Source organism: Pseudomonas sp. GW822-FHT04H02 (genome assembly GCF_058800645.1).
The window spans coordinates 1,005,744-1,062,527 of sequence record NZ_JBXAMM010000001.1 but is presented as its reverse complement, the minus strand read 5'-3'; the positions used below and the strand labels follow the sequence as shown (position 1 = coordinate 1,062,527).

Annotated in this window: 48 protein-coding genes (1 of these 48 cut by a window edge); 25 read left to right on the top strand and 23 right to left on the bottom strand. The window is 65.9% G+C overall.

What is annotated here, in order from left to right:
• Positions 1-97 precede the first annotated feature (97 nt).
• The 4 genes from AC1RMG_RS04925 to AC1RMG_RS04910 are packed head-to-tail and all read left to right on the top strand — an operon-like array spanning position 98 to position 4,766.
• Entirely contained in the window at positions 98-802 is a 705-nt protein-coding gene (locus tag AC1RMG_RS04925) for an ABC transporter ATP-binding protein (protein ID WP_019095527.1), read from the top strand.
• Positions 799-1,998 (top strand): ABC transporter permease, encoded by a 1,200-nt coding sequence (locus AC1RMG_RS04920; RefSeq protein WP_053158448.1) that lies wholly within the window; start codon positions 799-801, stop codon positions 1,996-1,998. The genes AC1RMG_RS04925 and AC1RMG_RS04920 overlap by 4 nt, the downstream gene beginning before the upstream one ends.
• Positions 1,991-3,481 carry a TolC family protein gene (locus AC1RMG_RS04915; RefSeq protein ID WP_011061234.1) on the top strand — a complete coding sequence of 497 codons (1,491 nt, stop codon included), beginning with the start codon at positions 1,991-1,993 and terminating at the stop codon, positions 3,479-3,481. Before AC1RMG_RS04920 ends, AC1RMG_RS04915 begins: the two co-directional genes overlap by 8 nt.
• Positions 3,471-4,766 carry an efflux RND transporter periplasmic adaptor subunit gene (locus AC1RMG_RS04910; RefSeq protein WP_015635570.1) on the top strand — a complete coding sequence of 432 codons (1,296 nt, stop codon included), beginning with the start codon at positions 3,471-3,473 and terminating at the stop codon, positions 4,764-4,766. Before AC1RMG_RS04915 ends, AC1RMG_RS04910 begins: the two co-directional genes overlap by 11 nt.
• A gap of 81 nt (positions 4,767-4,847) precedes the next feature.
• Here the strand turns inward: AC1RMG_RS04910 and AC1RMG_RS04905 are convergent, their stop codons facing one another.
• The 10 genes from AC1RMG_RS04905 to AC1RMG_RS04860 form a co-directional block, all read right to left on the bottom strand.
• On the bottom strand, positions 4,848-6,551 hold the full coding sequence (locus AC1RMG_RS04905) for a long-chain-fatty-acid--CoA ligase (protein WP_015635569.1): 1,704 nt from the start codon (positions 6,549-6,551) through the stop codon (positions 4,848-4,850).
• 19 nt (positions 6,552-6,570) lie between these two features.
• Positions 6,571-7,869 carry an acetyl-CoA C-acetyltransferase gene (locus AC1RMG_RS04900; protein ID WP_011061231.1) on the bottom strand — a complete coding sequence of 433 codons (1,299 nt, stop codon included), beginning with the start codon at positions 7,867-7,869 and terminating at the stop codon, positions 6,571-6,573.
• Entirely contained in the window at positions 7,869-8,759 is an 891-nt protein-coding gene (locus AC1RMG_RS04895) for a MaoC family dehydratase (RefSeq protein WP_493168550.1), read from the bottom strand. Before AC1RMG_RS04895 ends, AC1RMG_RS04900 begins: the two co-directional genes overlap by 1 nt.
• Positions 8,760-8,762: 3 nt before the next feature.
• The gene (locus tag AC1RMG_RS04890; RefSeq protein ID WP_041118144.1) at positions 8,763-10,115 is read right to left on the bottom strand and encodes a 3-oxoacyl-ACP reductase; all 1,353 of its coding nucleotides are present in this window, start codon (positions 10,113-10,115) and stop codon (positions 8,763-8,765) included.
• 30 nt (positions 10,116-10,145) lie between these two features.
• Entirely contained in the window at positions 10,146-12,695 is a 2,550-nt protein-coding gene (locus tag AC1RMG_RS04885) for an acyl-CoA dehydrogenase (RefSeq protein WP_493168548.1), read from the bottom strand.
• 278 nt (positions 12,696-12,973) lie between these two features.
• On the bottom strand, positions 12,974-14,422 hold the full coding sequence (locus AC1RMG_RS04880) for an outer membrane protein transport protein (RefSeq protein ID WP_015635564.1): 1,449 nt from the start codon (positions 14,420-14,422) through the stop codon (positions 12,974-12,976).
• A gap of 122 nt (positions 14,423-14,544) precedes the next feature.
• Positions 14,545-15,051: an alkane oxidation protein activator PraB gene (gene praB, locus AC1RMG_RS04875; protein ID WP_011061226.1), complete on the bottom strand. Its 507-nt coding sequence runs from the start codon at positions 15,049-15,051 to the stop codon at positions 14,545-14,547.
• A gap of 132 nt (positions 15,052-15,183) precedes the next feature.
• Positions 15,184-15,675: an alkane oxidation protein activator PraA gene (praA, locus tag AC1RMG_RS04870; RefSeq protein ID WP_015635562.1), complete on the bottom strand. Its 492-nt coding sequence runs from the start codon at positions 15,673-15,675 to the stop codon at positions 15,184-15,186.
• A 141-nt stretch (positions 15,676-15,816) separates the two neighbouring features.
• Positions 15,817-17,109, bottom strand: a complete 1,293-nt coding sequence (locus AC1RMG_RS04865; RefSeq protein ID WP_011061224.1) for an alkane 1-monooxygenase — start codon at positions 17,107-17,109, stop codon at positions 15,817-15,819.
• A 295-nt stretch (positions 17,110-17,404) separates the two neighbouring features.
• Complete coding sequence (locus AC1RMG_RS04860; protein WP_493168546.1) at positions 17,405-18,400, bottom strand: alpha/beta fold hydrolase; 996 nt, start codon at positions 18,398-18,400, stop codon at positions 17,405-17,407.
• 268 nt (positions 18,401-18,668) lie between these two features.
• Here AC1RMG_RS04860 and AC1RMG_RS04855 point away from each other — a divergent pair, with 268 nt between their 5' ends.
• The 4 genes from AC1RMG_RS04855 to AC1RMG_RS04840 all read left to right on the top strand — a co-directional run bounded on the left by AC1RMG_RS04855 (position 18,669) and on the right by AC1RMG_RS04840 (position 22,880).
• Positions 18,669-20,237 carry a flavin-containing monooxygenase gene (locus AC1RMG_RS04855; protein ID WP_493168544.1) on the top strand — a complete coding sequence of 523 codons (1,569 nt, stop codon included), beginning with the start codon at positions 18,669-18,671 and terminating at the stop codon, positions 20,235-20,237.
• A complete protein-coding gene (locus AC1RMG_RS04850) occupies positions 20,224-21,123 on the top strand; it encodes an SDR family NAD(P)-dependent oxidoreductase (RefSeq protein ID WP_262214523.1) in 900 nt (299 codons plus the stop codon). Before AC1RMG_RS04855 ends, AC1RMG_RS04850 begins: the two co-directional genes overlap by 14 nt.
• A gap of 39 nt (positions 21,124-21,162) precedes the next feature.
• Positions 21,163-22,002: a metal-dependent hydrolase gene (locus tag AC1RMG_RS04845; protein WP_169891661.1), complete on the top strand. Its 840-nt coding sequence runs from the start codon at positions 21,163-21,165 to the stop codon at positions 22,000-22,002.
• A 92-nt stretch (positions 22,003-22,094) separates the two neighbouring features.
• Positions 22,095-22,880, top strand: a complete 786-nt coding sequence (locus tag AC1RMG_RS04840) for a type 1 glutamine amidotransferase domain-containing protein (protein ID WP_065364013.1) — start codon at positions 22,095-22,097, stop codon at positions 22,878-22,880.
• On the opposite strand, the gene AC1RMG_RS04835 is transcribed toward AC1RMG_RS04840, so the two are convergent.
• From AC1RMG_RS04835 to AC1RMG_RS04820, 4 genes are all read right to left on the bottom strand, one after another.
• Entirely contained in the window at positions 22,856-24,058 is a 1,203-nt protein-coding gene (locus AC1RMG_RS04835) for an MFS transporter (RefSeq protein ID WP_065364012.1), read from the bottom strand. The genes AC1RMG_RS04840 and AC1RMG_RS04835 overlap by 25 nt on opposite strands.
• A gap of 357 nt (positions 24,059-24,415) precedes the next feature.
• Entirely contained in the window at positions 24,416-25,276 is an 861-nt protein-coding gene (locus AC1RMG_RS04830) for an NAD(P)-dependent oxidoreductase (protein WP_026022879.1), read from the bottom strand.
• Between the two features lie 149 nt (positions 25,277-25,425).
• A complete protein-coding gene (locus tag AC1RMG_RS04825) occupies positions 25,426-26,007 on the bottom strand; it encodes a TetR/AcrR family transcriptional regulator (protein ID WP_011061216.1) in 582 nt (193 codons plus the stop codon).
• Positions 26,008-26,133: 126 nt separating this feature from the next.
• The gene (locus AC1RMG_RS04820) at positions 26,134-27,210 is read right to left on the bottom strand and encodes a sigma-54 interaction domain-containing protein (RefSeq protein ID WP_011061215.1); all 1,077 of its coding nucleotides are present in this window, start codon (positions 27,208-27,210) and stop codon (positions 26,134-26,136) included.
• A 554-nt stretch (positions 27,211-27,764) separates the two neighbouring features.
• Here AC1RMG_RS04820 and AC1RMG_RS04815 point away from each other — a divergent pair.
• The 7 genes from AC1RMG_RS04815 (at position 27,765) to AC1RMG_RS04785 (ending at position 38,359) form a co-directional block, all read left to right on the top strand.
• Positions 27,765-28,838 carry an ABC transporter substrate-binding protein gene (locus tag AC1RMG_RS04815; protein ID WP_210456689.1) on the top strand — a complete coding sequence of 358 codons (1,074 nt, stop codon included), beginning with the start codon at positions 27,765-27,767 and terminating at the stop codon, positions 28,836-28,838.
• A 22-nt stretch (positions 28,839-28,860) separates the two neighbouring features.
• Positions 28,861-30,084 (top strand): lipase family protein, encoded by a 1,224-nt coding sequence (locus AC1RMG_RS04810; RefSeq protein ID WP_011061212.1) that lies wholly within the window; start codon positions 28,861-28,863, stop codon positions 30,082-30,084.
• A gap of 15 nt (positions 30,085-30,099) precedes the next feature.
• The gene (locus AC1RMG_RS04805) at positions 30,100-31,308 is read left to right on the top strand and encodes an LLM class flavin-dependent oxidoreductase (protein ID WP_493168540.1); all 1,209 of its coding nucleotides are present in this window, start codon (positions 30,100-30,102) and stop codon (positions 31,306-31,308) included.
• Positions 31,309-31,312: 4 nt separating this feature from the next.
• Positions 31,313-32,896, top strand: coding sequence for an ABC transporter substrate-binding protein (locus AC1RMG_RS04800; RefSeq protein WP_493168538.1), 1,584 nt, complete (start codon positions 31,313-31,315; stop codon positions 32,894-32,896).
• A 133-nt stretch (positions 32,897-33,029) separates the two neighbouring features.
• Positions 33,030-35,609, top strand: a complete 2,580-nt coding sequence (locus tag AC1RMG_RS04795; protein WP_493168536.1) for a TonB-dependent receptor plug domain-containing protein — start codon at positions 33,030-33,032, stop codon at positions 35,607-35,609.
• A 36-nt stretch (positions 35,610-35,645) separates the two neighbouring features.
• Positions 35,646-36,728 carry an LLM class flavin-dependent oxidoreductase gene (locus tag AC1RMG_RS04790; protein ID WP_493168535.1) on the top strand — a complete coding sequence of 361 codons (1,083 nt, stop codon included), beginning with the start codon at positions 35,646-35,648 and terminating at the stop codon, positions 36,726-36,728.
• Positions 36,729-37,105: 377 nt separating this feature from the next.
• Positions 37,106-38,359, top strand: coding sequence for a ferredoxin reductase family protein (locus AC1RMG_RS04785; protein WP_015635548.1), 1,254 nt, complete (start codon positions 37,106-37,108; stop codon positions 38,357-38,359).
• Here AC1RMG_RS04785 and AC1RMG_RS04780 read toward each other — a convergent pair whose 3' ends face one another.
• Entirely contained in the window at positions 38,360-39,898 is a 1,539-nt protein-coding gene (locus tag AC1RMG_RS04780) for an MFS transporter (protein WP_493168533.1), read from the bottom strand.
• Positions 39,899-40,026: 128 nt separating this feature from the next.
• Between AC1RMG_RS04780 and AC1RMG_RS04775 the strand changes: the two genes are divergently transcribed.
• From AC1RMG_RS04775 to AC1RMG_RS04760, 4 genes are all read left to right on the top strand, one after another.
• On the top strand, positions 40,027-40,935 hold the full coding sequence (locus tag AC1RMG_RS04775; protein ID WP_493168531.1) for a LysR family transcriptional regulator: 909 nt from the start codon (positions 40,027-40,029) through the stop codon (positions 40,933-40,935).
• Between the two features lie 289 nt (positions 40,936-41,224).
• Complete coding sequence (locus AC1RMG_RS04770) at positions 41,225-42,706, top strand: APC family permease (RefSeq protein ID WP_493168529.1); 1,482 nt, start codon at positions 41,225-41,227, stop codon at positions 42,704-42,706.
• A gap of 99 nt (positions 42,707-42,805) precedes the next feature.
• Positions 42,806-44,002: an iron-containing alcohol dehydrogenase gene (locus tag AC1RMG_RS04765; RefSeq protein WP_053151554.1), complete on the top strand. Its 1,197-nt coding sequence runs from the start codon at positions 42,806-42,808 to the stop codon at positions 44,000-44,002.
• Positions 43,999-45,429: an aldehyde dehydrogenase family protein gene (locus AC1RMG_RS04760; RefSeq protein WP_493168527.1), complete on the top strand. Its 1,431-nt coding sequence runs from the start codon at positions 43,999-44,001 to the stop codon at positions 45,427-45,429. Before AC1RMG_RS04765 ends, AC1RMG_RS04760 begins: the two co-directional genes overlap by 4 nt.
• Before the next feature lie 9 nt (positions 45,430-45,438).
• Here the strand turns inward: AC1RMG_RS04760 and AC1RMG_RS04755 are convergent, their stop codons facing one another.
• Entirely contained in the window at positions 45,439-46,335 is an 897-nt protein-coding gene (locus AC1RMG_RS04755; RefSeq protein ID WP_011061200.1) for a LysR family transcriptional regulator, read from the bottom strand.
• A 144-nt stretch (positions 46,336-46,479) separates the two neighbouring features.
• Here AC1RMG_RS04755 and AC1RMG_RS04750 point away from each other — a divergent pair, with 144 nt between their 5' ends.
• A complete protein-coding gene (locus tag AC1RMG_RS04750; protein WP_011061199.1) occupies positions 46,480-47,031 on the top strand; it encodes a GNAT family N-acetyltransferase in 552 nt (183 codons plus the stop codon).
• Here the strand turns inward: AC1RMG_RS04750 and AC1RMG_RS04745 are convergent.
• Complete coding sequence (locus AC1RMG_RS04745; protein ID WP_011061198.1) at positions 47,024-47,944, bottom strand: carbon-nitrogen hydrolase family protein; 921 nt, start codon at positions 47,942-47,944, stop codon at positions 47,024-47,026. The genes AC1RMG_RS04750 and AC1RMG_RS04745 overlap by 8 nt on opposite strands.
• An 84-nt stretch (positions 47,945-48,028) precedes the next feature.
• On the opposite strand from AC1RMG_RS04745, the gene AC1RMG_RS04740 reads away from it, so the two are divergent.
• Positions 48,029-48,964: a LysR family transcriptional regulator gene (locus tag AC1RMG_RS04740; RefSeq protein ID WP_015635541.1), complete on the top strand. Its 936-nt coding sequence runs from the start codon at positions 48,029-48,031 to the stop codon at positions 48,962-48,964.
• Here AC1RMG_RS04740 and AC1RMG_RS04735 read toward each other — a convergent pair.
• Entirely contained in the window at positions 48,936-49,190 is a 255-nt protein-coding gene (locus tag AC1RMG_RS04735; protein WP_011061196.1) for a hypothetical protein, read from the bottom strand. The genes AC1RMG_RS04740 and AC1RMG_RS04735 overlap by 29 nt on opposite strands.
• Positions 49,191-49,387: 197 nt before the next feature.
• On the opposite strand from AC1RMG_RS04735, the gene AC1RMG_RS04730 reads away from it, so the two are divergent.
• Positions 49,388-49,708 carry an ElaB/YgaM/YqjD family protein gene (locus AC1RMG_RS04730; protein ID WP_011061195.1) on the top strand — a complete coding sequence of 107 codons (321 nt, stop codon included), beginning with the start codon at positions 49,388-49,390 and terminating at the stop codon, positions 49,706-49,708.
• 58 nt (positions 49,709-49,766) lie between these two features.
• Here the strand turns inward: AC1RMG_RS04730 and AC1RMG_RS04725 are convergent, their stop codons facing one another.
• Both AC1RMG_RS04725 and AC1RMG_RS04720 read right to left on the bottom strand, forming a co-directional pair.
• Entirely contained in the window at positions 49,767-50,804 is a 1,038-nt protein-coding gene (locus AC1RMG_RS04725; RefSeq protein WP_019093987.1) for an Ldh family oxidoreductase, read from the bottom strand.
• Between the two features lie 202 nt (positions 50,805-51,006).
• Positions 51,007-51,276 carry a PepSY domain-containing protein gene (locus AC1RMG_RS04720; protein ID WP_011061193.1) on the bottom strand — a complete coding sequence of 90 codons (270 nt, stop codon included), beginning with the start codon at positions 51,274-51,276 and terminating at the stop codon, positions 51,007-51,009.
• Between the two features lie 151 nt (positions 51,277-51,427).
• On the opposite strand from AC1RMG_RS04720, the gene AC1RMG_RS04715 reads away from it, so the two are divergent.
• Positions 51,428-52,441, top strand: a complete 1,014-nt coding sequence (locus AC1RMG_RS04715; protein WP_493168525.1) for a FecR family protein — start codon at positions 51,428-51,430, stop codon at positions 52,439-52,441.
• A gap of 50 nt (positions 52,442-52,491) precedes the next feature.
• Here the strand turns inward: AC1RMG_RS04715 and pvdQ are convergent, their stop codons facing one another.
• Positions 52,492-54,825: a bifunctional acylase PvdQ gene (pvdQ, locus tag AC1RMG_RS04710; protein WP_493168523.1), complete on the bottom strand. Its 2,334-nt coding sequence runs from the start codon at positions 54,823-54,825 to the stop codon at positions 52,492-52,494.
• Between the two features lie 296 nt (positions 54,826-55,121).
• Here pvdQ and AC1RMG_RS04705 point away from each other — a divergent pair, with 296 nt between their 5' ends.
• The gene (locus tag AC1RMG_RS04705) at positions 55,122-55,502 is read left to right on the top strand and encodes a hypothetical protein (protein ID WP_011061190.1); all 381 of its coding nucleotides are present in this window, start codon (positions 55,122-55,124) and stop codon (positions 55,500-55,502) included.
• Positions 55,503-55,519: 17 nt separating this feature from the next.
• On the opposite strand, the gene AC1RMG_RS04700 is transcribed toward AC1RMG_RS04705, so the two are convergent.
• A complete protein-coding gene (locus AC1RMG_RS04700) occupies positions 55,520-55,708 on the bottom strand; it encodes a hypothetical protein (RefSeq protein WP_015635538.1) in 189 nt (62 codons plus the stop codon).
• Positions 55,709-55,879: 171 nt separating this feature from the next.
• Between AC1RMG_RS04700 and AC1RMG_RS04695 the strand changes: the two genes are divergently transcribed.
• Positions 55,880-56,008 carry a hypothetical protein gene (locus AC1RMG_RS04695; RefSeq protein ID WP_011061188.1) on the top strand — a complete coding sequence of 43 codons (129 nt, stop codon included), beginning with the start codon at positions 55,880-55,882 and terminating at the stop codon, positions 56,006-56,008.
• A 94-nt stretch (positions 56,009-56,102) separates the two neighbouring features.
• On the opposite strand, the gene AC1RMG_RS04690 is transcribed toward AC1RMG_RS04695, so the two are convergent.
• A protein-coding gene (locus AC1RMG_RS04690) for a LysR family transcriptional regulator (RefSeq protein WP_041118100.1) crosses the window boundary here: on the bottom strand, positions 56,103-56,784 show its 3' portion. Its footprint extends 233 nt past the window's final position; the window shows 682 of its 915 coding nt (coding positions 234-915); its start codon lies off the right edge, out of view — the gene reads right to left on this strand; it ends in the stop codon at positions 56,103-56,105.

Genomic DNA, 56,784 nt, shown 5'->3' with positions numbered 1-56,784 from the left:
ACCAGAGCTTGGCCCTGCCCCTGAATACCCCTGTTGCGTGATCCCTGCGCCCCGTGGTTGTTCAAGCAGCCAGTCGAGCCAGCCGGCGCGGTAAGCGATGACAGAGACGATAATCGACCAAGGTTTTATCTCCCTGCAGGGCATAGGCAAGAGCTATCGGCTGGCGGAGCAACCGCTCCACATTCTCAAGAACGTCTCCCTTTGCATCGAGGCCGGTGAAAGCTGCGCCATCCTGGGTGCCTCCGGTTCCGGCAAAAGTACCCTGCTGAACATTCTCGGCCTGCTGGATCTGCCCGACAGCGGCGACTATCACTTTGCCGGCCACGATATCTTCCGCGCCAGCCCCGACCAGTTGGCGGCGATCCGCAACCAGCAGATCGGCTTCGTGTTCCAGAGCTTCAACCTGCTGCCGCGTCTCAGCGCCCTGGACAACGTCGCCCTGCCCCTGAGCTACCGCGGCGTGGCCCGGCGTGATTCCCTGGAGCGGGCCATGCACATGCTCGACCAGGTAGGCCTCGGGCAACGCGCCGACCACCGCCCGGCGGACCTTTCCGGCGGCCAGCGCCAGCGGGTGGCGATCGCCCGGGCACTGGTGGGCGAACCCTCGGTGATCCTCGCCGACGAACCCACCGGTAACCTCGACAGCCACACCGCCCAGGACATCATGGACCTGCTGCTGGCGCTGAACCGCGAGCGCCGGGTGACCCTGATCATCGTCACCCACGACCCCAATATCGCCCAGCGCCTGGAACGGCAGATCCGTGTCACCAATGGCGTGGTGCAGGAGGTCTGCCCGGCATGAGCCTCAAGGTCGAGCAAAGCGCCAGCCAGTTGCTGCACGAAGCCTTCGTCAGCCTGCGCACCCTGGGCAAGCGTTCGATCCTGGCCCTGCTGGGCATCGTCATCGGCAGTTCCTCGGTGGTGGCACTGATCAACATCGGCCACAACGCCGCCGAGGATGCCGCGGCGATCTTCCAGAACATGGGCACCGACACCCTGGTGGCCCGCTTTCCCGCCAGCGCCGACAGCCGCACGCCGCTGCCCGCGGCCCTGGACACCCGGGCGCTGAGCCAGGCGGTGCCGAGCCTGATCAACATTGCCCCGACGGTGTTGCTCAGCGCCACGCTGATCCGCAATGGCCGCTCCGCCAACGCCAGCGTGGTGGGCGCGACCGCCGAACTGGCGCCGGCCATGCGCCTGCAGTTGCGTGAGGGGCGCTTTCTCTCGGACTTCGATCAGAACGAAATCTATGCGGTGATCGGCCATCAGGTGGCTCAGACCCTGGGCGCCGCCGGGGCCCCGCTGCAACTGGGGGACCGGGTGCGGATCAACGACTACCTGTTCCTGGTCATCGGTATCCTGCAGAACCAGCCCAGCGCGGTGCTGGTGCCAATCCAGGCCAATGACTCGGTGTTCCTGCCCCAGGGCAGCATGCGGCGGATTTTCCCTTCGCCACAGATCGACAACGTGGTGACCCGGGTCGCCGGTGGCCAGAACATGGAGCAGGTCGCCGCCGCCATGACCCAGGCCTTGAAAAAGATCCTGCGCGGACGTGAGGTGGAAGTGCAGGTACCGCAGCAGATCATCGACGGCATGACCCGGCAGAGCCGCACCTTTGGCTACCTGCTGATGGCCCTGGGCGGCATTTCCCTGGTGGGGGGTGGCGTGGGGGTGATGAACGTGATGCTGATGAATGTCTCGGAGCGCCGCCGCGAGATCGGCATCCGCATGGCCCTGGGCGCCCGGCAAAAGGACATCCGCAACCTGTTCCTGCTGGAGGCGGTCAGCCTGACCGCCGTCGGCGCCCTGTCGGGGGCGATACTGGGGGTCGCCTCGGCCTTTATCTATGCCCGGATGTCCGGCTGGCACTTCTCCCTCGCGGGAGCCGCACTGCCGCTGGGGATCGGGAGCACCCTGCTGGTGGGCCTGTTTTTCGGCCTGTACCCGGCCATTTCGGCATCCAGACTGCAACCGGTGGAGGCGTTGCGCGATGAATGACTGGCGCCTGCGAACACTCGCCTGCCTGTGCCTTTTGTACTTGCCGGCGCTCAGCGCCGATGAGCGGGTGGATCGCCCTTCCGCTCCCACCATGCGCAGCGACTACTCGCGCAGCGCCCTGCTCAGCCAGCAGGTCACCGACCTGACCCTGGGGGACGCGGTCTACCTGGGCTTGCGCAACAACCGCAGCATCCGCAGTTCGTACCTGCAGCGGGTGGCGCAGAAGTTCGACCTGCGGGTGGCCGAGGATGTGTTCAACCCCAAGCTGCTGATCACCGGCAACTACCGCACCACCCGGGGCAGCAGCGACACCACGCAGAACCTCAACATGGCCCCGGCCACCAGCCTGTTGAGCGAGTACGGCACGCGCCTGAGCATGGCCTGGATCCAGGACCTGAACAAAGCCGATCGGGCCGGCCGCCAGCGCAGCGACGGCCTGGACCTGGCGATCATCCAGCCATTGCTGCGCGGCGCCGGCTGGGACGTGACCACCGCGCCGTTGCGCCTGGCGCGCATCACCGAACAAAGCAACCGCCTCAACCTCAAGGCCGGGGTCGCCCAGACGATCACCGCGATCATTACCACCTACCGCGAGCTGCTGCGCTCCCAGGAACAACTGACCATCGCCCAGGAAGCCCTCAAGCGCGCCAATGCCCTGCTGGAAGTCAACCGCGCGCTGATCAGCGCCGGGCGCATGGCCGAGTTCGAGATCGTGCAGACCGAAGCCGACATCGCCAGCCAGGAGCTGGGGGTGGAGGAAGCGCGCAACCAGGTGGACGTCAACCGCCTGTCGCTGCTGCGTCTGCTGGCCCTGGACATGTCCAGCCGGATCCACGCCAGCGAGGCCCTGCAGGCGGCCAAGATCAGCATCGACCAGCGCGAGGCCCTGCGGCTTGCGCAGATCCAGCAGCCCGAATACCTGGCTACCCTGCTGGGCAGCCAGCAGGCCGATCTGAACCTGGTGATCGCCAAGGACCAGTCGCGCTGGGACGTATCCCTGGTGGCCGGGGCCAACCAGACCCGCAGCCGCTATGACAATGACACCAGCAACGGTTCGGACCGGCGCTGGGACAGCTACGCCGGGGTCCAGGTGCAGATTCCCATTGGCGACCTGAGTACCCGCCAGGCCGAGGTCCACGCCCGGGTCAATGTGGAGAACCAGGAAATCCTCCTGGCCGATGCCCGCCAGGTGCTGGAGCGTGACGTCAACAACGTGGTGCGCGACCTGGGCACCCGCTGGCGCCAGTACGAGATTGCCCAGCGCGCCAGCGAACTGTCCAAGCGCAAGCTGGACATCGAACGGGAAAAGCTCAGTGCCGGCCGTTCCAGCAACTTCCAGGTGCTGAGTTTCGAGGGTGACCTGCGCAACGCCGAGAATGCCCGGCTCAATGCGCTGATCGCCTACCTGAACGCCCAGACGCAACTGGACCTGACCCTGGGCATGACTTTGGAGAGCTGGGACATTGCGCTCAATGACTTCTGACAAGCCGCAGGCGAGCAAGCGCCGTCGCCATACCCTGCAAGCGCTGGCCCTGGCCGTCGCCCTCGCCGTGGGCGCCGCTGCCCTGGTCACCCTCCAGTCCCCCGCCAGCACTCCGGCCAGCGAGGCCCGCTGGGTCAGCGTGCAAGGCACGGTACTGACTCACCAGATCGGCCTGGTGGGCAAGATCGAACCCCAAAAGACCGTGGTCCTCACCGCCCCGTTCGAAGGCAATGTGCAGGCCAGCCTGGTGGAACAGGGCCAGCGCGTAGAGGCCGGCCAGGTCCTTTTGCAGATGGACCCGGGGCTGGTGGAAATCCAGTCGCGCGAAGCCCTTTCCACCTTGCTCAAGGCCCGCCGCACCGTCCAGGAGCTGCAGGACTGGAACAACGGCGCCGTGGTCACCCGGGCCCGCCGTACCCTGCGCAACTCGCAGATGTCCCTGGCCAATACCGAACGCAAGCTGCGGGAAAGCCAGAACCTGTTCCAGCGCGGAATCATTCCGCGCAACGAGCTCAACGACCAGGAGCAACAGGCACAGATGCAGCGCCTGGACCTGGCCGCCGCCCAGAGTGAATTGCAGCAGGCGCTGAACCAGGGCACGGGGGAATACCGGCAGATTGCCGAAATGGAGTTGACCAACGCCACGGTCAAGTACGACGCCCTGCGCAAACTGCTGGAGCACAAGAACGTGGTCGCCCCCTTTGCCGGCATCGTGGTGCCGCCACCCAATGGCGGCGCGGGCCCGAACACCGCCGGTGCCGCCAACGGTCCGGTGCAGACCGGTTCACGCCTGAGCCCGGGGCAAGTGCTGTTCGGCCTGGCCAACATCGAACAGCTGAAGATCGTCAGCAAGGTGTCGGAGCTGGACATCAACCAACTGCACCAGGGGCAGCGCGTGGAAATTCTCGGTGACGGCTTTGATGGTGAACGCCTGGAAGGCGTGGTGGATATCGTCAGCAGCCTGGCCCTGCCCAACGAAACCGCAGGTGCCGGAGCGCAATTCCCGGTGACCCTGTCGGTGCCCAAGCTCAGCCGCGAACAACTGCAACGGGTGCGCCTGGGCATGAGCGCGCGGCTGACCATCGTTACCTACCGCAACGACCAGGCCATCGTGCTGCCGCCTGCGGCGATCCAGCGCGACGCCGACGGCATGAGCGTGGAATACCGGGCAACGGCCGATCAACCAGGCCAGCGGGTGCCGGTGACCGTGGGCCAATCGACCCCGGAGGGCGTGGAAGTGTTCGGCCTGCAACCGGGCCAGGTTCGCCTGCCCAACGCCTTGTAGGCGCTGGCCTGCCAGCGAAGGCGCCCTCGGGAACGGCGCAAGGCCCAGGGGTCTCTTCGCCGGCAAGCCGGCTCCTGCGGGTCAGCGCAGGGCGCGGCGCAGGACTTTGCCCACGGTGGTCTTGGGCAGCTCTTGGGTACGGAACTCTACATAGCGCGGCACTTTGTAGCCGGTGAGGTATTCCCGGCAGTGGGCCAGCAACTGGTCCTGGGTCAGCGCCGGGTCCTTGCGCACGACGAAGATCTTCACTTTCTCGCCGGTCACATCATCCTCGACGCCAATCGCCGCCACTTCCGCCACCCCGGGGTGCAGGGCCACCACATCCTCGATCTCGTTGGGGTACACGTTGAAACCGGAGACCAGGATCATGTCCTTCTTGCGGTCCACCAGGCGAATGAAGCCCTGCTCGTTCATCACCCCGACATCCCCGGTGGACAGCCAGCCATGGCGGTCCAGAACCTTGGCGGTTTCCTCCGGGCGCTGCCAGTAGCCCTTCATCACCTGCGGCCCGCGTACCTGCAGCTCGCCCTCCTCGCCCAGCTCGGCCAGTTGGCCGTCCTCGCGCACGAAGCGCACCCAGGTCGAAGGCAGCGGTACGCCGATGGTCCCGGTGAAATCGCCTTCGCGCATGCGCGCAATGTCGATCGGGCTGATGCTCACCACCGGCGAGCACTCGGTCAGGCCGTAGCCTTCGATGATCGGCACCCCGGTGACTTCCTTCCAGCGCCGGGCCACCGAGGTGTGGGTGGCCATGCCGCCCGCAATCGCCAACTTCAGGTCGGAGAAATCCCGGCCGCGAAACTCTTCGTTTTCCAGCAGGCCGTTGAACAGGGTGTTGACCCCGACGATGCCGCTGAACTTTTCCTTGCGCAGGATCATCTGCACCCGCTTCACGTCCCGCGGGTTGGCGATCAGGATGTTGCGCCCGCCCAGGCACATGAACATCAGGCAGTTCACCGTCAGCGACAGCACGTGGTACAGCGGCAACAGGGTGACGTTGGTTTCCTGCTGGTTCTCGTCCAGCTGGTCACCGACCCAGGCCTTGGCCTGCATCAGGTTGGCGAGGATGTTGCGGTGCGTGAGCATGGCGCCCTTGGCATCGCCCGTGGTGCCGCCGGTGTATTGCAGGAAGGCGATGTCGTCCTGCTTGAGTTCCACCGGGCGGTGCTCCAGCACGCTGGCCAGCTTCATCATCGCCGGAAAGCGGATGGCCCCCGGCAGGTTGAATTTCGGCACCTGCTTTTGCACATGGCGCAAGGCGAAGTTCAGGGCTGCGCCCTTGAAGGTGCCCAGCAGGTCACCGATGGCGGCCACCACGATGTTCTTCAATTGGCTGCCCGGCATCGCCTGTTCCAGGGTGTGGGCGAAATTCTCGAAGATCACCACGGTCTCGGCGCCGCTGTCCTTGAGCAGGTGCCGCAGTTCGTGAGCCGTGTACAGCGGGTTGACGTTGACCACCACGGCCCCCACCAGCAGGGTGCCGAACAGGCAGATCGGGTACTGCAGGCAGTTGGGCATCATCAACGCCACCCGGTCGCCCTTCTTCACCCCCTTGGACTGCAACCAGGCGGCGAAAGCGAATACCCGCTTCTCCCACAGGTCGTAGCCCATCTCGGTGCCGATGCTCACATAGGCCACCCGTTGGCGATACTTGTCCACGTGTTCGAGGAACACTTCCCGCAGCGACGGGTAACGGTCGATCTCGGCTTCGATATCGCTGGGCACTCCCGGCAGGTAAGCGTTCAGCCAGATACGCTCGACGGGTTGCAGGCTCACGACACTCATTGGCAGTCTCCTTGTTATTTTATTTTTCGACGATGGCGGTTACGCCCAGCCCGCCTGCTGCACAGATGGAAATCAGCCCGCGGCCGCCGCCGCGCTCATGGATCGCCTTGGCCAGGGTCGCCAGTTGCCGCCCACCGGTGGCGGCGAACGGATGCCCGCAGCCCAGGGAGCCGCCGTTGACGTTGAGCTTGCTGCGCTCGATGCTGCCCAGCGGTCCGTCTAGGCCGAGCTTGTCCCGGCAGTAATCAGCGTCCTCCCAGGCCTTGAGGGTGCACAGCACCTGGGCGGCAAAGGCTTCGTGGATCTCGTAGAAGTCGAAATCCTCCAGGCTCAGGCCCTCCCGGGCGAGCATGCGCGGCACGGCATAGGCCGGGGCCATGAGCAGCCCTTCACTGCCGTCGACAAAGTTCACCGCGGCGGTTTCCCCGGTACGCAGATAGGCCAGCACCGGCAGGTTGTTGGCCGCCGCCCAGTCTTCGCTGGCCAGCAGCACCACCGAGGCGCCATCGGTGAGCGGGGTCGAGTTGCCGGCAGTCAGGGTGCCGTTGTGGCGGTCGTAGGCCGGACCCAGGCCGGCGAGCTTCTCCAGGCTGGCGTCGGCCCGCAGGTTGTTATCGCGTTTCAGGCCGCGGTACGGGGTGATCAGGTCATCGAAGAAGCCGCGCTGGTAGGCCGCATTCAACTGGTGGTGGCTGGTGAGGGCCAGTTCATCCTGGGCCAGGCGCTTGATCTGCCAGCGCTTGGCCATTTCTTCGCAGTGCTCGCCCATGGACAGCCCGGTGCGCGGCTCGCCGTTGCGTGGCAGCAACGGCTTGAAGAACATCCCCGGGCGCACCTTGAGCAGGCTGCGCAGCTTGTTGCCGGTGCCCTTGGCGCGGTTGGCCTGGAGCAAGGTGCGGCGCAGGCCTTCGTTAATGCCGATGGGCGCGTCGGAGGTGGTGTCGGCGCCCCCGGCAATGCCCACTTCGATCTGCCCCAGGGCGATCTTGTTGGCCACCAGCAGCGCCGCCTCAAGGCCGGTGCCGCAGGCCTGCTGCAGGTCATAGGCCGGGGTCTGCGGCGACAGGGTGGTGGACAAGAGACTTTCCCGGGCCAGGTTGAAATCCCGCGAATGCTTGATCACCGCCCCCGCGGCGAACTCCCCCAGGCGCTGGCCCGACAGGCCGTAGCGATCCACCAGGCCCTGCAACGCCGCCACCAGCAGGTCCTGGTTGCTGTCATTGGCATATACCGTATTGGAACGGGCGAACGGAATCCGGTTACCGCCCAGGATCGCCACCCGGCGTACCGGCGCCGGATTGAAACTGTACTCAGCCATCAACGAGCTCCCCAGATAAATAGACCGCGCATGTGGGGCTTGTCCCCCGCGTTGTTGCGCACTTCGAACTCATGGCGCGGGCCGTCCGGCAGGCGATTCCACAGGGTCACCGCCGCCGGCAGGAAGATCGGCAGCTTGAACTCGCAGTCCAGTTGGGCCGCCGCCAGTGGATGGGGCGGTTGCTGGGCCGCCAGGGCCCGGCCCAGGGTCCACATGCCGTGGGCAATGGGCCGGCGGAAGCCGAACAGCCGGGCGCCCAGCCATGAGGTATGGATCGGGTTGAAGTCGCCGCTGACCTGGGCAAAGCGGCGGCCCAGGTCGCCCCCCAGGCTCCAGCGCTGAGTGCGCACCAGGGCCTGCTCATCCCATTGCAACAAGCCCTCCCAGGGCTCGCCGATGGGCCCGGCTACACCGCGGCGCAGGTACAGGCTGTCGCTTTCCCAGACCAGGCTGCCACCGCTGTGGGCACGGGTGGCAATCGACAGGGCCTGGCCCTTGGGATGGGCCAGCCAGCGCTCGGCAAATACCTCCAGGCGCAGGGCCTGGCCCTCCTCCAGTTTCTGGTACTGACGGATACGGTTAGCCAGGTGGACCATGCCGCTGGCCGGATAGGGAAACGTCGGGCGGGTCAGCAGCAACAGATGCAACGGGAACGCCAGGGTGTGGGGAAACGCCAGCGGCACTCCGTGCTCCCGACGAAAACCGCAGGCCTGGGCGTAGCGGGCTATTTCGTCGGCCTTGAGCTCTACCGCCGGGCGCACCAGGCGCTCCGTCGGCAGTTGGGGCGCGGCGTCCGGCTTGGGCTTGCGCAGGCTGCGGATGCCGTCGTAAAGCAGCTGTCCCCGGGAGGGCGGCGGCTCGATGATGCGAATTGCGGTATCAGCATTCATGGCTCAGGCCCCCAGCAGGCTTTGTCCGCAGACGCGGACCACCTGTCCATTGATCCCGCCGGAGGCCGGATGGGCCAGCCAGGCGATGGTTTGCGCCACGTCCTCGGCCTGCCCGCCCTGGTTCATGGAGTTCATGCGCCGCCCGGCCTCGCGGATCATCAGCGGGATCTTCGCGGTCATCTGGGTTTCGATAAAACCCGGGGCCACGCCATTGACGGTGATCTGCTGGCGCGCCGCCAAAGGGGCGAGGTTCTGCACCAGGCCGATGACCCCGGCCTTGGAGGTGGCGTAGTTGCTCTGCCCGAGGTTGCCGGCGATCCCGGAAATCGACGAGACGCAGACGATGCGCCCGCCGGGATTCAGGCCCTGGCCTTCCAGCAGCGCCTGGCTGAGCAGCAGCGGCGCTTCCAGGTTGACCGCCATGACCTTGCGCCACGCTGCCTCGGTCATCTTCGCCAGGGTCTTGTCCTGGGTGATGCCGGCGTTGTGCACCACGATATCGAAGGCGCCGTGCTCGCCGACGAACTCCAGCAGGCGTTGCCCGGCGTTGGCCGCGGTGATGTCCAGGGCCAGGGCGCTGCCCTTGATCCCGGCAGCCGCCTGCTGCAGCTCGGCCTCGCTCTGGGGAATGTCCAGGCACACCACCTGGGCGCCCTCCCGGGCCAGGACCTTGGCAATGGCCAGGCCGATGCCGCGGCAGGCCCCGGTGACCAGTGCCCGGCGCCCGCCCAGGGGCTGTTGCCAATCGATGTGCCGGGGCACTTCCACCGGTTCGCCGATGCGCACCACCTGCCCCGATACATAGGCCGAGCGGCGCGACAGGAAGAACCGCAGGCTGCTGTCCAGCTCGGCTTCGGCGCCGGGCTCGACGTACAGCAACTGCACCGTGATGGCCCGACGCAGCTCCTTGCCCAGGGAACGCACGAAGCCTTCCAGGGCCCGTTGCGCCACCGCCTGGGCCAGTTCCTTGCAGTGCTCCGGCGGCGTACCCAGCACCAGCACCCGGCCGTGGGCAGTCAGGCGCCGCACATTGGCGTGGAAGAAGCGGTACAGCTCGTCCAGCTGGGCGATGTCGGCCACCCCACTGGCATCGAACACCAGGCCCTGGACCTTCACCGTGGAAGGCGCGGTGATGCTTGCGGCCTGGGCCGCCACGGTGTCGGTGGCGGCGAAGATCCGTTGCAGCTCGCCCAACAGGCGCCCCTCGGGCGCTGCGGCGAGGACCACCGGGTTGAGCAGGTTGCCGCCCTGCCCCTCGCGGTGCCGTTGCAGCGGCACCGGTTGCGGCAGGCCGGTGCGCTGGGCCAGCCAGCGGCCCCAGCCGGAATTGACGAACGAAAGATAACCGTCAGACATAAAAAGATCCCGATCCAATCCTGTAGAGGGTCAATAGGCCGAATCGCTGGCGGCCACCGCGTCTTCGCTGCTGGTCGCGCGTTTGCGCGAGGCCGGCTTGGCGCTTTGTTCGAAGTGCGCCTGACGCTGTTGCAGGGCTTCGAGCAGACCGAAGTCCTGGGGGAAGTCGTCGACCTGGATCGCATGGTCGCCGTATTCCACATAGCGCCCCAGCAGCTCGTCCTCGTCCGGGCTGATCAGCTGCAGCTCCAGGGCCTTGACCCGCCAGATCACGAAGGCCTCGCGGGAGATCGGCAACGGCGCCAGGCTGCCCTGCTTGATCGCCGGCTTGAGCCGCGCCTCGATCAGGTCCACCTGTGGCTGCAGGCGGAACGCCAGTTCGCCATAGGCCAGCTTGTCGATGTCCGGCTGCGGGATGTAGGAGTCGGCCAGCAGGCGGTCGCGGGTCGGGCCCGGGGTCTGCACCAGTTCGGCGACTTGCGCCAGCAGGCGGTCCGACGGCTTGCGCTGGGGAATGCCCAGGGGAAAGCTCAGGCCACGGATGATCCGCGCGGCAGCCTTGGACGGATAGTTGTCCAGCACTTCGGCCAGGGCTTCATGGGCCCGCAGCAGGCAGTCCTGGGCGGCCCAGTGCACCAGCGGCAGGTCGGCCTGCGGCCGGCCATCGTCCTCGAAGCGCTTCAACACGCAGGACAGGATGTACAGCTGGGACAGAATGTCCCCCAGGCGCCCGGTGATGCTTTCCTTGCGCTTGAGGGCACCGCCCAGCACGCCCATGGAAATGTCCGAGGCCAGGGCCAGCACCACCGACAGACGCTGGATCTGCCGGTAGTAGCCGGCCAGGGCCTTGTCGGTGTTGCCCGGGGCCTTGATCAGGCGCCCGCCAGTGACCGCGTGCACCGCAGCGCGCACGGTGTTGGCGAAGACGAAGCTGATATGGCCGAACATCGCGCTGTCGAACGCTTCCAGGCCCTTGCGCCCGGTATCCCGGGCCGCTTCCATCTCGCGAAAGACATAGGGATGGCAACGGATCAGCCCCTGACCGTAGATGATCAGGCAGCGGGTCATGATGTTCGCGCCTTCCACGGTGATGGCGATCGGGCTTTGCTGGTAGGCCCGGGCCAGGAAGTTGTTGGGCCCCATGCAGATGCCCTTGCCGGCAACGATGTCCATGCCGTCATTGACCATGGCCCGGGCGCGCTCGGTGACGTGGTACTTGGCGATGGCCGAGATCACCGAGGGCTTCTCGCCGGCATCCAGGGACGCCACCGAGACCTTGCGCACCGCGTCGCAGGCATACAGGTGCCCGGCCATGCGGGCCAGGGGCGCCTGCACCCCTTCGAACTTGCCGATGGGCAGGCCGAACTGCTTGCGCATCGCCGCGTAGGCCGTGGTGCCGCGCACCGCCACCTTGCCCAGGCCGACGTTGGCCGAGGGCAGGGAAATGGCGCGCCCGGCGGCCAGGCATTCCATCAGCATGCGCCAGCCGTTGCCCACCTGGTCGCCACCGCCGATCACCCATTCCAGGGGGATGAACACATCCTTGCCGGTGGTCGGGCCATTCTGGAACACCGCGTTCAGCGGCCAGTGGCGACGCCCGGTATTGACCCCGGGATGAGTGGTGGGAATCAGCGCGCAGGTGATCCCCAGGCTGCCCTTGGTGCCCAGCAGGCCGTCCGGGTCCTCGGCGCGAAACGCCAGGCCCAGCACCGTGGCGATCGGGCCCAGGGTGATGTAGCGCTTGTCCCAGGTAACCCGGAAGCCCAGCACTTCCTGGCCCTCGAACTGGCCCTTGCAGACCACGCCGGTATCGGGAATGGCCCCGGCGTCGGAGCCGGCATAGGGGCTGGTCAGGGCGAAGCAGGGAATGTCTTCGCCCCGGGCCAGGCGCGGCAGGTAATGCTGGCGCTGGGCCTCGGTACCGTAGTGCAGCAGCAGTTCGGCCGGGCCCAGGGAGTTGGGCACCATCACCGAGATCGCCGCCGCCGAGCAGCGGGTGGAGAGTTTCATCACCACTTGGGAGTGAGCGTAATGGGAGAAGCCTTTGCCGCCGTACTGCTTGGGAATGATCATCCCCAGGAAACCCGCGTCCTTGGTGTATTGCCAGGCCTTGGGCGAGAGGTCCTGCCAGACCTGGGTGGTTTCCCAGTCGTTGGCCATGTCGCACAGGGTTTCCACTTCGTTGTCCATGAACGCCTGCTCTTCGGCACTCAGGCTGGCCGGCGCGGCGCCTATCAGGCGCGACCAGTCGGGCTTGCCGCTGAACAGCTCGGCATCCCACCAGACCGTGCCGGATTCGATGGCCGCGCGCTCGGTGTCGGACATGGCCGGCATGATCTTGCGGAACATGACCAGGGCACGACGGGTGAGCAAGGCCCGACGCAGCGGCTTGACGCTCAGCAGCGCAGCCGGCAGCACCACCAGCAGCGCCGCGAGGCTGATGCCCAGCGAGCCCACCAGGCCCAACCAGTGCCCTGCCCCCAGCCAGACCAGGGCCGAGCCCAGCCACCAGGATGCCGGGGCCTGCCGATAGGCCAGTGCGAACGCAGCGGCGAGTCCCACCAATAACCAGACAATCATGGAATACCTCTCTTGTTCTATGCAGACGACCACTTGGAGCCTGGGCGTTGTGCCGGCCCCTCGAAGATCACCCTACAAAGGAAACTGCCGCGTTTCAAATTTTATTTTTAAATATTGTTTTGAGTGATTTCAGCAACGCACAACGGCCGAACGATGTCAGCCAGGGCTTGGGGAAATGGCAGGTCAAGACGGGTCCTGGGGTGACCCGTCCCGCCGACGGCAGTAGCACAATCCCTTTGTACTGCCGTTATCTCGAGGCGTGGGTAAAGCCTTTACCCTCAGAAGTGATAGGTCGCGGAGAGACTCACCACCTCGCCCTTGGCGTCGACCTTGCCATCCAGGCGCGAGGCACCGAGACGGTCCACGTTCTGGGTCTTGATCTTGGCTTCCTTGACGAATTGCCGGGAATAGGCGCCGTCGATGGTCAGGCCGGGGATCGCCCTGATGTCATAGCCGAAGCCCAGGGAAGTGAACCAGCGATCGTTGTCGGGAATCCGCGGGTCACGTGTGCTGTTACGGGTTGGTGTCTGGTCGTACGCCACACCGGCCCGCAGGGTCAGCTGGTCGGTGAAGCGGTAGTCGCCACCCAGGGAATACATCATGGTGTCTTTGTACTTGTACGGGATGGAGACCAGGGTATTGCCATCGGACTTCAGGGTCAGGTCCTTGAACGACGACCATTGGGTCCACAGCATGCTGGCACCCAGGGTGAAGCGGTCATCGAACACGTGCACCCAGTCCAGCCCGGCGGAGGCTGGAATGTCCAGCTGGGCACTGGCGTTGGCGCCATCCGGGTTCAGCTTCAGGCCGGGATAGGCCAGTTCCACCAGGCTTTCACCATTGGGCCCGGCCGGTTGGGTCATGTACTGGCGGCCTACCGCGTCGGCACGCACGTTGTACTTGCCGTCCATCTTGTTCTTGATCTTGGCGTGGTAGTTCAGGCCCAGGGTGTCGCGGTCGGTGGGTTTCCAGACCACGCCGGTGAACCAGCCTACCGAGGTATTGTCCACCTTGACCCGCATCAGGTTCGCCCCGACGCCGGATGGCAGCGGGATCCCGCCCAGGCCGGGAGATACCGCCGCGGCACCGGTCAGGTTGAGGTTCTGGCTGACGAAGCCCTTGCTGTGCTGGACGATGACCCCGGCACCCAGGGAGAAGTCGTCATTGACCTTGAACGACAGCGAGCCGGTCAGGCCCACGGTCTCGATCTTGGTATCCACCGAAAAGTCGCGGATCTTGGAATTGTCGTTGTCCCAGGTGCTGCGCATGCCCATGGGCACGACCTGGCTCAGGCCGAAGGCAAACTGATCGTTGATCGGCATTACCATGAAGCCGGTCGGCAACCAGGCGGTGAAGCCGCCCTGGCCACCATTGCCCTCCAGGGGCACCGGGCCACCGGTGGGGACGCCGGACGCATCCACCGGCAAGGTGGTGGCCGGATTCCCTTGATAATCGTAGGCATCGCCTTTGTATTTCATCTTGATGCGGGCGTAGTCGACCGTCATCTGTGCCACGTTCTGATCGATAAACGCCATGGCCGCCGGGTTGTTGTAAGCCGCGCTGGGGTCGTTCTTGAACAACGAACCACCACCGAAGGCCCGGCCCCATCCGGGAGCGCCGTAGGTAGGCGTGGTGAAGCCGCCTGCCTGAACAGTGCCGATCGCACCAAAGCCCCCCAACAGGGCGAGTGCCACCGCGATCTGCAACTGTTGTTTCTTATTATTCATGCCCCACTCCTTATTATTATCGATAGCAACCGACACTACAGGGCCCTCCTGATCTGCAGATCACCGCCTCTTGCGAGGCGGTGTCCTTCAGCGGGTGATCAGCCCTTGGTTCCAGATAACGCTTAAATCACGCTGACCTGTGGCGACGGCTTGGCGTTCAGCACATCCACGGAGCAGCCACCGCTCAGGGTCTGAGGCGTGCTCAGGCTCAGCGAGTGAGTCACGTTGCTCCAGGCCACGTTGATGGTGGTCGGACCGCAGTTGGTGGCAGGGAAGAAGGAAATGGTGTAACCCACGTTGGTCACGGTACCTGCGGTGGTGCTGGAGGCACTCAGGGTCCATGGCAAGCCAGTGATCTTCGGCAGGTTGCACAGCGCGTTGCTGCCGCTGACGGTGGCGCCGGTGATGCTGGCCACGCCGCCGGCGATGTTGCCGCTGAAGTTGATGTTGCAGGTCACGGGCTGGTTGAACGAGGACGGCGAGCGCACGGTGATGGTGCCGCCAGGGGTAGTGAACGGACCATCCGGGTTCGCACCATCAATGGCGATGGATGCAGCGCTGGCCATGGAAGCAGCTCCCAAGCAGGCAACGATGGCGGTGGCGGACACGAGAGTTTTGATGCCTTTCATTGTTGTTTTTCCTCACATGTATGGCGATTCATTTCGCCGGGGTAATGGCCTTGAGCGAGACGACACGGAGAACAGCGACCGAGCTTCCCTTTCCAGCCAAATCTTCAATTCGATAAAGGTGTGACGTGCGCGTCAGGGTGCAACCCGGAACGTGGGTGGCATCTGGATCGATACGGTCTTGATGGTGCAGCCACCGTCGAGGCTGACCTGGGCCGCTTCGAGTTTTCCGGTGCTGTTGTTCCAACTGCCTTCGGCGGTGGACGGCCCGCAGTCGCCGCCCACCAGGGGCGCGTGCACGGTGACCTGGATACCCGACATGGCGCCGCTGGTTTCGTCCTTGGCGATCAGCTTCCAGGGCAGGTGCGTGGCTTCCACCTGGCCGCACTTGAGGCCGCCGCTGAAGTCGACTTTCTCGACGCTGGCGAAGCTGCCGTCGGGGCTGACCTTGCCGCTGACCTGGATGGTGCAGTCGGCATTGATGATGCTCTTGGCAAAGCTGATGGGGCCCTTGGCGGTGAACTCGGTATTGGCCGGTTCAATGCGCGCGGCTTCGGCGGCGCCCATCAGGGAGATCCCCACCAGGACCACGAACAACTGGGCAGTGAATAGCGGTGAAATAGACATCCGTGACTTCCTTACAGTTGCTTATTGTTGTTGTCGGTCAACTTGCTTAAGGACTGCCTACTGCGTTGCTCACCCTTCAAGCGGGCACATCACAGGCGAACACGACCGGTTCACCAGCACTTGAAGGGGTGAGCGGTACAACTAAAGAGCGGTGTCTGAATCGGTGTTGCTGAAGCCGTAGCGCTTGAGCAGCTCGTCACGCTTGGCCGGGTGCATGTTGGCCAGGCGTACATCACCCGAGTAGTGCGCCAGCACCCGGTGGTCCATCAGGCGCCGCCAGAGGGCCGGCACATAGGCCCAGACGATCATGGTGGCGTAGCCATAGGGCAGCTGTGGCGACTCGTCGAAGTGACGCAAGGCCTGATACGCACGGGTCGGGTTGGCGTGGTGGTCGGAGTGGCGCTGCAACTGGAACAGGAAGATGTTGGTGACGATCCGGTTGCTGTTCCAGGAGTGGCGCGGCGAGCAGCGTTCATAGCGGCCGTTGGGCTGTTTCTGGCGCAGCAGACCGTAGTGCTCGACGTAGTTGACCACCTCCAGCAGAGAGAAGCCGTAGATCCCCTGGATCACCAGGAAGGGAATCACCGCCGCCCCCAGCCAGGCGATCAGCACGCCCCACAGCACCACGCTGTACAGCCAAGCGCTGAGCACGCCGTTCTTCCAGTGCAGGGTCGGCAGGCCGAGTTTTTCCAGGCGCTGGCTTTCCAGATGCCAGGCCGAACTCAGGCTGAACCACACGGTGCGCGGCAGGAAACTCCAGAAGGATTCGCCCAGGCGTGAACTGGCCGGGTCCTCCGGGGTGGCCACCCGCACATGGTGGCCACGGTTGTGCTCGACGAAGAAGTGCCCGTAGAAGGTCGAAGCCAGGGCCAGCTTGGCCAGGAACTTGGCCATCCCGCGGTTCTTGTGCCCCAGCTCATGAGCGATGTTGATGGCAATGCCGGTGGCCGCGCCAGTGGACATCGCCATGCCCAGGTAGGTGAACCAGCCGATACTGCCGTGCAGTTGCGCACGCTCGGTGAGGAAGGCGGCGAAACTCGCCAGGCTGCCTTGCAGGTGCAGTTGTTCACTCAGTTGCAGCAGGCCGCCGGCGATGATCCAGTCCACCCCGCTGATGGCCATCCAGGCGGTCACCACCAAAGACAGTACCGAGAGCACGGCACAGCTGTAGACGATAAAGCGGTAGTAGGGTTGTTTTTCCAGATCGGGAACGGCGGATTCAGGCGGATTGCTGGCATCTTCCCCCATCAGGCCGTCAATCAGCGGGATCAGGCCGAAGATCACCAGGACCCCGCTCCACCAGAACACTTGCACCCCGGTGGTGAGGGCGAAGATCCCCGACAGCAGAGGGGTGATCATGGGCAAGGTGCCCAGCCACCACAGGTGACGCTTGCTATCGGTCCAGACGCCGGGTGCCGCCACGGAAACAGTCATGGCAGCCTCCGCAGGATGGCAGTCGAAACAGGTGCTATAAAGGACAGCGCGGCTGCGCTGTGCAGAGCGTGAAGGGATGAAAAAACAAAAGCGTGAAATGGCGTTATTTTCATTATTTTTAATCGCTCAATTGCACTTTCAAAAAAAACATTCAAAACATTTTTTTAAAAAAATAGCTCGGGTTCGTTAGCTCGTCAACTATTTTTTCGGCTTGTTTCGAATGTCGCCCGTGAAGCATTTACAACTGCTGTCGACGCCGCGGCAGGGGCGCTCGAAACCGCCCCCCACCACGCCCTCAACTTGCTCTTGAAGCCGCGAACGGCGGGTGCAGGATGGTTGCGCTGCGTTGTGGCGCAGCCTGGGAAGCGACGTGCTGGACCATGGCCACCACCCGCTCGACTGCGCTGATGGGCAACATGTGGCCCCGGCCCTGGACGATCTCCAGGGACAGCCCCGGCACCTTGCCGACCATTGACTCACCGTGCCGGCGGTAACTGAGCACCGGGTCCGCCGAGCCATAGATCAGCCCTACCGGCAGCTTCAGGCTGGGGTAATGCTTGACCATGCCCGGTAGCGAACGGTTGACCACGGCGATTTCGCTGGAGGCGCTGTAGAAGCTGTCCGAACGCATCCCCAGCAACCCGCCGCCACGCTCGGCGAAATCCTCGGGCACCGGGTCCGGGGCGAACACCGACTTGACCAGGCCACGGCGCCCGAGCATGGCCATGGGCGCCGCCAGGGTCAGGGACATCCAGCGCCGCAGGAAAGCCGGGCGCACTGCCAGGGACAGGAACACCAGCGGCAACATGCGCTGCGGATGGGTCAAGGGGGCCACCAGGATCAGCCCGGACACCGATTGCCGATGGTCCAGGGCCAGGGACAGCGCCACCGCACCGCCCAGGGAATGCCCCAGCACCAGCGGCTGGCCCAGGTCCAGGGTACGAATGAACCTGGCCACCAGGCTGGCCTGGGCCGGTAGGTCTGCCGCGGCGCCCCGGGCCCGGGTGGAATAGCCCGAACCAGGACGATCGATGGTGATCACCCGGAAGCGTTCGCGCAGTTGCGGGGCCAGGGAATGAGTCAGGTTGCGCCCGCAACCGGTCAGGCCATGGATCATCAATAGCGCCGGGCCCCTGCCCTCATCGGTGTAGTGAATGCGCTCGCCACCGACCTCGAGAAAGCGTCCGTTGATCGGAACCTGGCTTTCAATCCGGCGGTTGATACGAAAACTCACCACCCAGAGCACCGCACTGACCGCCAGGAATACCGCTGCCGCTACCAGCCACTCCATAACCCGCCCCCTCAGCTTCCCTGCGCCGTTCGCCCGTGATCGGAATGACCTGGCGGTGTGGCGTGTCGCCCTGGCCTGGTGCCGCCTGTGACGCCTCACCCATGGCCTGGATGAGCCCCGCAAAATCCACAGGCGACCAGCGCAGGTGACATTTTCAGGTAATTTATTTAAATTAATTTTTAAAACATTATTTTAAATTGTGCAATCCTGAGTTTTCACCCACTGACGAAAGTCACCCAGCAGCATCATTACAATCGAGGTACACACCATGAATGCGTACTCGCCACCCAACGACCCCGAGGTCGTTGACATCGCCATCATCGGCGCCGGCTTCGCCGGGCTGTGCATGGCGATCAAGCTCAAGCAAGCGGGGATAGAGGATTTCTTCGTCGCCGAACACGCCGCGTCCCTGGGGGGCACCTGGCGCGACAATCACTACCCCGGCTGCGCCTGCGACGTGCAATCCCACGTTTATTCCTTCTCTTTTGCGCCCAACCCGAACTGGACCCGGCAGTTCGCGCCCCAGCCGGAAATCCGCGAATACCTGGAAAACTGCGCCCGGGATTTCGCCCTGGCGCCCTACCTGCACTTCAACATGGGCCTGCAACAGGCGGTCTTCGATGAAGCCCGGGAGCGCTGGCACCTGCGCTTCAGCAATGGTCGGGAAGTCAGTGCGCGGGTACTGATCTCCGGCATGGGTGGCCTGTCGCGCCCGGCGATCCCGGACATCCCCGGGCTCGACACCTTCACCGGCAAGCGGTTTCACTCCCAGCAGTGGGATCACCGCTACGCCCTGCAAGGCAAGCGGGTGGCGGTGATCGGCACCGGCGCCAGCGCCATCCAGTTCGTGCCGAAAATCGCCCCGCGGGTGGCTCAGCTCAAGCTGTTCCAGCGCACCCCGCCGTGGATCATGCCCAAGCCCGACCGCGAGCTCAGCGCGGTGGAACGCTGGGCCTTCAAGCACCTGCCCTTCACCCAGCGGCTGGTGCGCTCGGCGCTGTACTGGGCCCTGGAAAGCCGGGTGATCGCCTTCGCCCGCCGGCCCAGACTGATGAAGGTGGTGCAGCGCGTGGCCCTGCGCCATCTGCGCAAACAGGTACCCGACCCGGTGCTGCGCCAGCGCCTGACCCCGGACTACACCATCGGCTGCAAGCGCATCCTGATCTCCAACGACTACTACCCGGCCCTGACCCGGGGCAACGTGCGGCTGATCACTGATGACATCCAGCGCATCGACGGCGACGCGGTGATCACTGCAGACGGCAGCCGCCACCCCGTGGACTGCATCATCTTCGGCACCGGTTTCCAGGCCACCGACCCGATTCCCCAAGGCCTGCTGTTCGGCCGCCACGGCCAGGACCTGATGGACAGCTGGGCCCGGGGGGCCCACGCCTACCTGGGCACCTGCCTGCCGGGCTTTCCGAATTTCTTCATGATCGTCGGCCCCAACACCGGCCTGGGGCACAACTCGATGATCCTGATGATCGAGGCCCAGGTGGACTACATCCTCAAGGCCCTGGGCCAGATGCAGCGCGAACGTATCGCCAGCATCGAAGTCCGGCCCCAGGTCGAAAGCCAGTACAACCAGCGCCTGCAACAGCGCCTGGCCGGGGCCATCTGGTCCACTGGCGGCTGCCGCAGCTGGTACCTGGACCCGCGCAGCGGGCAGAACACCACCCTCTGGCCGGGCTCCACCTGGAGCTTCAAGAAGACCTTGCAGCACTTCGAGCTGCAGGACTACCAGGCCAGCCACCTGCCCCACGCCCAGCCCGCCGCCGCACCGGCCGCCGCGCGCCCCCTGCACCTTGAAGAGGCCGCTCTCAATGAAAAACTTTAACGGTAAAGTCGCCGCCATCACCGGCGCCGCCTCCGGCATGGGCCGCGCCCTGGCCGTCGCCCTGGCCCGTGAGGGCTGTCACCTGGCCCTGGCCGACAAGAACCCCCAGGGCCTGGCACAGACCGTGGCCCAGGCCCGGGCCGCGACCCTGTTGCCGCTGCGCATCAGCAGCCAGGAACTGGACGTCGGCGACCGCGAGGCGATGTTCGCCTGGGCCGCCGCCAGCGCCGCCGAACACGGCCAGATCAACCTGATCTTCAACAACGCCGGGGTGGCGCTGTCGAGCACCGTGGAAGGTTCGAGCCTGGCGGACCTGGAGTGGATAGTGGACGTCAACTTCTGGGGCGTGGTCCACGGCACCCAGGCCTTCCTGCCGTACCTCAGGCAATCCGGCGACGGCCATATCATCAACACCTCCAGCGTCTTCGGGCTGTTCTCCCAGCCCGGCATGAGCGGCTACAACGCCACCAAGTTCGCCGTGCGCGGCTTTACCGAATCCCTGCGCCAGGAGCTGGACCTGCAAGGCCACGGGGTCTCTGCCACCTGCGTGCATCCGGGGGGCATCCGCACCGATATCGCCCGCACCAGCCGCATCAGCGACAACGTCAAGGGTTTCCTGATCGACAACGAGCAGCAGGCCCGGGACGACTTCGAAAAACTCTTCATCACCTCTGCCGAAACCGCCGCCAAGGTGATCCTGCTGGGGGTGCGCAAGAACAAGCGCCGGGTGCTGATCGGCCGCGACGCGCACTTGCTCGACCTGTTCATCCGCTTGCTGCCCAGCGCCTACCAGGCCCTGGTGGTGTGGGCCAGCCGGCGCATGGCGCCCAAGCCGGGCAACACGCGGCCGGCGGTCTACGAGCCCCAGGACGAACGCGGCCTGTAGCGCCGCCCACCCTTTTTCATGTCTAGAGGAGCGACAGCCATGCTGCCCATCCGCCGCGACATCAAGGTCGAACTGCCTGCCGAACGCGCCTGCGACTGGCACGAGCAAGGCAGCCACGTGACCCACTTCTTCAATGCGTTGTCCCTGCTGTTTCCTTCCGGCGAGCTGTTCTTCATGGACAGCGTGCGCCACTACCGCGAACAGATTCACGACCCCGAGCTCAAGCGCCAGATCCAGGGTTTCATCGGCCAGGAAGCCATGCACAGCCGCGAGCACCTGCGCTACAACGACCTGCTGCAGGACGCCGGGCTGCCGGCCCATCTGCTGGACCGGCGGTTGCGCTTCTTCCTCGATTTCCAGAAGAAGCACTTCCCGCCGGCCTTCAACCTCGCGATCACCGTAGCCCTGGAACACTACACGGCAATCCTCGCCGACCTGCTGCTGCGCGACCCCAGCCGCTTCGGCAATTCGGTGGCGGGCTACCGGCAGATGTGGCTGTGGCACGCCCTCGAGGAAACCGAGCACAAGGCCGTGTCCTACGACGTCTGGAACAGCGTGATCAAGCCCGGGCCCAAGCGTTACCTGATCCGCACCGCGAGCATGCTGTTCACCACCCTGGGCTTCTGGCTGGTGGTGTTCGACTTCCATGTGCGCATGCTGATCGCCGACCGCCGTCGCGGCGGCCACTGGCGCGGGTTGTGGCAGGTGGTCAAGTACCTCTACGGCCCCAAGGGGGTGTTCCCGCGGATCGCCCTGCCCTGGCTGCAGTTCTTCAAGCCGGGCTTTCACCCCTGGGACCACGACAACCGCGAGCAACTGCAACGCATCGACGGCCTGGTGCAGGACATCGAACGCACCCGCGCCGCCGCGGCCAAGTGACAAATGCCGGCACGGCGCAACAGCGGCGTGCCGGCATCCCCTGGCGGGGCTGCTAACCTGCAACGCACCCTTAGGTGCTGCGAGCCCGCGCGATGATCCTGATTCTGCTGCCCCACGCCGACTACGACCCCAGCGAAAGCAGCCTGCCCTGGCAGGCTGCCCGGGACGCCGGTTTTGCCGCGCAGTTCGCCACCCCCCTGGGGATGCCGGCCTACGCCGATTCGCGCCTGGTGAGCCTGGGGTTCGGCCCGCTCAACCCGTTGTTGATGACCCCGGCGGCCGACCTGGCGCGCTACCACGCCATGACCCGCGACCCGGCCTTTTGCAGCCCTCTGCCCTATGCCGGGGTCGACCCGGCGGCCTACGAGGGCTTGCTGATTCCCGGCGGCCACGCCCGGGGCATGCGCAGCCTGTTGGAATCCGAGGAGGTGCGGCGGATCATCCTGGCCTTCTTCCAGGCCGACAAACCCGTGGCCGCGGTGTGCCACGGCCCCCTGGCCCTGGCGCGCTGCATCGATCCGGCCAGCGGGCGCTCGGTGCTCCATGGGCGCAAGGTCACCGCCCTGCTGGCCGGCCCCATGGAATTGGCGGCCTGGCTGGTCACCGCGCCGTGGCTGGGGCGCTACTACCGCACCTACGACCACAGCGTCGAGCAAGAGATCAAGGCGGCCCTGGCCAGCCCGGCGGATTTTCTGCCCGGGCCCTGGCTGCCCCGGCGGGATTCGGCAGAGCACCCCGAGCGCGGTTTTGTGGTCCGCGACCGCAATCTGCTGACCGCACGCTGGCCCGGGGACTGCCACCGCTTCGCCAATGAATGGGCGAGCCTGCTGCAACAGGCTCGCGACGCCCAACCTCAGGCGCAGCAGGCAGAGCGCTGACCCGGCTTGAAGGCATGGCTGCGCGCGCCCCAGACCAGCATCAGGCCCACCAGCGCCAGGGCGGCCATGGCCCAGGGAAAAGACGCCGCGCCATAGCGTTGCAAGAGCAGGCCGCCGACCATACCCCCGCAGGCAATTCCCAGGTTGAAGATGGTCACCAGCATCGATTGCGCGACATCCGCCCCCTCCCCGGCCACATCCGCCACGGCGGTCTGGAGCAAGGTCGGGGCGCCACCGAAGGTCAGGCCCCAGGCGCCAATGCCGAGCCAGGCCAGCCAGGGCTGGCTGGCAGCGATCCCCAGCAGCAGGCACGCCAGGGCGAAACCGGCGAGGCTGCACAGGGTCAGCCCGCGCAGCCAGCGGTCGACCCCGAGCCCGGTGAACCAGATCCCCACCAGGGAGGCCAGGCCGAACACCAGCAGCGCCCGGTCGAGAGAGGCCGCCAGGCCCAGGGACGCGAGGAACGGCGCGATATAGGTGTAGAGGATGTTGTGGGCCAGGATCCACACGAAGATCACCAGCAGCGCCTGGGGCAGGCCCCGGGTGAGAAAGATCCGCGCGATCGGCTGGCGCTGGTGGGCCGGCTGGCCGGGGTAGTCCGGCACTGCCAGGCGCACCCAGAACCACAGCAGCAGAGCCAGTAGCGACAGCCCCCAGAAGATCTGCGGCCAATCCATGCGGGTGCCCAGCCAGGCCCCCAGGGGCACCCCCAGGCACAGCGCGATCGGCTGGCCAACGCCCACCACCGCCAGGGCCCGGCCCTGCAACTCGGGCACCACCAGACGCCGGGCATAGCCGGCCAGCAGGCCCCAGACCAGCCCCGCCGCCATGCCCGCGGCAAAGCGCGCGGCCAGGGTCAGCAGGTAGTGGGTCGACAACGCGGTCAGGCTGTTGAACAGCAACAGGCCGCCGATAGCCAGCAACAGCAGGGGCCTACGGCGCCAACTGCGAGTGGCGGCGATCAGCGGAATCGCCGCCGCCACCGAGCCCAGGGCATACAGGCTGATCAACTGCCCGGCCATGGCCTCGCTGATGCCCAGGCCCTGGCTGATCTGCGGCAACAGCCCGGCAGGCAGCGTCTCAGTGACGATGGCGATGAAACCGGCCAGGGTAAAGGCCAGCAGGCGCCAGACCGGCAACCTGCTGGAGGCGGTCGGCAAAGGTACGCAAATGTTCATGAAAGAATGCTCACACAAGAAAACCAGAGATCACCGCAGGAACCGGCTTGCCGGCGAATGGGCCTCAGACCCTGCGCCCGACTCACGGGCGCCTTCGCTGGCAAGCCAGCTCCTACAGCAGGCAGATACACCGCGCAGGCTCCCGTAGGAGCCGGCTTGCCGGCGAAAAGGCCCTCAGCCCCTGTGCCCGACTCACGGGCACCTTCGCTGGCAAGCCAGCTCATACAGCAGGCAGATACACCGCGCAGGCTCCCGTAGGAGCCGGCTTGCCGGCGAAGAGGCCCTCAGCCCCTGCGCCCGACCCACGGGCGCCTTCGCTGGCAAGCCAGCGCCTGCATCAGCGCTAGAAGAAACCACTCAGCCGAGGTAGGAGGCCGCCATGTCCTTGTCGCCATGGCCCTGCTCCAGGGCACGCTGGAAACGCTGGATTCCGGCCTCGGCCAGATCCAGCCGGACCCCGGCTCTGGCGGCCGCCGCCACCATCAATTCGGCGTCTTTCAGGGCGTTGGCCAGGGTAAAGCTCGGGCTGTAGTCGCCACTGAGCATGGCCCGGGTCTTGGCCTGGAAATAGCCGCTGTCCAGGGGCCCGCCGCTGACCAGTTCCACCACCAGCGCCGGGTCCAGCCCCAGCCCCTTGGCCAGGGCCAGGCTTTCCGCGGCGCCGTGGGTCAGGGCCAGCACCCAGCTGTTGAGGGCCAGCTTCAGGCGGCTGCCGGCTCCCGGCTGTTCGGCAACCCAGAGCACACGCTTGGCGATGGCCTCCAGCAACGGCTGCAACGCCGGCCGATGAGCCTCGGGGCCCGCGCCCAATACCACCAACTGGCCCTGCTCCGCAGGCTGGCGCGTGCCCAGCACCGGGGCATCGTAGAAGACCAGCCCGCCATCCCGGGCAAAGCCTTGCAGTTCGTCGTTGGCCTCGATCCCCACGGTGGCCATCTGCAGCCAGAGCGCCCCAGGCTCGAAACCGTCCCGTGCCTGCTGCATGGCTTGCAGCACGGCGGCGCCGTCCTTGCCCAGGGTGATGATCACTTGCGCCCCGCGTACCGCCTCGGCGGGCTCGGCAAATACCTGGATATCGTCCGCGATCAGCGCCTGGGCCCGTTGCAGCGTGCGGTTCCAGGCCCGTACCGCAAAGCCCTTGCGCCGCAGATTGCGCGCCACTGCGGCGCCCATAATGCCGATGCCTAATACCGCAATGGATCCTGGTTGCTTGGCCATCTGTGTCTCTCCCGTGTTGAATCAATTATGGAATGATCATTCCAATAAAAGGCAAAAAAAAGACCAGCCCTATAGGCGCTGGCTTGCCAGCGAAGACGCCCTGGAACCTGATGCAGATTGTGAGGGGCCCTTCGCCGGCAGGCCGGCTGCTACAGGCTGGCCAGGACCACCTCGACCACATCCAGCAGGCGCTGGCGTCGTTGCTCCGCCAGGCTGCCCTTGGCCAGCACCCGCAAGCCCTGCACGGTGCACACCACAAAGCTGGCCAGGGCCCGGGGATTCTTCTGCGGGTCGATCTCCCCCTGCTCCTGGCCGCGACGCAGCACCTGCTCCAGGGCCGCCTCGATACGCTGGAAATTCTGCGCAACGAGCTGAGCCACCGCCGCGTCCTGCCCGGCCATTTCCAGGGAGGCATTGGCCGCCAGGCAGCCCAGGCGCCGGGTGTCTTCCAGCTCGTTGTCGACGATGCGCATCAGCAATCGCCGGACCAGTTCCCTGGCGGGTGCGTCGGCGCCCAGCAGCTCGATATTGGCGCTGGTCATCTGCTGGTAGCGCTTGAGGGCACAGGTGTACAGGCCGTGCTTGCTGTCGAAGGCGTTGTACAGGCTGCTGCGGCTCAGGCCGGTGCCTTCCACCAGGTCCTGAATGGACGTGGCGGCGTAACCGCGCTGCCAGAACACCTGCATGGCCGCATCGGCAATCTGCTCGGGGTCGAACTCCTTGGGACGCACGGCTATTACCTTTCTGGAATGATCGTTCCAAAGACTAAAGATCAAGCCGGCAGGCGTCAACCGGCCCGGGCAAAAAAAAGCCCCGGGCCGGTTCTCGGGTCCAGGAAGCGGATCTAGGAAGCGGATCTAGGAAGCGGAAGTCGCCAGGGGCTTGTTCAACTCGCCGATCTTTTCCAGCCGGGCGCGCACGATGTTGCGGCTGATGTTGAGCAGGCGCCCGGTCTGCAACTGGTTGCCATGGCAGTAGCGATAGGCCTCGCGAAAGATCGTTTCCTCGATGTGCTCGTACAGGTCGGGAATGTTCTGCTCGAACAGCGCCTGCAAGGCCCGGCCCAGGTCTGCCGGCGCCTGAGGCCCCGGGACGGCCAGGGGCGCCTGTTCCTGGCGGATGCCGGAGGAGCGCATGTCCACCAGGTGCAGATCCCCCGGTGCCACCCGCTGCTGGCGGCACACCAGCAAGGCGTGGTGGATGGCATTTTCCAGTTCGCGAATGTTGCCCGGCCAGCTGTGCTCCAGCAGCTTGCGTTCAGCCTCTTCGGTCAGCGAGGCACGGTTGTAGCCCAGGCGCTGGCAGTGTTCCTCAAGGAAGAATTCGGCCAGGGGCAGGATGTCCCCCGGGCGCTCGCGCAGCGGCGGCAGGCGGATGGTGGCCACGTGCAGGCGGTAGAACAGGTCTTCACGAAAATGCCCGGCCACCACCGCATCGGCGAGGTTGACGTTGGTGGCCGCCACCAGCCGCACATTGATCGGGATCGGCGTGCGCGAGCCCAGGCGCACCACTTCTCGCTCCTGCAGTACCCGCAGCAGCTTGACCTGCATGTTCAGCGGCAAGTCGCCGATCTCGTCGAGAAACAGCGTGCCGCCGTTGGCCGCTTCGAACCAGCCGGCCTTATGGGTGGTGGCACCGGTAAAGGCGCCTTTCTCATGGCCGAAGAGTTCGCTTTCCACCAGGGTTTCGGCAAAGGCCCCGCAGTTCACCGCGACAAAGGGCTCGCGCCCGCGGCGGCTCAGGTGATGGATGTGGCGCGCCACCAGTTCCTTGCCGGTGCCGGTCTCGCCAATGATCAGGGTATTGGCCTCACTGGGGGCCAGGCGCTCGATGCGACTGAGCAATTCCTGGGAGCGCGGGTCCTTGAACACCAGAACGGTGGCCCGTACCGATTTGGTCAATTCACGGGCGTTTGGATGAGTGATCAGCGACATGGTGCATTCCTGGCAGTAAAAGCGCGGGCTCAATAGTGCACGAAGATATTTAGACTAAATAATTATTAATTGATCTTTAGATATTCCTTTTATGAATATATCTGAAGGGTGCTCCCCACCTGCTGCTGGAGCAGCAATCGGCCAGCACCTGCCTGTTCGCAGATCAGCAGCGGCGGCTTGGGCCAGGGCCTGTCGATCTGCCTGAAGCCCTTGCCAGGCAAGGCCTGCAGCGCTTTGTAGCGGCCCTGGCATGCAATCTGCTCTATCCCTTCCGACACCAGTACCCACCACCGCCCCTCGTAGGAGCTGGCTTGCCAGCGAAGGCGTCCGCAAGGGCGAGGCAAGGTTCAAGGGCCTCTTCGCCGGCAAGCCGGCTCCTACAGGAGAACACCGCGATATCTGTTGCAGGAGCTGGCTTGCCAGCGAAGGCGCCCGCAAGGGCGAGGCAAGGCTCAAGGGCCCTCTTCGCCGGCAAGCCGGCTCCTACAGGAAACACCGCGATATCCGGCGCAGGGCTGGCGGGGCTGAGGGCTTATTTTTTGAGGGAGAGTGCAATGCAAGGTTTATGGCGCAATACCCTGGCCGTTATGGCCGGGCTGCTGATCAGTGTCACGGCCCTGGCCAACCCGGCCCCCGAGTCGGTGAAGATTGCCATCGTCGCCTTCACCCAGGGCGGCAAGCCGGTGTTCGGCGGCATCGCCGGGCGGGTGATCGAGGATGGCTGGCTGGAACAGCAACTGAGCCAGCGCGGGATCAAGCTGCAGTGGATCGCCCTGCCCCACGCCGGCGCCGGGCCGCAGATCAACGAAGGCTTCAGCAACAACAGCATCGACTTCGCCGTGCGTGGCGACCTGCCGTCGGTGATCGCTGGCGCCGGCGGCGTGCCCGGCAAGCTGATCGTGCCCGGCGGCAGCGGCAACAATATCTACCTGGTGGTGCCCACCCAGTCCACGGCCAAGAGCATCGAGGACCTCAAGGGCCAGCGCCTGGCCCTGCATCGCGGCCGGCCCTGGGAGTTCGCCTTCAGCAACTTCCTGGCCAGCAAGGGCCTGAAGCTCGACGACTTCAAGATCGCCAACCTCAACCCCCAGGTCGGTGCGGCGGCGGTGTCCGCCGGCAAGGTCGACGCCGCGGTGCTGCTCAGCGAGGCCTATGCCCTGGAAGACAAGGGCGTGGGCCGGATCATCTGGTCCACCAAGCAAGGGGCCAATGACTGGCGCCTGGTCTCCGACCTCTGGGGCACCGACAGTTTCATCGAGCAGCACCCGGAGGTTACCCAACTGCTGGCCACCGCCTGGGTCAAGGCCGCCTGGTGGATTTCCCAGGAACAGAACCAGGACGCCTACTACCAACTGTCCTCCCGCGCCGGCACCGCCGAGAGCGTGCTGCGCCGCGACGACCAGGGCGACCCGGTGGCCTGGAAGGAGCGCTGGGCGCCCAAGAGCGACCAGCAGCTCAAGGCCCACTATCAGGCGCTGAGCGACTACGCCCTGGCCAACCAGCTGATCCGCACGCCCTACGACATCACCCCGGCCCTGGCCACCAGTTTCACCAACCAGGCACTGATCGATCTGCACCTGAGTGATTACTGGCCCGCCCTGCGCGGCCAGGTCGCCACCCATCCCTGAACCCTGAGCACGAGTCTTCTTGATGAAACTGTCCGCAAAATTCACCTTTGGCCTGAGCCTCCTGGCGCTCTCCCTGTCGGCCCTGGCCGGCCCGACCTACGCGCCCAAGCCCGACCCGTTGCAGGGCGACGGCCGGGTCTCGGCCTTCTACACCTGGCAGGACGCGATCCCCCCGACCCCGGGCAAGCTGCTGCGCAGCGAACCCCTGGAAGCCACCCTGAGCCTGCCCAACGCCGCCAGCGCGCAACGGATTCTCTATAGCTCCACCGACGGCATCGACGGCAAGACCCCGGTGGTGGTCTCCGGCACCTTGTTCCTGCCCAAGGGCAAGGCCCCGGCCGGCGGCTGGCCGGTGGCCTCCTGGGGCCATGGCACGGTGGGCGTGGCGGATGTCTGCGCGCCGTCCTGGCAGGGCCGCTCCTACCGTGACGTGCAGTACCTGAGCCGCTGGCTGGACGAAGGCTTTGCCATTGTCGCCACCGACTACCAGGGCCTGGGCGTGCCCGGCGGCCATCCGCTGCTGAACAACCGCATGGCCGCCTACGGCATTCTCGACGCCGCCAAAGCCGTGGTCGCCGGGGTGCCCGGGCTGGCCAACAAGGTACTGATCGTCGGCCAGTCCCAGGGCGGCGCCGGCGCCTTCGCCTCGGCCGCCTACGCCTCCACCTACGCACCGGACCTGGGGGTCAAGGGCAGCATCGGCACCGGGGTGATCTACACCATCGGCGCGAAGAATGTCGGCGAGCAGGACCCGAACAAGGTCGATGCCTCCCTGGCCTACGGCTTCTACACCCTGCTGGCGGCCCAGCAGTACGACCCGAGCATCAACCCCCGGGACTTCTACACCGACAAGGCCCTGCCGCTGTTCGAGCAGGCCCGTACCAGTTGCCTGGCGTCCCTGGTCAGCGACGTGGTGGGGGTCGGCCTGACCCCGGCCAACGCCAAGAAGGACTATCAGGGCAGCCAACTGGCGGCCTGGCAGAAACAAGTGTCCTACCCGACCCTGAAAACCGCCCAGCCGGTGTTCATCGGCACCGGCGCCGAGGACAAGACCCCGGCCGCCGCCACCCAGGTGGCCCTGATGCAGGACGCCTGCAAGGCCGGCTCGGTGGTCGAGGGCCACTTGTACAAGGGCCTGGGCCACAGTGAAACGGTCAATGCCTCCCTCAAGGACTCGGTGCCGTTCGCCCACAAGGTGATCAACGGCCAAGCCATTACCCCCGTCTGCAACCCCAGCGTGCAATAGCCAGGAGGCCCAGCCATGAGCATCGAATTCTTCACCCGCCTGCCCCTGCACGGCGAAACCCAGTTCCTCCCCGGCGACCCGCGCAACCGCGGCGACTGGCACCGGGGCGGGCCCAGCACCGGTGCCGTCTCAGGCTTCAGCGTCGGCGACCACTTCACCTACATCGACTACCTGGGGCAGATCGCCCGGGCCGCGGAAATCAACGGCTTCGGCGGCGCGCTGATGGTCAACGCGCCCTCCGGCGAAGAGCCCTGGACCGTGTGCTCGCTGCTGGCCCGGGAAACCCGCACCCTGAAGTTCGTCACCGCCTTCCAGCCCTATCACTACACGCCCTGGGTTGCGGTGCAGCAGGCCGCCACCTACCAGCGCGCCACCGGCAATCGCCTGGTGTGGAACATCATCAACGGCGGCTCGGACGCCATTCAGCGCCAGGTCGGCGACTTCAGCGACCACGATGAGCGCTATGCCCGTGCCACCGAGTTCATGGACGTGGTCAAGGGCTACTGGCACAACGAGAACTTCCACTACCAGGGCCAGTTCTACCGCGCCGAAGGCGGCGGCCTGCGCGGCCCCTTGACGAAGGCCGAGCTGCCGCTGATCTGCACCGCGGGATCGTCCATCGCCGCTCGGGAATTCGCCGCCAAGCATGCCGATTTCTACCTGATGCGCGCCGAGCACCCGGACGAGATCGCCGCGTTGATCGCCGATATTCGTGAGCGCGCCTTGCAGTACGGCCGCAGCGATATCCGCTTCGGCCTGTCGATCGACGTCATCACCCGGGAAACCGAGGAACTGGCGCGCACCGAGGCCAAGCGCTTCTTCGACGAGGGCATCGCCAAGGGCGCGGTCAAGGCCGTGGCCGCCCATGCCGGGCTGCGCACCGCGCGCAAGCTCAGCTACGAGAACGGCTTCGCACAGAAGAACGAGACCCAGGGCTTCGAGGATTTCTTCATCCACCCCAATGTCTGGACCGGCTTCGGCTACATCGGCATACCGCCGGGCTGCGCCCTGGTGGGCAGCTACGAAAACGTGGTGGCGCGGATCCGCGAGTACCACGCCATCGGTATCGACCTGTTCTTCCTCGCCGGCTACCCGCACCTGGAGGAAGCCTACCGCCTGGGCGAGCACATCCTGCCGCACTTTCGCGGCGAGCGCGCGGCCCTGAGCCGTCAGCCGCAAGCGCCGCTGGAGCTGCGCAGCGCCAACGGCCCGGCAGGAGCCTGACGCCATGAGCCAGGACTACTCGGGCTTGAGCCGCCGTCGTTTTCTCGGCCACAGCGCACTGTTCGGCGGCGGCCTGCTGCTGGGCAGCAGCCTGCTGGCCGGTTGCGACGCGGACAATTCCAGCACCCTGGGCACGGTCGCCAGCGACCAGCCGCGCTACGGCGGGCGCCTGCGCCTGGGGATTCTCGACGGCAACCAGAGCGGCAACCTGGACGCCCACAAACCCATCGGCAGCGGCATCGTCCGAGGCTTCGCGCTGTACAGCAAACTCTGGGAATGGGACGAGCAGATGCAGCCACGCCTGGCCCTGGCGGAGTTCGCCGAACCCAATGCCGATGCCAGCAGCTGGACCCTGCGCCTGCGCCAGGGCCTGGAATTCCACCACGGCAAGAGCATCGACGCCGATGACCTGATCTTCTCCATCCGCCGCCTCACCGACCCGCAGCTGGCCTCGCCCTACGCGGCGCTGCTGCACTGGGTCGATCGCGACAACCTGCAAAAGCTCGATGAGCGCACTGTGCGCCTGAGCTTTCGCGAGGGCCGCAGCTACATGCCCCTGGCGGAAACCTGGGTCAACTTCGGTGGCATCGTCCCGGTGGACTATCACCCGGTGACCAACCCGGTGGGTGCCGGCCCCTACAAGCTGAAAAGCTTCACCCCCGGCCAGCGCTCGCTGTTCACCCGCTTCGACAACTACTACAAGGACGGCCAGCCCTACGCCGACGAACTGGAGATCATCGACTTCAAGGATCAGGTGGCGCGCCTGGCGGCCCTGCGTTCCGGGCAGATCGACATGGCCAACGTGATGCCCACCGAACAGTTGCAAGTCCTGCAGCGCGACCCGCGGGTGCGGCTGCTGAAATCGGTGACCGGCAACTGGCTGTCCTTCGACATGAACCTGGACAAGCCGCCGTTCAACGACCCCAGGGTGCGTGAGGCTTTCCGCCTGCTGGCGGATCGCGAGGAGCTGGTGCGCCGCGCCCTGAACGGCCAGGGCCGGGTGGCCAACGACCTCTATGCCCCCAGCGATCCGACCTTCAACCACAGCCTGGGGCCCCGCCCCCACGACCCGCAGCGTGCGGCGCAACTGCTCAAGGAGGCCGGCCAGGAAAACCTCGAGCTGGAACTGGTGACCACCCCGGGGCCGGCCCTGACCTCGGCCCTGGTGCTGGCCGAACAGGCCAAGCGCATCGGCGTGACCCTCAAGGTCAAGCAAGTGGACCTGGCGACCTTCCAGGGCCCGCAACGCAACGACTGGACCCTGAGCACCGGCGGCAGCATCGGCGCGCCGTTCCTGGCCAGCGCCATCCACACCGACGCGCCCTTTGCCGTATCCAACAAGACCCACTTCAACGACCCGCAGTTCAGCGAGGTGTTTCTCGCGGCCATGGCCCAACCCGACCTGCAACGACGCACGGCCCTGGTGCACCAGGCCCAGCAGATCCAGTACGAACGGGGCGGCATGCTGATCTGGGGCTACGCCGATCTGCTGGACAGCGTCTCCACCCGCGTGGGCGGCGCCCGGGAAGAACAGTCGCTGTTCAGCACCTGGCGTTTCGAAAGGTTGTGGCTCAACGACAGCGCCTGACCCACCGCCCGACCGTAGGAGCTGGCTTGCCAGCGAAGGCGCCCGCAAGAGCACCGCGAGCCTCCAGGCCCCCTTCGCCGGCAAGCCGGCTCCTACAGAACATTCATGCGATTCAATATGAGGCTCATGTGCCATGCCCTCCAACGCCTTCGCTCGCCCCGCATTCGGCCCGGCCCTGGCCGTAACGGTGTTTTCTTCCCTGGCGCCGCCGCTCTTCGCCGCCGATACCCAGTTGCAAACCGTCACCGTCCAGGCCAGCAGCCAGGCCGATGACGATGCCCTGCCCACCCGGCCACCGACCTCGGTGTATGGCGGCACCGAAACCAAGGTCCTGGACACCCCGCGCTCGATCACCCAGGTCAACGCCGAACAACTGGCCAACGACCCGATCCGCAGCGCCGACGACCTGGTCAAGTACGCCCCGGGCATCACCCGCGGTGGCGGGCAGAACGCCGGTATCGCCCCGCAGTTCCGCGCCCAGGGCTCGGAAGTGTTCCAGGACGGCCAGCGCGCCTATGGCGTACGCCATCCGGCCAACTTCAACGCCTACGAGGGCGCGGACATCGTCGCTGGGCCTTCTTCGGTGACCTACGGTTCGGTGTCCGGCAGCGGCGGCTACGTCAACTACCTGAGCAAGAAACCCGATTTCAGCGGGTTCAAGACCCGCCTCAGCGGCGAGCTCGGTGCCTGGGTGCCGGACGGCCAGTCCCGCGACTCGCGCAAATTCAGCATCGACAACACCGGCCCCCTGAGCGACCAGCTGGCCTACCGGGTGAGCATCACCCAGCAGCGCCAGCAGGACTACTACGACAACGTCGACAACAATTTCGATGCCTTCTACGGGGCCCTGGCCTGGCGCAACGACAACCTGCGGGTGGACTGGAATGCCAGCTACGACAACTACTACGACTACAACATCACCCACGGCTGGAACCGCGCCACCCAACAACTGGTGGACAGCGGCAAGTATTACGCCGGCCGCGCCACGCCGATCATCCAGAACGGCAATACCCTGTGGTCGCCGGTGCTGGCCTCCGGTGCCGCCAATGCGCCGACCCTGGGCTGGGTGCAGCGCCAACGCAACGCCCAGGGCCAGTACAGCGTGGTGGATGGCAGCTTCCAGGCGGCCTCGCCCAACACCCAGGCCAGCCCCGGCACCCTGCGCGGCTGGGTCTATGACCCGAGCCTGGCGGGCAACGGCTTGACTTCCCTGTCGCCACAGGCCGGCCAGCGCGGCGAAGACCAGAGCAGTTCACGGCGCTTCACCACCCAACTGCGCATCGAGGGCGACCTGTCCCCCAGCGTGACCCTGGCCAACAGCACCTTCTACCAGCGCTCCCGGGACCTCACCGACGCAGTCGGGGCGTTCCAGGTGCAATCCCGGGACAACCTGCTGGACAACCGCTTCGAGCTGCGCTTGGGCAATGAAACCCGGATCGGCGGCCTGGCCCTGCGGGACGACAGCAATAGCGGGCTGATCTACCGCCGCGAGTTCAACCAGTCGATCGCCGCCAACAATCATTTCGGCTCCACCATCAACGCCTACGACCTGACCCTGGACCCTTCGGGCAAGAACCCCGGCGACCTGCTGGGGCTCACCGGCAGCAACCCGGCCGGCGGCAACGGCGCCTGGATCGGCCAACCCGGGGTGCCGCAATACTCCAACTACTACGGCTGGCTCAACCTGGCGGCCATGTACCCCGCCGGCCACGGCCTGTACGCCGAATCCCTGGCGCCCTACACCGCCGAAAGCACCTGGACCACCAAGACCCTGTTCAGCCAGCACAACCTGCGCCTGGGCGAGCGGGTGGGCCTGAACATCGGTGCCAGCCGCAGCTGGATCGACGCCCGGATCGACAACCCCTTCGTCCTTGCAGGTGGCAGCGACCGGCGCGACAGCCACAACTACCGGCTGTTCGCGTTCCAGGTCAGCCCCTACGTCAAACCCACCGAGAACAGCACCCTGTACTACACCTTCGACCGCTCCCTGGCGGTCAACACCGGGTTCTTCTCCAACGGCCTGGGCTGGGGCAGCGGCAGTGGCGCCAACCAGCTCAACCCCCTGGCGTTCCAGAGCCTGAGCGTGCTGCATGAACTGGGGCTGAAGGTCGAAGCCATCCCCGACCAGCTGTTCATGACCCTGGCCACCTTCAAGCAGGCCCGGGACCAGTCCCCGGACAGCAACAACAACATCGCCCGGCTGATCATCAAGGGCACCGAGGCGACCCTGCGCTACCAGCCAGACCCGCACCTGCGCAGCGGCCTCAACCTGTCCCGGCTCAGCGCCTACAACGAATTCACCTCCCAGGCCGGCTTCGCCTCCGCCGGGTTCATCCCCGACAACGGCACCGTGTTCGGCGACAACAACAGCCTCAACCAGCGGCCCTCCGGGCGCTTCGACGCGGTGCAGATCCCCGAGTACACCGCCAGCGGCTACCTCGACTACCGCATCGACTCGGGCTTTGGCGCCGAGCTCTCCGGCTGGTGGACCAGCAGCTGGTACCTGAACCTGAGCAAAACGGTGAAGGTCCCCGACGAATACAACCTCGACCTGGCCCTGTACTACCGCCAGCCCCAGTGGAGCACCACCCTGCGGGTGCTCAACCTGACCAACGAACTGAACTTCGTCAGCGGCCTGGCCGGCTCCACCAATACCTTCCTGCAGCCCATGCCCGGACGCACCGTGCTGGCCCAGGTGGACTACCGCTTCTAGGCACTTTCCTTCTTCTGCGACCTCAGGACACTCCCCATGAGCATTGAATTCGTCGGCATGATCTTTCCCCGCCAATGGTCCGAAACCCGCGGCGTGCGCAGCCCGGACTTCGACCTGGCATTCATCCGCGAGCACGCGCGCGCCCACGAACACGCGGGCTTTGACCGAGTGCTGATCGCCAGCGGCCCGGGCAGCGCCGATAGCCTGCAGATTGCCGCCTACGCCGCGGCCCACACCGAGCGCCTGGGCTTCATGATTGCCCACCGCCCGGCCCTCAGCGCCCCCACCGTGGCGGCCCGGGCCTTCGCCACCCTGGACCACACCACCGGCGGCGGGCGCATCCGCCTGCATGCCATTACCGGCATCACTGCCGAGCCCCAGGAAGGCGACACCCTGCTGGACAAGACCGAGCGCTATCGACGCACCGACGAGTACCTGGAGATCGTGCGCCGCACCTGGACCGCCGAAGAACCCTTCGACTTCGAAGGTCGCTACTTCAACCTCAAGGGCGCGTTTTCCCCGGTCAAGCCGCTGCAGCAGCCGCACATCCCCATCTCTTTTGGCGGCTCCTCGGACATCGCCTACCAGATCGCGGTCAAGCACGCCGACCTCTACGCCCTGTGGGGCGAGCCCCTGGAGGGGGTAGCCGAACAGATCGGCAAACTCAAGGCCGCGGCCAGCGCCGCGGGGGTGGCCGCGCCCCGGGTCAGCCTCTCGGTGCGGCTGATCCTGGGGGCCACCGAGGAGTTGGCCTGGCAACGGGCCGAACAGATCCTGGCGCAGATCCGCGCCAACCCGCAGTTCGCCGCCGGCAGCCCCTGGCAGAAGCGCCTCAAGGGCACCGGCTCCGAACGCCTGCTGGCGGCCGCAGCCCGCGGCGACCGCCATGACCGCGCCCTGTGGATGCCCACCGCCAGCGCCGTTGGCGCCTACGGCGACACCACCGCCCTGGTGGGCACGCCGGAGACCGTGGTCCAGGCCCTGCTGGACTACGTCGACCTGGGCGTGACCACCTTCCTCAACCGTGGCTACGACCCTTATTACGACACCGTCGACTATGGGCGCTGGATCATCCCCGCCGTCCGCGAAGCCGCCACCCGCCGCAAGCAACACCTGTAGAAGGCGTTTACGAGGCTGGCATCCGGCTTGGAGGCCCTTTCGCCGGCAAGCCGGCTCCTACAAGTGGGTTGACCTTTCCCACAACCCTGTAGGAGCTGGCTTGCCAGCGAAGGCGCCCGCAAGAGCACTGCCCGGTTCAGGGGCCCTTGGCCGCCTGCCAGCGCCTGCGCAAGCGGTGGCCGGGGAATCGGAATGCGAGTGATAGTCGATCATTTTCAACACTTTATCGGCGCCAGGCCGATGACCCAGATCACCACGAATACTCGCCAAAGCGTTAACATTCCACCCAGCCTTTGGCTTTGAACCTGTCATATCCACTTTATGCATCGCGCCCTTTGCTGCGCCATGACGGCATTTCCTCACCGGAGTCATGCACTTTGAAAACCTGGCACACACTTGTCGGCATCCTGCTGATCACCACGGTCACCCTGCTGCTGGAGATCCCTTCCGCCACCTGGCTGACCTCGGCCACCCTGAGCATGATCCTGGGCACCGCAGCCCTGGCCTACATGGCGATGTCCTGCCTGCTGGCCAGCCGCTGGGGCTGGGTCGAACGGCTGTTCGGCGGCCTTGACCGGGTCTACGAGGCGCACAAGTGGCTGGGCATCTGGGCCCTGGCATTCGCCAGCTACCACCTGGTGTTCAAGGCCAACCTGGATGAATGGAACAGCGTGCCGATCCTCGAACTGTCCAAATACTGGACGCGCCTGGTCCGCCAGCTGAGCTACGTGGCCCTGGGCCTGATCGTGCTGCTGGCACTGAACCGCAACATTCCCTACAGCCAGTGGCGCTGGTGGCACAAGCTCTCCGGCCCGCTGTTCCTGATCGTCATCCTGCACTGGCTGAGCTTCAAATCGCCCATCACCCTGGATTCTCCCTCGGGTATCTGGCTGGCTCTGCTCTGCGTCCTCGGCGTGCTCGGCGCCCTGTACAAGCTGCTGCTCTACCCCCTGGTGGCCAAGGCCGGCGAATACCAGGTGACGGCGGTCCGGGTGGAGAAGAACTCCCTGCACCTGGAGCTGATTCCCCAGGGCCGGGGCTTTCCTTTCAAGGCCGGACAGTTCGCCTTCCTCTCGATGCAGGAAAAAGGCCTGCGCGAACCCCATCCGTTCACCATCGCCAGCGCCCAGGCCCATGACGGGCGCATCGAATTCGTGATCCGCGCCCTGGGGGACTACACCCAACGCCTGCGCCGCCAGGTCAAGGTCGGCATGCGTGCGGACATCTACGCGCCCTATGGGCGTTTCAAGCGGCCGCAGGCGGCTGCCCGGGAAATCTGGATCGGCGGTGGCGTGGGCATCTCGCCGTTTATTTCCTGGCTGCAGGATGAAGCTGCCGGGCAGTTCGACAAGGCCACCCTGGTGTACTGCTACAACCCGTCCCGGGCCTTCCCCAGTGTCGACACCCTGCAGGGCATGGCCCAGGCCCGGGGAGTGAACTTCGTGGCCAACTGCGGCGGCACCGAGCCCCTGGCCCAGACCCTCAAGCGCACCGCGGCCGAAACCGATCCGCAGCAGATCCAGGTCAGCTTCTGCGGGCCCAAGGGCTTGCTGGGCCAGGTCCGGGAACTGATGAGCGAGTGCCGGATTCCCCAAGGCAACCTGCACTACGAATTCTTCGAGTTCCGCTGATCAAGCCGCTGGCGGCCCTGGCTGGCGCGGCTCGCGCAGCGTCACCCAGACCACCAGCGCCGCCAGCAGGGTCATCAGGGTCAGCACCTGCAACAACTGGCTGAAAGCCTGCCCGTACAGGGCCAGCAACCCCTCCCGGCCCAGCGCCGGCAAGGCCGCCAGAGTACCGGGCAGGTCCCCCCCGGCCAGTTGCCGGGCAGCCCCCATCAACGTCTCGGCGGGCAGCGCCTGATCCGCCAGGGCGTGCTGCAGCAGCCCCGCCAGCAGCGCCACCACCAGGGCCAGGGCAATGCCCTCGCCGGCCACCCGGGTGGTGCTGAAGATGCCGCTGGCCATGCCCGCGCGCTCCTTGGGCACCACACTCACCGACAAGCCGTCCATCAGCCCCCAGGGCAGCCCGCTGCCGAGGCCGATCAGCAGCAGCGGCCAGATCCGATCGGCCGGCGCCTGGCCCGCAGCGATCCGGCTCAGCCACCACAGCCCGGCGGCAGCCAGCAACAGGCCCAGGCTCGACAGGTTGCCGGCGCTGCACCAGCGGCTGAGCCAGCCCGCGGCGAACGGCACCACCAGCATCGGCGCCGACAGGGCAAGCATCAGCAGCCCGGCATCGATGGCGCTGTAGCCTTCGACGCCGATAAAGCGGATCGGCAACAGGATCAGCAGCACCACGTAGCAATAGCAGGTGGCGATGGGCAGCACCTGCACCCCGACAAAACGCGGATAGCGAAACAGCGACAGATCCAGCATCGGCCGCGCTGCACGCCGCTCGACGACGATGAACAGCCACAGTGCCAGCAGCGCCCCCGCCAGCAACAGCAGAACCCAAGGGCTGCTCCAGCCGTTTTGCGGGGCCTGCAGGATGCCCCAGGTCAGCAGCACCAGCGCCAGGGTGAAACTCAGGGTGCCGGGCCAGTCCACGCCCTGGGCGTCGGGGTCGCGGGACTCTTGCATGCGCGGCACGCCAAAAGCCAGGGACAGGCCGCCGATCAGCGCCCCGGAGACAAAGATCCCGCGCCAGCCGGCCTGTTCCACCAGGACCCCGGCGAGGATCGGGCCAAACGCCAGGCCGACACCAAAGGTGGTGCCCAGCAGGCTGAAGGCACGGGTTCGCGCTGGGCCGTCGAAGGCCTGGGCCCTGGCCGCCGAACCACCGGCCAGGGCGGCGGCACCGGCCAGCCCCTGGACCCCGCGCAAGAGGTTCAGCCACAGCAGCGACGGTACGAACACCAGGGCCAGGGAGCTCATGCCGAACAGCGCAACGCCGAGGCTGAACAGGCGCTTGCGGCCAAATTCGTCGGCCAGGGTGCCGGCGGCCATCAGCACGCTGCCAAAAGTCAGCATGAAGGCATTGGTGGTCCAGCTCAGGGCCAGCGGGCTGCCCCCCAGTTCATGGCCGATGGCCGGGGTCGCCACCGCTACCCCGACAAAGGTCAGGGGCAGCATCAGGGCCGCCAGGCACACCGCGGCCAGCACGCCATGGGCGGACTGCCGGCGACTTTGGGCGGCCTGCCCCAGGGGTAATTCGAGTTCGGGATTCACACGGACCTCTCAAGCCCTGGCAACCAGGGGTGGGCTAAGAAAAATCCATGGTAGGTATGCCGCAATCGCTGAAAAACAGGGCATTCTTCCGCTCTTTACGGACAAAAACGCTGCAATCGAGGTGAACGATGGACAACCTAAACGGCTTGCAGGTGTTTGTCAGCGTGGTCCAGAGCGGTAGCCTGGTGGGCGCCGGCGAGCGCCTGGGGCTGTCTGCCTCGGCGGTAGGCAAGGCCCTGGCGCGCCTGGAGCAGCGCCTTGGCGTGCGCCTGCTGAACCGCAGCACCCGGCGCATCAGCCTGACCGATGAAGGCGCGCTGTTCTATGAGCGCGGCCAGCGCATCGTCGCCGAAGTCCAGGAGGCCGAGGCCGAACTGGCGCGGATCAGCGACAAGCCCCGGGGCCGGCTGCGGGTCAGCCTGCCGGCCATCGGCTATCGGATGCTGCTGCCGATCCTCCCGGAGTTTTCCGCGCGCTACCCGGACATCGAGCTGGACCTGGACTTCAACGACCGGCTGATCGACGTGATCGCCGAAGGCGTGGACGCGGTGATCCGCAGTGGCGAGCTGCCGGACTCGCAACTCAAGTCCAGGAACCTGGGGCCCTTCGGCTTCGTGCTGGTCGGCGCCCCCGGTTACTTCGCCCGGCGCGGCACCCCGCGCACGCCCCAGGACCTGGAGCAGCACGCCTGCCTGCGCTACAAGTTCCCCGGCGGCAGCTTGCTGCAGCAATGGAGCCTGCGCCTGCCCGACGGAGCCCCGCCGCTGGTGCTGGGCAGTGCCCTGACCAGCAACAACCTGGAATCGCTGATCCACGCCACCACCCAGGGCCTGGGCATCGCCTACGTGCCCGAGTTCGTGGTCTGCGGGGCCCTGGCCGATGGCAGCCTGGTCGCGGTGCTGGACGACTACCAGCAAGAGCGCGGCAAGTTCTCCATCCTCTGGCCCAGCAGCCGTCACTTGCTGCCCAAGCTGCGGGTGTTCGTCGACTTTCTCGGCGAACGGCTGGAGCTGGGCAAGCACCACGCTTCCCGCTGATATCCCCTCGATGCCTGGCGCTGGCCGGGTCGCCGGCCCCTGCAAAACATAAACAAATGCAGATGCCAGCTTACCAATCCATGTATTCATCTTGATGTTTGCCCACCGTAAGCTCGTCCTGGCCTGCTGCTGCAGGCCAGGCAATGTCGGTACGCCAAAAACAACAGCTAAAGGCCATCCCAATAACAATCTGATCTGCCGACTCCAGGAACCGCTATGTCAACTACCCCATCACGCCGCCCTTGCGTCGGCCTGCATCGTGGCGCCCGCCCCTTGAACGAGGTGCGCCATGACTGACTTCCTGCCCGCTCCGGGCACCGATGAACACTTGCTGCACCACCAGGGCTATCGCCAGGAGCTGCACCGCGGCCTGTCCCTGTGGTCGTCGTTCTCCGTGGGCTTTGCCACGGTCTCGCCAGTGGTGGGGATCTATTCGGTGATGGCCCTGGGCGCCATGAGCACCGGCCCGTCCTGGGTCTGGATCGTGCCCCTGTGCCTGGCCCTGCAGATGCTGGTGGCGCTGGTCTATGCCGAACTCGCCTCGCAGTACCCCCTGGCCGGCGGTTGCTATCAATGGGTCAAGCGCCTGGCTGGAGACCGCTGGGCCTGGTTCACCGGCTTCATGTACCTGGCCTCGGCCCTGGCTTCCCTGACCACCGTGGCCTACCTGGGCGGGTTCTGGCTGTGGCTGTTCGTCACCGGCACGCCGCCTTCGGCCAATGCCCAGGTGGCCAGCGGCGCCGTGCTGCTGGCGTTGGGGCTGGGGGTCAACCTGTTGGGGATCAACCCGCTGAAGTACTTCGTCAACGCCGGGATCATCGCCGAAGCCATCGCCTCCATCGGCATCGGCGTGCTGTTGCTGCTGTTCTTTCGCAACCACTCCTGGTCGCTGCTGCTGGAAGGCCTGGGCAACAGCGTCAGCGGCGATAGCACCTACCTGAGCGGCTTCGTCACCGCCATGGCAGTGGGCGGCTGGGCCTTTCTCGGCTTCGATGCCTGCTCCCAGGTGTCCGAGGAAACCGCCGATGCCCGTACCTCCACGCCGCGGGCCATCCTGCGCTCGATGCTGCTGGTGGGGCTGACGGTGATGCTCACCGCCTTTGCCGTGACCCTGTCGTTCACCGACACCGCGGGCCTGGTGGCCGGCCAGGTGGTGGACCCGGTCACCCCGGCGGTGGTGGATGCCTTTGGCGCCTGGGCCGAGCGGCCCTTCGTCGGCGTGGTGCTGGTGGCGTTCATTGCCTGCGTGGTCTCGGTACAGACCTATATCGGCCGCGCGGTATTCGGCATGGCCCGGGACTCGATCCTGCCCGCCTCGGCGTTCCTGCGCCGGGTGGATGGGCGCAAGGTGCCCTTCGCCGCCATGCTCCTTTGCACCCTGTTCGCCAGTTTCGGCCTGGCCCTGGGCCTGAACGCCACGGCCGTGGGCACCCTGATCGCCTTCGGCAGCGGGGGCTTCTTCATGGTGTTCCTGATTGTGATCGGTTGCGCCCTGGTCCATCGCCTGCGTGGCCGCTGGCGGCCCGACGCCGGGGTCTTCAACCTCGGCCGCTGGGGCCTGCCGGTGAACCTCGCGGCCTTTGTCTGGCTGCTGTTCGAGAGCGTCAACGTGGCCTGGCCGCGGGAATCCCTGGCGCCGCCCGGAGCGCCCTGGTTCCAGGTCTGGGCAGTGGTGCTGGTGTTCTCGACCCTGGCCGTGCTGGGCCTGATCTACATGGTCCTGGCCAAGCCCTACCTGCGCCGCGACAGCAGCGCATCCGACCGCGGCTGAATCCTCATGCGCTGTCAGCGACAGCGCATTCCCTGCCCGCTACTGGCCCGGCGCCTGCTGCGCCGGCCGCTTCACGCCTGATGTTTCTGGAGACCATCGATGCCCCCGTCCATCCATTACTGGAATTACCCCACCGAGATATTCTGCGGCGCCGAGGCCCTGCACGGCCTGGCCCAGCGCTGCGCCCTGCTGGGCATGGCCAGGCCCTTGCTGGTCACCGACCCGGGCATGCTCGAACTGGAACCCTTTGGCCTGTTGACCGCACACCTGGAGCAGAGCCGCCAGGGCTTTGCGGTATTTGCCGAGCTGGCCAGCAACCCGAGCCTGGACGATGTGCAGCGCGGCGTCCAAGCCTTCAGGGCCGGCGGCCACGACTCGCTGATCGCCCTGGGCGGCGGCAGCGCCATGGACGCCGCCAAGGGCATCGCCCTGGCCGCCGTGGACCCGCAAGGGCTGCAGCGTTTCGAGTGGTCCCGGGTGATCGAGCATTACCCGAGCCTCAGTGACTTTCCGCGCCTGGGCCTGCCGCCCCTGATCGCCCTGCCCACCACTGCCGGCACCGGCTCCGAACTGGGCCGCGAAGCGGTACTGACCGACAGCCAGCAGCAGGTCAAGCGGGTCATCAGCCACCCCGAACTGCTGCCCGCCTGCGTGATCCTCGACCCGCTGCTGACCCGCGGCCTGCCGCCCGCGCTGACCGCCGCCACCGGCATGGATGCCCTGACCCACCATATCGAGGCGTTCTGCTCGCCGCTGTACCACCCGATGTCCAGCGCGATTGCCGTGGAAGGCATGCGCCTGGTGCAGCAGCACCTGCGCCGGGCAGTAAGCCACGGCCAGGACCTGGACGCCCGGGAAGGCATGCTGGTGGCCTCGGCGATGGCTGCGGTGGCCTTCCAGAAGGGCCTGGGTGGCGTCCACGCCCTGGCCCACCCGCTGGGCGCCCGCTATCACCGTCACCATGGCCTGCTCAATGCCGTCCTCCTGCCCTATGTGCTGGTGGCCAACCAGCCGGTGATTGCCGAGGAGATCGGGCGCCTGGCCCGTTACCTGGACTTGCCCCGGGGGGATTTCCAGGGGTTCCTGGACTGGATCCTGGCCCTGCGCGCCGAGCTGGGCATCCCCCACTGCCTGGCGGATATCGGCCTGGACAGCCATGAAGCCGAGTGGGTCGGGGCCCAGGCCCTGGCGGATATCTCGTCCTCCGACACCAATGCCCGACCGCTGAGCGCCGCCGACTACAGCCAGATCTTCCGCAACGCCGTGCACGGCGTCCTGCCAGGAGCCCGCCCATGAAACCGGCCTTGTTTATCGATGGCCACTGGGTCGATGGCGACGGCGCGCCGATGCCGGTGCATGACCCGTCCCTGGGCCAAATCATGGCCCAGGTACCGGCGGCCAGCGCCCATCAGGTGAACCTGGCGGTGCAGGCCGCGCGCCGGGCCCTGCCCGGGTGGCGCAGCCTCAGCGGCGCCCGGCGAGCCGAGTACCTGCAAGGCTTCGCCCGGCACCTGCAGCAACGCCGCGAAGGGCTGATCGCCCTGCAGATGCGCAATAACGGCAAGCCGCGGCACGAAGCCGAACTGGACCTGGACGACGCCATCGCCACCTTCGACTACTACGCCGGCCTCGCTGCCCAGCTGGACGCCCGCCAGGATCAACCGGTGCCCTTGCAGGCTCCGGGCTTCAGTGCCCACTGCAGGTTCGAGGCCCTAGGCGTGGTGGGGCTGATCGTGCCCTGGAACTTCCCCCTGGTCACCAGTGCCTGGAAGCTGGCCCCGGCCCTGGCCGCGGGCTGCACGTTGGTGCTCAAGCCCTCGGAAGTGACGCCCCTGATCGAGCAGGTCTACGGCGAAATCGCCGACGCCCTGGGCTTGCCGGCGGGCGTGTTGAACCTGGTGGCCGGCGCCGGCGAAACCGGCGTAGCCCTGAGCCAGCATCCGGGGCTGGACAAGCTGTCGTTCACCGGCAGCACTGCCACCGGCCAGCGAGTGATGGCCAGCTCCGCCGCCTTCTGCCGGCCACTGACGCTGGAGCTGGGGGGCAAGTCGCCGATCCTGGTATTCGCCGACGCCGACCTGGACCAGGCGGTGCACTGGATCATCGGCGGCTTTTGCTGGAACGCCGGGCAGATGTGCTCGGCCACCTCGCGGCTGCTGGTCCACGAGTCGATTGCCGATGCTTTACTGCAGCGGTTGCGCAGTGCCCTGCTGGCCCTGCGGGTCGGCAACCCCCTGGAGCAGGAAGTGGACATGGGCCCCCTGAGTTGCCAGGCCCAGTGGCGCACGGTGTGCACCTACCTGGAACAGGCCAGGAGCGAGGGCCTGGAATGCCTGGTGGGCGGCCATGCCCTGCCCGGGCCGGGCTGGTTCGTGGCGCCCACGGTGTACACCGATGTGCCCACCAGCAGCAGGTTGTGGCAAGAGGAGATCTTCGGCCCGGTGCTGTGCATGCGCCGTTTCAGTGACGAAGCACAGGCCCTGGCCCTGGCCAACGACAGCGCATTCGGCCTGGTGGCCACTGTGATCAGCGCCGATCTGCAGCGCGCCGAACGGGTCGCCGCCGCCCTGGACGTGGGCCACGTGTGGATCAATTCACTGCAGGCGGTGTTCGTCGAAACCTCCTGGGGCGGCACCAAGGGCAGCGGCATCGGGCGGGAACTGGGCCCCTGGGGGCTGGCTGCCTATCAGTCGATCAAGCACCTGACCCGCTGCCTGGGCTGAAGCGCGGGATCAGCCGCCATGCTCTGCCAGCAGGTCGGCGATAAAGGCCTTCAGCGCTTCGCCACGGGCATGCCCGGCGTGGGTGATCATGCTGTGCTGCACCTCGTAGCGCAGCGTCTCGGGGTGCAGCACGCGCATCTGCCCGGCCGCGACCCAGGGCTGGGCATAGTGGCTGGGCAGGTAGCCCAGGTGGGTGCCCGCCAGTACCCCGTGGACCACCGCCTCCATGTGGTAGGCGGTGGCCGAGGCGCGCTGGGGCGTTACCGGCAGCACCTGGCTGGCGGGCAGGAAACCGTGCTTGATCCAGTCACAGGCCTTGATGTGCGCAAGCTCTGGCTCCAGGACAGGAAACAGCGGGTGCGAGGCGCCGCAGAACAGGGCGATTTCCTCGGCGTACAGTGGCTGATAGTCGAGGGTCGGCAGGCTGCGGCTGAAATAGGAAATGGCCAGGTCCAACTGGCCGTCGATCACCGCCCGCTCAAGCTCGGTGGGCGAATTGATGAACACATGCAGGTGCAGGTCGTGCTCGCGGCGATAGAAGCGCGCGATGGCCGCGTCGATGCGTGCCGCGGGCAAGGTGGCGATGTTGTCCGCCAGCCCCAGGTACAGATCCCCCACCAAACGCCCGGACAACTCCTGGGCTTCGCTCTTGAACGCCTCCACCGCGCCGAACAGCGCCTGGGCCGCCGCCAGGATCCGCTGGCCCTTCTCGGTCAGGCGAAAGCCGCCCTTGCCGCGCTCGCACAGCCGATAGCCGAGGCGTTTTTCCAGGCTGGAGATGTGCATGCTGATATTGGACTGGCTCATGTTCAGTTCGGCCTGGGCCGCGGTGAAACCGCCGCACTTGACCACTACGGAGAAAATCCGCAGCAGGCGCAGGTCCATGTCGGTGACGTTTCTAAGCACAGGGGGTTTCCAGGAGTCGCGGGGCTGAACCAGGGGGCTATTCAACGGCAGCGCCCGGGCCGCGTCAAATCCATCGCGGCTTGCGTGATCGATGACATTGCAGGGACTATGCAACGCCTCCTTGCCACCTTGGATCGCTTGCCAATGGACTCACACCCCACGCCCGCGCTGTGCACCGAACGCTTGCTGCTGCGCCCCCTGGAACTGGCGGACGCCGACGCCATCCAGCAGCTATTCCCCCAGTGGGAGGTGGTGCGCTACCTCAACGCCCTGGTGCCCTGGCCCTACCCGGCCGACGGCGCCCTGAGCTTCCTGCGGGACATGGCACTGCCGGCGATGGCCCGGGGCACGGAATGGCACTGGACGCTGCGCCTGCGCAGCAACCCCGGGCAAATGATCGGCAGCATCAGCCTGATGGACGAAGCCGACAACAACCGCGGCTTCTGGCTGGCCCCGCCGTGGCAGGGCCAGGGCTACATGAGCGAGGCCTGCAAGGTGGTGGACCACTATTGGTTCGAGGTACTGCAACGGCCCTTGATGCGGGTGCCCAAGGCCGCGCCGAACCAGGGCTCGCGGCGGATTTCCGAACGCGCGGGCATGCGCCTGATCCGCTCCGAGGACGGTGAGTTCGTCAGTGGGCGATTCCCCGTGGACATCTGGGAAATCACCCGCGAGCAATGGCGCCGACTCAGGTAAAGCGCACCCCGGGACGGGGGCGCTGGTCCACCGTCAGTTCGAACACATCCGGGCGAGCGTAGTGGCCGACCACGTCGTAGTCATAGCGCGCCCGCACCAGGTCGGCGGTATCGATCTGCGCGCTGATCAGCCCGGCCCGGCCCACCAGGGGGCCGGCCAGTACGTCCCCCATGGGCCCGACGATCACGCTGCCGCCGGCAATCAACGGCCGTTGGGCCGGCCAGTTGGCAATCTCCAGCCCCAGCTCTTCGGGCGAGGCCTGCACCTGACAGGCGCTGACCACGAAGCAGCGCCCCTCGTGAGCGATATGGCGCATGCTCACCTGCCACATTTCCCGCTCGTCCACCGTGGGCGCACACCAGACTTCGATGCCCTGGGCGTACATCGCGGTACGCAGCAGCGGCATCATGTTTTCCCAGCAGATCACCGCGCCCACCCGGCCGACCTGGGTGTCCAGCACCGGCAGGGTCGAGCCGTCGCCCTTGCCCCAGATCAAGCGTTCGGTCCCAGTGGGCATCAGCTTGCGGTGCTTGCCCGAAAGCCCCTGCTGCGGGTCGAAATACAGCGCCGTGCAGTACAGGGTGCTGCCACTGCGCTCGATGACACCCAGCACCAGGTTGGCTCCGGTACGGGCGGACAGCGCGGCCAGGGCATCGGTTTCCACCCCGGGGACCTCGATGGCATTGGCGAAGTAGCGGGCAAAGGCCTCGCGGCCCTCCGGCAGGCGATAGCCCAGCTGGGTGCCGAAGCCTTCGCCCTTGGGGTAGCCCCCCAGCAGCGCTTCGGGCATCACCACCAACTGCGCGCCGGCTTCGATGATGGCGGCCTCGTACGAGAGGATCTGTTCCAGGGTGGCGGCCTTGCCTTCAGGCAAGGCCCCGATCTGCAGGGCAGCGACAACGGACTTGGGCATGGGATGACTCCTTGAGCAATCAGGTGTTGCCCATTCTGCTGCGGCCCCTGATCATCGATAAACCCCACTCCAGTGCTTAATGATATGAACCAGATGAATATCGCCAGTGTCGACCTCAACCTGCTCAAGGCTTTCGAGGCGCTGCATGACGAGTCCAGCGCCAGCCGCGCCGCCTTGCGCCTGGGGGTGACCCAGTCAGCCATGAGCGCTGCCCTGCGCCGGCTGCGCGAGCTGTATGGCGACCCGCTGTTCGTGCGTACCGGGCGCGGGCTGGCGCCGACCCTCAAGGCCAATCAGTTGAAGCCCGTGGTCAGCGAAGCCTTGAACAAATGCCGCCAGAGCCTGGCCATGGTCGCCCCCGACACCGCCGACTATCAGGGCCGCTCGGTAACGCTGGGGCTGTCGGATGATTTCGAGATTGCCTATGGCCGGCAGATGATCGAGGCCGTGGCCCGGCGGGCGCCGAAGCTGCGGCTGATCTTTCGCCAGAGCCACAGCCAGATCGTCGCCGAGGCGCTGTTGCAGCGCAGCGTTGACCTGGCCATCAGTGCCGGCGGCTTTGCCGAACGCCTGCTCAGCCGCCAGGTGCTGGGGGAAGGCCATTACCTGTGCCTGGCAGACCCGGCCAGCCTGGCCCCCGGGCAACAGCAGATCAGTCTTGAGGAGTTTGTCGCACGGGAACACCTGCTGGTGTCGTCCCAGGGGTTTATCGGGATTACCGATGAAGGCTTGGCCAACCTGGGGCTGAGCCGCCAGGTGTGCGCCTCGACCACGCACTTTGCCGCCTTGCCCTTTCTGCTCAAGGGCAGCCAGGCGGTGGCGACCATTCCGGCCCATGCCGCCCGGCGCATCGCCGAACTCACCGGGCTGCAGTTGCTGCCCTGCCCCCTGGCCCTGCCGCGCTACCCGATCGAGCTGGGCTGGCGCACCAGCCCGCAGACCGACCCGCTGCTGGTGAAGGTACGCGAGGCGATTGTCGAGAGTTTTGCCCTTACTTGTTCGCCGCCATCAGGCGATTGACTTCACTGCGCACCATGTTCGAGTACTCCGGCGGCGACATGCCGTCGAGCTCGGCGCGGACCCACTCGGCCCACTTGCCCTTGCGCTTGCCACGCTCGCCGAACAGCCGCGCGGCCTCGCCCTTGGCCTTGCCCAGGTTGCTCTGCCACAGGTCGAACAGACGGGACTTCTCGTCCTCGATGGCGGCGCGCTCGGCCAGGGTCTTGTTAGCCAGATTGAAACTCATGGGAAATTCCTGCTGCGTAAAATAGGCGCCATCTTACACTGTAGGGGCTACGGGTTTTACCCCGGGGTCGCCAACGGGGCGTAAAACAACTGCAACTTTTGCCCCCGCGCCAGACTCCATTGCTTGCTACCCATTCACCTGTAGCCGCTGGCGGATGTGTTGTGCACCAGCGGCGATATTTCCAAGGAAAAAACTTCATGGCTCGTAAATCTGCCGCGCAAGCGGAAAACGATCAAATCAAGGACCAGGCCTTCAGCGAACTGCAGGCGCTGATCGAAGAATCGGAAAAGCTGCTCAAGGGCAGCGCCAGCCTGGTCGGCGAAGAAGGTGAGAGCCTGCGCCAGCAAGTCAGCCTCAAGCTCAAGCAGGCGCTGGATTCGGTCAGCAATGTGCGCGAGCGCAGCAAGCCGGTGGTGGATGCCACCGAGCAGTACATCGGTGGCCACCCGTGGCAGACCGTGGCCATCTCCGCCGGTTTCGGCCTGGTGGTAGGCCTGTTGCTGGGCCGTCGTTCCTAAGCCCCCGTGCAACGTTGAGGCCAGGTACGCCAATGGCGGCCTGGCCTTTTTCATGCCTTCAGTCCTGGGCCAGCGCCCGCAATTGCTGCAGCTGCTCGGCGGGAATGGCGATGCCCGCGTGCTGCGAACGCTCGCGCTGCTGATGCCGGCGATCCCCCGGCAGGCGCTTGAGCCCCACCGCATGCATCTGCCGCACCAGCTCCTGGCTGCGCTCGGCAAAACTCTGCCCGGCAGCCTTGCTCGGGTCGATGACGATCAGCAACTGGCCAGTCCAGGGCGTCTTGGCCCCCGGGTGGCCGGACCAGTCGAATTCGAAGGAGAAGTTGCCCCCGGTCAGGGCTGCCGCCAGCAGCTCCACCATCATCGACAGAGCCGAGCCCTTGTGCCCGCCAAACGGCAGCAAGGCGCCACCTTCAAGAATCGCCTTGGGGTCCTGGGTCGGCTGGCCCAGGCTGTCGACACCGATGCCCGGCGGCAGGCGCTCGCCCTTGCGCGCGGCGATCTGCACGTCGCCATGGGCAATGGCGCTGGTGGCCAGATCGAAGACGATCGGCTGGCCCTGGGCCTGGGGTGCGGCGAAGGCGATCGGGTTGGTGCCGAACAATGGCCTGTCGGCGCCGTGGGGCACGACGCAGGTCATGCTGTTGACCACGCTCAGGGCCACCAATCCTTCCTCGGCGAAGGGTTCGACATCCGGCCAGAGTGCGGCGAAGTGGTGCGAATTGCGGATAGCCAGCACGGCGATACCGGCGCTGCGGGCCTTGCTCACCAGCAGCTCGCGGGCGGCAGCCAGGGCCGGCTGGGCAAAGCCGTTGCCGGCGTCGACCCGGACAAAGGCCGCCGCCACATCCTCCACCACCGGCACGGCCTGGCCGTCGACCCAGCCACTGGCCAGGGTCGAGACATAACCGGGAATGCGGAACACGCCATGGCTGTGGGCTCCGTCGCGCTCGGCGCCGGCACAGTTCTCGGCCAGGCAGCGGGCCACTTCGGCGCGGCAGCCGTGGCGTTGGAAAATCGTTTCCAGCAACTGCACCAGGGCCGGTAAAGAAAGGTATTGGGGCGGTGTTTCAACAACCACGGACGATGCAGACATCTGAAGCTCCAGAGTAATTATTGGAGGGGGCGACAGCGTGTGAACCTGGCGATTAAACAACGCCGCACTCCAACCCTGTCAACCACTGCCGGCGCCTTGCAGGGAAGGTGCCAGGATGGCCGGAACAACCATCCCCCTGGAGCAAAAAAAAGGCCCCCTGTGCGCTGCCGTGGCAAGGCACAGGGGGCTGTATCAGCCTGGCTCAGTCCTTCTGGTCGCGCAGCACATTGCCCGAGGCGCCGTCGATGCGAAACTCATAGACACTGCCATCGGACTTGCGCCCTTCGCCTTCCCAATAGCCATCGTTGTCCGCTTCGATCTTGTAGATCTCCACGTAGCCGGCTTTGGTCTTTGCGGTTTCAATGGCTTTTTCAATGGTGATCCAACCGGCCCCCGGACGGTCGGCCAGGGCCGCTCCGGCGCCCAGCAGGCTGGCGGTGGCAAGCAATGCGGCAAGCGTCTTCTTCAACATGGTCCATCTCCTTGTGTATTCACTTTCGATACAGAGCCTGGTTTTAGGGCGTGCCAGATGAAAATAAGTTCACTTTGATGCTCATTAGCCATGACGGTTGTTCTCCAAGACTTGCCGCGGAGGGTAGAATGCGGGAAATCAGGAAGAGTCAATGAGCGAACAGATCCTCTCAGAAGCCGAATACGACGCCATCACCCAAGCGGCAGCCCAATGGTGCATGCGCCTGCATGAACCCGACTGCAGCGACGCGGAGCGTCTGGCCTTTCAGCAATGGCATGATGCCGACCCCCTGCACGCCTTCGAATACGAGGCGATGCGGGAAATATGGGAAGTGGCCGATCAACTGCCCCCCTCCACCCTCACTGCCGCACCAGCCCCCGCACCGGTCAAGCTCGTTCCCCGGCGCACCTGGCAGCGGTATGGCGTGGCGGCGGCCATCGCCCTGTGCGCCCTGCCCCTGGCCGCCTACAGCGGCTGGGAACTGGGTTGGGTGCCGTCCTCCTACCAGCGATTCGAAGCCGGCGACAGCCTGCGCAGCGTGACCCTGGCCGATGGCAGCCAGGTGCAACTGAACCTGGGCAGCACCCTGACCTACAGCAACTACAAGGACCAGCGCCGGGTCACCCTGAAAAAAGGCGAAGCCTTCTTCAAGGTCAGCCACGACGCCAGCCACCCGTTCGTGGTCAAGGCCGCCAATGGCCAGGTCAAGGTCACCGGCACCCAGTTCAATGTGTGGATGTACGAGGACCAGGTGCGGGTCACCCTGCTCCAGGGCTCGGTCCTGGTGAGCAGCAACACCGCCCTGCCCGGCGAAGGTTTCCGCCTGGAGCCGGGCATGCAAGCCAGCTACAAGGCCGGCGACTACCAGCCGCAGATCAGCCAGACCTACAGCAACGACAGCTCCCTGGCCTGGCGCGAAGGCAAGCTGGTGCTGGACAACCTGGCCCTCACCGACGCCCTGCCGCTGATCAACCGCTACCTGGACACTCCGGTGCAGGTCGCCGACGCCAACACCGGCAAGATCCGCGTCGGCGGCATCTACAACACCCGGGAAATCAAGAGCCTGCTGACCTCGCTGCCCAAGGTGCTGCCGGTCTACCTGACGCGCAATCGCGATGGCAACCCGGTAATCAACTCACTGCCCCAGTCCCCGCCAAAAAGCTGAAGGCCGCCCCGTTGCCGGGGCGGCCTCCTCTTGATGCTCACGCTCAATCGTTACTGGCGCGCCAGTACCGCCCCCTTGCGCGGCTCTTCGATCACCTGCAACTGATACTGGCCATCGGCACGGATCTGCGCTTCGGTAAAGGGCAGCACGCTCCACTGGTTGCGGGCGAATGCAGCGGTCTGATCGCGAAAATGCGCTGAGGCCGGGTCACTGGACAGGGAGAACGCCAGCAGCCCCAGGGCGCGCGGCCCCTGCTCGTCGAAGCTGACCACGTTCAGGTAGCTGGTACCGCTGACCACTTCACGCTTGCCATCGGCCGCCGGCACGCTCTGGATGGCGTTGTACACCCCCAGGCTTTCAGGGCCGCCGGGCACCGGGGTCGGCCGGCCGCCCTGGCTGACCTGCTGGATATCGCCCCAACGAACGTCACTCCCCAGCCCGGCCTCGGCGACCTGCTGCGCCGAAGCCAGCATCGACTCGCGCAGTGCCCGGGCCACCGCTGGCCGGCCAATGGCCAGGCCCCGTGGGGTGTGCTGGGGATCTTTCGGGTCAAAGGCCACGCGCCACACGCTGGGGTCCTGCAACAGCGGCTGCATGATGCCCTGGAAGTGCACGAAGCCCAGGCCGGCCTGCAACCCCGCGCTGCGGTCCCAGGCTTTCAGGCTGGCGCACACCGGCCCCAGGCGCTGGGCATCCGCCCCCAGGTCCTGCTCACAGAACTGCAGCAGATCGGGCATCACCTGGCCGGCCAGGTACACCTGATCGTCCGTGACCAGGTGCTGCAGGTCACTGACCTGGGCCTTGTGCATCCGGCTCAGGCGATCCAGAGCAAAGCGCGCGCGCATCTTCAGCGGCACGTCCTGCTCGCTGATCACCGGCGAAAAGCCTTGCAGCGGCGCCGCCGGGTTGACCATCCAGGCCGAATCGTTGGAATGCTGCAGGTAGTCGTTGCGCGCCAGTTGCGGCAACTGGCTGGCGGCGAAGATCCCCGGTTGCGCCGCTGCCGGGTCGATATCCCAGGCGCAGGCACTGCGCGAGCCATCCAGAACGATGACCCGGGTGCCGGCCCGCGGATCACTGCACTGCGCCAGCTTGGCCTGGGTGACGTTGGGCACCACCGACTGGTTCATGTACAGCGCCCGGCCCTGGTCGTCCACCGCCAGGGTGTTGACCCAGGGAATGCCCTGCAACTGGTGCACGCTGTCTTGCAGGCCGGCCACGCTGCTGGCCTGGTTCATCGCGTACCACTGGGCCAGCACCCGGCTGTTGTCCAGGTTGGCGTCGCGCAGGCTGTAGGCATATTGATGATCCCAGTCCAGTTCCCCCGGCCACTGCACGATCGGGCCGAAGACCGAGCTGTAGAGCGTGTGCGTACGCGGCTGCAACTGGCCGTCCGGGCCCTTGCTCTGCACGGTCAGGGTCTGGCGCTCCAGGGGTAGCGAACGGCCGTCCAGCAGGTAGCGGGTCGGGTCCTTGGGGTCCAGTTGCAAGCGGTACAGGGTGAAGTGCTTGGAGGCGTCCACGGTGTGGGTCCAGGCCAGGTGCTGGTTGAAGCCGATATTGATCAGCGGCAGGCCGGGCAAGGCCGCGCCCATCACATCCAGTTGCCCGGGAATGGTCAGGTGCATCTGGTAGAAGCGCATGCCGCCGACCCAGGGGAAATGCGGGTTGGCCAGCAGCAGCCCACGGCCGTTGAACGAACGCTCGCTACCGATGGCCACCGCGTTGCTGCCACGGTCCAGGGCGAAACGCTGCTGGCGTGCCGCCGCCAGTTGCCAGTGCTCGGCCGGCAGCCCGGCCTGGGCCGTGGCTCCAGGTGGCGTGGCCCCGGCCAGGGCCTCGGCGAATTGCCCGGCACCGCCTTCCACCAACAGGCGTCGGGTCAGTTTCACCAGGTCCGAGGTGGCCAGCGGCCGCACCCAGTCACCCCGGCATTGCTCGGGCAGGCCCTGGGCCTGGCGCTCCGCCAGCTGGCGGTTGTAGCCCTCCACGTAACCCTGCATGCGCTCGCGCATCGCCGGGGTCTGGGCCTGCCAGAAGGCCGCCACGGCCTGGGGAGTGTTGAGCCAGCTGAAGAACAGGTCGCTGCTGAGGTTGTCGCGCTGTTCCAGGGTCTGGCTCTCGGCGCCGAAGTATTGCGAGCGCTGGGCGTTGACCGTCAGCACCTCATTGGCCATCAGGCACAGGTTGTCCTGGGCGTAGGCGTAGCCGATGCCGTAGCCCAGGCCGCGCTCGTCGTCGGCACGGATGTGCGGCACACCAAAACTGGTGCGGCGAATCTCGGCGCGGGTCTGCTCGGGCTGCGCCAAGGCATGGGCGCCACCGCTGAAGCTTAGAAACAGGGCTGCAAGGCAAAAACTCGGTAACTGCCTGGAAATGATCACGCCGACTCCTGATGCAAAAATACAGAACCAGGACTGGTGTGCAGGAGCGGTTGGCAACGCCGCCAGTCTGGGAATCCAGCCGCGCACGGATCACCCGACGCCTGCCTGCCCATAAAGACGAAATGCTTGAAAAAAATTTAATCCGCAAAGGCCAAAAGCCCCGCCATCACATGTCAGCGACCTGATACCGACAAATTTTCTACATTCAGGACTTCATGATTTGCCGTGCTCGTTCGTCTAGTTACTAGAGCATCCATCATTCTTTTCCTGATCAGGCTCTGATAAGGAGTTTTTGCATGTACAACCCGCAACTGCCAATGGACGGCAACACCGTGAACAGCACGCCTTCCCTGAATGCCGGCGCCGGTGTCTTCGGCAAGAACGCCGAGCGCAACAGTAATGAACGAATCAAGCACCTGCTCAAAAGCTTCGGCCTGCGTACCAGCCTGATTCGCCTGAAAGTCATCGACGCCCTGCTCACCGCGGCCCAGAGCGACCGCTCCCTGGGGGTGCGCGGCATCCACAGCCAACTGCTGGAACTGGATATTCCCCTGTCCTTTCTCAGTGTGCGGGAGGTGCTCAAGCGGCTGTGCAGCGAGGGTGTACTGACCCTCAATGCAGACAAGAGCTACAGCCTGCACCAGCAGGCCGCAGCGGTGCTCGACGGTCTCTCCTGAGGCCATCGAGCCCGGGCTCAGGGCTTGACCTTGCGGCGCATCACGCCGTTGATCACCACCACGACCACCGCCACGCCAATGGCGATGTACTGGAACAGCTTCTCGCTGATGATGCCGTTGTTCTGCAGGTAGGAAAGGCCAAGCATGATTCCCAGTACCACCAGGGAAATCAGAATCGAGTAGATCAAGCGTTGTTTCTGAGTCATTGCCGGGTCCTGAAGCTGAAATTGTATCTGCCGTGTATCAAGATCGATGCCAAGCACATACCCGGATTCGGGGATGTGCCGGGCAAATCGGGGTCACATGGTACAGGCGCGAAGGAGTTTTTTCTTCCTTGTCGTCCTGCCGTGTTCCCCGAGCCCTTTGAGGATTGATCCATGTTTCGTCGAATCACGCTGCTGATTCCCCTGCTGGCCATGCTGACCCTGTCGGGCTGCATCATCATGCCCCACGATGGCGGGCACCACCGCTACTACGACGGCGGCCCGGGCTACTATCACCGCTGAGTCATCCGGCCAGCCCATCGGCCCCATGAGCCGCCCGATCTCGCCACCAGCGCCCGCCTTGTCGCGGGCGTTTTGCTGTCTGGCACCCGGCCATTCAGGGGCAAGAAATGTGATTGCCCGGGCGGGCGAACAGCTCCACCAGCCAATCGATGAATACCCGCAGGCGGGTCGACAGGTGCCGCTGGGGCGGGTACAGCGCGGTCAGCGGCAATGCAGGCAGCGGGTAGTCCTCCAGCACCCGCTGCAGGGTCGCGTCCTGCAACTGCCGGGCAACGTGGTAGTACGGGGTCTGGATCAGCCCGTAGCCGGCTTCGCAGGCCGCCAGGTAGCCATCGGCGCTGTTCACCGCCACCCGCTTGGGCAACTGCACCGGCTGCAACTGGCCGGCGAAGAAGAATTCCAGGCCATAACGCTTGCCGCTGACATTGGAGAAATACTCCACCATCTGATGCCCTTGCAGCTCTTGCGGAGTACGGGGAACCCCCCGCTGGCGCAGGTACCCGGGGCTGGCACAGGTGACTTGCTGCAACTGCGCCAGCGGCCGCGCCACCAGGCTCTCGTCCAGGGCCGGGCCGCCGCGCAGCGCACAGTCCACGCCCTCGCGGATCAAGTCCACCGGGCGGTCATTGAGGCCGATCTCCAGTTCGATCTGCGGATAGCGCGCGGAAAACTCCGGCAGCGCCGGTATCACCAGCAACCGGCCGATGCCCACCGGCATATCGACACGCAACAGTCCACGGGGGTTGTGCCGGGCCAGGGAGAACGCCGCCTCACTC

Bases quoted from the DNA above. Each gene is read 5' to 3' on its own strand.
- AC1RMG_RS04925 (WP_019095527.1), top strand. From the start codon at position 98: ATGACAGAGACGATAATCGACCAAGGTTTTATCTCCCTGCAGGGCATA.
- AC1RMG_RS04920 (WP_053158448.1), top strand. From the start codon at position 799: ATGAGCCTCAAGGTCGAGCAAAGCGCCAGCCAGTTGCTGCACGAAGCC.
- AC1RMG_RS04915 (WP_011061234.1), top strand. From the start codon at position 1,991: ATGAATGACTGGCGCCTGCGAACACTCGCCTGCCTGTGCCTTTTGTAC.
- AC1RMG_RS04910 (WP_015635570.1), top strand. From the start codon at position 3,471: ATGACTTCTGACAAGCCGCAGGCGAGCAAGCGCCGTCGCCATACCCTG.
- AC1RMG_RS04905 (WP_015635569.1), bottom strand. From the start codon at position 6,551: ATGAGTGTCGTGAGCCTGCAACCCGTCGAGCGTATCTGGCTGAACGCT.
- AC1RMG_RS04900 (WP_011061231.1), bottom strand. From the start codon at position 7,869: ATGGCTGAGTACAGTTTCAATCCGGCGCCGGTACGCCGGGTGGCGATC.
- AC1RMG_RS04895 (WP_493168550.1), bottom strand. From the start codon at position 8,759: ATGAATGCTGATACCGCAATTCGCATCATCGAGCCGCCGCCCTCCCGG.
- AC1RMG_RS04890 (WP_041118144.1), bottom strand. From the start codon at position 10,115: ATGTCTGACGGTTATCTTTCGTTCGTCAATTCCGGCTGGGGCCGCTGG.
- AC1RMG_RS04885 (WP_493168548.1), bottom strand. From the start codon at position 12,695: ATGATTGTCTGGTTATTGGTGGGACTCGCCGCTGCGTTCGCACTGGCC.
- AC1RMG_RS04880 (WP_015635564.1), bottom strand. From the start codon at position 14,422: ATGAATAATAAGAAACAACAGTTGCAGATCGCGGTGGCACTCGCCCTG.
- praB (WP_011061226.1), bottom strand. From the start codon at position 15,051: ATGAAAGGCATCAAAACTCTCGTGTCCGCCACCGCCATCGTTGCCTGC.
- praA (WP_015635562.1), bottom strand. From the start codon at position 15,675: ATGTCTATTTCACCGCTATTCACTGCCCAGTTGTTCGTGGTCCTGGTG.
- AC1RMG_RS04865 (WP_011061224.1), bottom strand. From the start codon at position 17,109: ATGACTGTTTCCGTGGCGGCACCCGGCGTCTGGACCGATAGCAAGCGT.
- AC1RMG_RS04860 (WP_493168546.1), bottom strand. From the start codon at position 18,400: ATGGAGTGGCTGGTAGCGGCAGCGGTATTCCTGGCGGTCAGTGCGGTG.
- AC1RMG_RS04855 (WP_493168544.1), top strand. From the start codon at position 18,669: ATGAATGCGTACTCGCCACCCAACGACCCCGAGGTCGTTGACATCGCC.
- AC1RMG_RS04850 (WP_262214523.1), top strand. From the start codon at position 20,224: ATGAAAAACTTTAACGGTAAAGTCGCCGCCATCACCGGCGCCGCCTCC.
- AC1RMG_RS04845 (WP_169891661.1), top strand. From the start codon at position 21,163: ATGCTGCCCATCCGCCGCGACATCAAGGTCGAACTGCCTGCCGAACGC.
- AC1RMG_RS04840 (WP_065364013.1), top strand. From the start codon at position 22,095: ATGATCCTGATTCTGCTGCCCCACGCCGACTACGACCCCAGCGAAAGC.
- AC1RMG_RS04835 (WP_065364012.1), bottom strand. From the start codon at position 24,058: ATGAACATTTGCGTACCTTTGCCGACCGCCTCCAGCAGGTTGCCGGTC.
- AC1RMG_RS04830 (WP_026022879.1), bottom strand. From the start codon at position 25,276: ATGGCCAAGCAACCAGGATCCATTGCGGTATTAGGCATCGGCATTATG.
- AC1RMG_RS04820 (WP_011061215.1), bottom strand. From the start codon at position 27,210: ATGTCGCTGATCACTCATCCAAACGCCCGTGAATTGACCAAATCGGTA.
- AC1RMG_RS04815 (WP_210456689.1), top strand. From the start codon at position 27,765: ATGCAAGGTTTATGGCGCAATACCCTGGCCGTTATGGCCGGGCTGCTG.
- AC1RMG_RS04810 (WP_011061212.1), top strand. From the start codon at position 28,861: ATGAAACTGTCCGCAAAATTCACCTTTGGCCTGAGCCTCCTGGCGCTC.
- AC1RMG_RS04805 (WP_493168540.1), top strand. From the start codon at position 30,100: ATGAGCATCGAATTCTTCACCCGCCTGCCCCTGCACGGCGAAACCCAG.
- AC1RMG_RS04800 (WP_493168538.1), top strand. From the start codon at position 31,313: ATGAGCCAGGACTACTCGGGCTTGAGCCGCCGTCGTTTTCTCGGCCAC.
- AC1RMG_RS04795 (WP_493168536.1), top strand. From the start codon at position 33,030: ATGCCCTCCAACGCCTTCGCTCGCCCCGCATTCGGCCCGGCCCTGGCC.
- AC1RMG_RS04790 (WP_493168535.1), top strand. From the start codon at position 35,646: ATGAGCATTGAATTCGTCGGCATGATCTTTCCCCGCCAATGGTCCGAA.
- AC1RMG_RS04775 (WP_493168531.1), top strand. From the start codon at position 40,027: ATGGACAACCTAAACGGCTTGCAGGTGTTTGTCAGCGTGGTCCAGAGC.
- AC1RMG_RS04770 (WP_493168529.1), top strand. From the start codon at position 41,225: ATGACTGACTTCCTGCCCGCTCCGGGCACCGATGAACACTTGCTGCAC.
- AC1RMG_RS04765 (WP_053151554.1), top strand. From the start codon at position 42,806: ATGCCCCCGTCCATCCATTACTGGAATTACCCCACCGAGATATTCTGC.
- AC1RMG_RS04760 (WP_493168527.1), top strand. From the start codon at position 43,999: ATGAAACCGGCCTTGTTTATCGATGGCCACTGGGTCGATGGCGACGGC.
- AC1RMG_RS04750 (WP_011061199.1), top strand. From the start codon at position 46,480: ATGGACTCACACCCCACGCCCGCGCTGTGCACCGAACGCTTGCTGCTG.
- AC1RMG_RS04745 (WP_011061198.1), bottom strand. From the start codon at position 47,944: ATGCCCAAGTCCGTTGTCGCTGCCCTGCAGATCGGGGCCTTGCCTGAA.
- AC1RMG_RS04740 (WP_015635541.1), top strand. From the start codon at position 48,029: ATGAACCAGATGAATATCGCCAGTGTCGACCTCAACCTGCTCAAGGCT.
- AC1RMG_RS04735 (WP_011061196.1), bottom strand. From the start codon at position 49,190: ATGAGTTTCAATCTGGCTAACAAGACCCTGGCCGAGCGCGCCGCCATC.
- AC1RMG_RS04730 (WP_011061195.1), top strand. From the start codon at position 49,388: ATGGCTCGTAAATCTGCCGCGCAAGCGGAAAACGATCAAATCAAGGAC.
- AC1RMG_RS04725 (WP_019093987.1), bottom strand. From the start codon at position 50,804: ATGTCTGCATCGTCCGTGGTTGTTGAAACACCGCCCCAATACCTTTCT.
- AC1RMG_RS04720 (WP_011061193.1), bottom strand. From the start codon at position 51,276: ATGTTGAAGAAGACGCTTGCCGCATTGCTTGCCACCGCCAGCCTGCTG.
- AC1RMG_RS04715 (WP_493168525.1), top strand. From the start codon at position 51,428: ATGAGCGAACAGATCCTCTCAGAAGCCGAATACGACGCCATCACCCAA.
- AC1RMG_RS04705 (WP_011061190.1), top strand. From the start codon at position 55,122: ATGTACAACCCGCAACTGCCAATGGACGGCAACACCGTGAACAGCACG.
- AC1RMG_RS04700 (WP_015635538.1), bottom strand. From the start codon at position 55,708: ATGACTCAGAAACAACGCTTGATCTACTCGATTCTGATTTCCCTGGTG.
- AC1RMG_RS04695 (WP_011061188.1), top strand. From the start codon at position 55,880: ATGTTTCGTCGAATCACGCTGCTGATTCCCCTGCTGGCCATGCTGACC.